Annotated in this window: 43 protein-coding genes (2 of these 43 cut by a window edge); 21 read left to right on the plus strand and 22 right to left on the minus strand. The window is 49.1% G+C overall.

Annotated elements, in window-relative coordinates:
• The 4 genes from AC1S52_RS10370 to cofH all read right to left on the minus strand — a co-directional run.
• On the minus strand, positions 1 to 8,388 hold the 5' portion of the coding sequence (locus tag AC1S52_RS10370) for an Ig-like domain-containing protein (protein WP_482028923.1). The gene continues 1,557 nt to the left of window position 1, outside the view; only the first 8,388 of its 9,945 coding nucleotides appear in the window; the start codon lies at positions 8,386 to 8,388; the stop codon falls past the left edge of the window.
• Between the two features lie 119 nt (positions 8,389 to 8,507).
• Positions 8,508 to 8,732 carry a regulatory protein SipA gene (sipA, locus tag AC1S52_RS10375; RefSeq protein WP_482028924.1) on the minus strand — a complete coding sequence of 75 codons (225 nt, stop codon included), beginning with the start codon at positions 8,730 to 8,732 and terminating at the stop codon, positions 8,508 to 8,510.
• A gap of 85 nt (positions 8,733 to 8,817) precedes the next feature.
• Complete coding sequence (locus AC1S52_RS10380) at positions 8,818 to 9,720, minus strand: Rpn family recombination-promoting nuclease/putative transposase (RefSeq protein ID WP_482028925.1); 903 nt, start codon at positions 9,718 to 9,720, stop codon at positions 8,818 to 8,820.
• Positions 9,717 to 10,862 carry a 7,8-didemethyl-8-hydroxy-5-deazariboflavin synthase subunit CofH gene (gene cofH, locus AC1S52_RS10385; protein ID WP_482028926.1) on the minus strand — a complete coding sequence of 382 codons (1,146 nt, stop codon included), beginning with the start codon at positions 10,860 to 10,862 and terminating at the stop codon, positions 9,717 to 9,719. The genes AC1S52_RS10380 and cofH overlap by 4 nt, the downstream gene beginning before the upstream one ends.
• A gap of 214 nt (positions 10,863 to 11,076) precedes the next feature.
• Here cofH and AC1S52_RS10390 point away from each other — a divergent pair, with 214 nt between their 5' ends.
• Positions 11,077 to 12,192 carry an NAD(P)/FAD-dependent oxidoreductase gene (locus AC1S52_RS10390; RefSeq protein ID WP_482028927.1) on the plus strand — a complete coding sequence of 372 codons (1,116 nt, stop codon included), beginning with the start codon at positions 11,077 to 11,079 and terminating at the stop codon, positions 12,190 to 12,192.
• 71 nt (positions 12,193 to 12,263) lie between these two features.
• On the opposite strand, the gene AC1S52_RS10395 is transcribed toward AC1S52_RS10390, so the two are convergent.
• Positions 12,264 to 12,449: a hypothetical protein gene (locus tag AC1S52_RS10395; protein ID WP_482028928.1), complete on the minus strand. Its 186-nt coding sequence runs from the start codon at positions 12,447 to 12,449 to the stop codon at positions 12,264 to 12,266.
• Positions 12,450 to 12,620: 171 nt separating this feature from the next.
• Positions 12,621 to 14,015 (minus strand): tRNA nucleotidyltransferase/poly(A) polymerase-related protein, encoded by a 1,395-nt coding sequence (locus AC1S52_RS10400; protein ID WP_482028929.1) that lies wholly within the window; start codon positions 14,013 to 14,015, stop codon positions 12,621 to 12,623.
• Positions 14,016 to 14,042: 27 nt separating this feature from the next.
• Here AC1S52_RS10400 and AC1S52_RS10405 point away from each other — a divergent pair, with 27 nt between their 5' ends.
• The 4 genes from AC1S52_RS10405 (at position 14,043) to AC1S52_RS10420 (ending at position 17,535) form a co-directional block, all read left to right on the plus strand.
• On the plus strand, positions 14,043 to 14,174 hold the full coding sequence (locus AC1S52_RS10405; RefSeq protein ID WP_482028930.1) for a hypothetical protein: 132 nt from the start codon (positions 14,043 to 14,045) through the stop codon (positions 14,172 to 14,174).
• A gap of 136 nt (positions 14,175 to 14,310) precedes the next feature.
• The gene (locus AC1S52_RS10410) at positions 14,311 to 14,559 is read left to right on the plus strand and encodes a Ycf34 family protein (protein ID WP_482028931.1); all 249 of its coding nucleotides are present in this window, start codon (positions 14,311 to 14,313) and stop codon (positions 14,557 to 14,559) included.
• A 353-nt stretch (positions 14,560 to 14,912) separates the two neighbouring features.
• The gene (locus tag AC1S52_RS10415) at positions 14,913 to 15,734 is read left to right on the plus strand and encodes a hypothetical protein (protein WP_482028932.1); all 822 of its coding nucleotides are present in this window, start codon (positions 14,913 to 14,915) and stop codon (positions 15,732 to 15,734) included.
• A gap of 274 nt (positions 15,735 to 16,008) precedes the next feature.
• A complete protein-coding gene (locus tag AC1S52_RS10420; protein ID WP_482028933.1) occupies positions 16,009 to 17,535 on the plus strand; it encodes a phospholipid carrier-dependent glycosyltransferase in 1,527 nt (508 codons plus the stop codon).
• Between the two features lie 150 nt (positions 17,536 to 17,685).
• On the opposite strand, the gene AC1S52_RS10425 is transcribed toward AC1S52_RS10420, so the two are convergent.
• The gene (locus tag AC1S52_RS10425) at positions 17,686 to 18,522 is read right to left on the minus strand and encodes an Npun_R2479 family HD domain-containing metalloprotein (RefSeq protein ID WP_223048948.1); all 837 of its coding nucleotides are present in this window, start codon (positions 18,520 to 18,522) and stop codon (positions 17,686 to 17,688) included.
• Positions 18,523 to 19,010: 488 nt separating this feature from the next.
• On the opposite strand from AC1S52_RS10425, the gene AC1S52_RS10430 reads away from it, so the two are divergent.
• Positions 19,011 to 19,670, plus strand: a complete 660-nt coding sequence (locus AC1S52_RS10430) for a sigma-70 family RNA polymerase sigma factor (protein WP_482028934.1) — start codon at positions 19,011 to 19,013, stop codon at positions 19,668 to 19,670.
• Between the two features lie 27 nt (positions 19,671 to 19,697).
• On the opposite strand, the gene lptC is transcribed toward AC1S52_RS10430, so the two are convergent.
• The 5 genes from lptC to AC1S52_RS10455 all read right to left on the minus strand — a co-directional run bounded on the left by lptC (position 19,698) and on the right by AC1S52_RS10455 (position 25,452).
• Complete coding sequence (gene lptC / locus AC1S52_RS10435; protein ID WP_482028935.1) at positions 19,698 to 20,873, minus strand: LPS export ABC transporter periplasmic protein LptC; 1,176 nt, start codon at positions 20,871 to 20,873, stop codon at positions 19,698 to 19,700.
• Between the two features lie 153 nt (positions 20,874 to 21,026).
• A complete protein-coding gene (locus tag AC1S52_RS10440; RefSeq protein ID WP_482028936.1) occupies positions 21,027 to 21,632 on the minus strand; it encodes a LabA-like NYN domain-containing protein in 606 nt (201 codons plus the stop codon).
• Positions 21,633 to 21,707: 75 nt separating this feature from the next.
• Positions 21,708 to 23,315 (minus strand): methionine--tRNA ligase, encoded by a 1,608-nt coding sequence (metG, locus tag AC1S52_RS10445; RefSeq protein WP_482028937.1) that lies wholly within the window; start codon positions 23,313 to 23,315, stop codon positions 21,708 to 21,710.
• Between the two features lie 898 nt (positions 23,316 to 24,213).
• Positions 24,214 to 24,921 (minus strand): phycobilisome rod-core linker polypeptide, encoded by a 708-nt coding sequence (locus AC1S52_RS10450; protein ID WP_482028938.1) that lies wholly within the window; start codon positions 24,919 to 24,921, stop codon positions 24,214 to 24,216.
• A gap of 57 nt (positions 24,922 to 24,978) precedes the next feature.
• Positions 24,979 to 25,452 (minus strand): globin family protein, encoded by a 474-nt coding sequence (locus AC1S52_RS10455; protein ID WP_482028939.1) that lies wholly within the window; start codon positions 25,450 to 25,452, stop codon positions 24,979 to 24,981.
• A 394-nt stretch (positions 25,453 to 25,846) separates the two neighbouring features.
• Between AC1S52_RS10455 and AC1S52_RS10460 the strand changes: the two genes are divergently transcribed.
• Both AC1S52_RS10460 and AC1S52_RS10465 read left to right on the plus strand, forming a co-directional pair.
• Entirely contained in the window at positions 25,847 to 26,329 is a 483-nt protein-coding gene (locus AC1S52_RS10460; RefSeq protein ID WP_482028940.1) for a hypothetical protein, read from the plus strand.
• 325 nt (positions 26,330 to 26,654) lie between these two features.
• Complete coding sequence (locus tag AC1S52_RS10465) at positions 26,655 to 29,840, plus strand: PAS domain-containing sensor histidine kinase (protein ID WP_482028941.1); 3,186 nt, start codon at positions 26,655 to 26,657, stop codon at positions 29,838 to 29,840.
• Between the two features lie 165 nt (positions 29,841 to 30,005).
• Here the strand turns inward: AC1S52_RS10465 and AC1S52_RS10470 are convergent, their stop codons facing one another.
• Complete coding sequence (locus AC1S52_RS10470; protein ID WP_482028942.1) at positions 30,006 to 30,311, minus strand: hypothetical protein; 306 nt, start codon at positions 30,309 to 30,311, stop codon at positions 30,006 to 30,008.
• Positions 30,312 to 30,551: 240 nt separating this feature from the next.
• Here AC1S52_RS10470 and AC1S52_RS10475 point away from each other — a divergent pair, with 240 nt between their 5' ends.
• The 3 genes from AC1S52_RS10475 to AC1S52_RS10485 all read left to right on the plus strand — a co-directional run bounded on the left by AC1S52_RS10475 (position 30,552) and on the right by AC1S52_RS10485 (position 32,640).
• On the plus strand, positions 30,552 to 31,535 hold the full coding sequence (locus AC1S52_RS10475) for a carbohydrate kinase family protein (protein ID WP_482028943.1): 984 nt from the start codon (positions 30,552 to 30,554) through the stop codon (positions 31,533 to 31,535).
• A 108-nt stretch (positions 31,536 to 31,643) separates the two neighbouring features.
• A complete protein-coding gene (locus AC1S52_RS10480; RefSeq protein WP_482028944.1) occupies positions 31,644 to 32,111 on the plus strand; it encodes a CYTH domain-containing protein in 468 nt (155 codons plus the stop codon).
• 124 nt (positions 32,112 to 32,235) lie between these two features.
• Complete coding sequence (locus AC1S52_RS10485; RefSeq protein WP_482028945.1) at positions 32,236 to 32,640, plus strand: hypothetical protein; 405 nt, start codon at positions 32,236 to 32,238, stop codon at positions 32,638 to 32,640.
• A gap of 201 nt (positions 32,641 to 32,841) precedes the next feature.
• Here AC1S52_RS10485 and AC1S52_RS10490 read toward each other — a convergent pair whose 3' ends face one another.
• The 4 genes from AC1S52_RS10490 to AC1S52_RS10505 form a co-directional block, all read right to left on the minus strand.
• Positions 32,842 to 32,985 carry a hypothetical protein gene (locus AC1S52_RS10490; RefSeq protein WP_482028946.1) on the minus strand — a complete coding sequence of 48 codons (144 nt, stop codon included), beginning with the start codon at positions 32,983 to 32,985 and terminating at the stop codon, positions 32,842 to 32,844.
• Positions 32,986 to 33,094: 109 nt separating this feature from the next.
• On the minus strand, positions 33,095 to 33,421 hold the full coding sequence (locus tag AC1S52_RS10495; protein WP_482028947.1) for an antibiotic biosynthesis monooxygenase family protein: 327 nt from the start codon (positions 33,419 to 33,421) through the stop codon (positions 33,095 to 33,097).
• A 145-nt stretch (positions 33,422 to 33,566) separates the two neighbouring features.
• A complete protein-coding gene (locus tag AC1S52_RS10500) occupies positions 33,567 to 34,880 on the minus strand; it encodes a M28 family peptidase (protein WP_482028948.1) in 1,314 nt (437 codons plus the stop codon).
• A 116-nt stretch (positions 34,881 to 34,996) separates the two neighbouring features.
• The gene (locus AC1S52_RS10505) at positions 34,997 to 35,161 is read right to left on the minus strand and encodes a hypothetical protein (protein WP_482028949.1); all 165 of its coding nucleotides are present in this window, start codon (positions 35,159 to 35,161) and stop codon (positions 34,997 to 34,999) included.
• A 45-nt stretch (positions 35,162 to 35,206) separates the two neighbouring features.
• Between AC1S52_RS10505 and AC1S52_RS10510 the strand changes: the two genes are divergently transcribed.
• The 10 genes from AC1S52_RS10510 (at position 35,207) to AC1S52_RS10555 (ending at position 52,494) form a co-directional block, all read left to right on the plus strand.
• Positions 35,207 to 35,761, plus strand: a complete 555-nt coding sequence (locus AC1S52_RS10510; RefSeq protein WP_482028950.1) for a helix-turn-helix domain-containing protein — start codon at positions 35,207 to 35,209, stop codon at positions 35,759 to 35,761.
• Positions 35,758 to 37,236, plus strand: coding sequence for a cyclic nucleotide-binding domain-containing protein (locus tag AC1S52_RS10515; RefSeq protein ID WP_482028951.1), 1,479 nt, complete (start codon positions 35,758 to 35,760; stop codon positions 37,234 to 37,236). The genes AC1S52_RS10510 and AC1S52_RS10515 overlap by 4 nt, the downstream gene beginning before the upstream one ends.
• An 810-nt stretch (positions 37,237 to 38,046) precedes the next feature.
• The gene (locus AC1S52_RS10520) at positions 38,047 to 38,253 is read left to right on the plus strand and encodes a bacteriocin (RefSeq protein WP_482028952.1); all 207 of its coding nucleotides are present in this window, start codon (positions 38,047 to 38,049) and stop codon (positions 38,251 to 38,253) included.
• 154 nt (positions 38,254 to 38,407) lie between these two features.
• Complete coding sequence (locus AC1S52_RS10525; RefSeq protein ID WP_482028953.1) at positions 38,408 to 38,608, plus strand: hypothetical protein; 201 nt, start codon at positions 38,408 to 38,410, stop codon at positions 38,606 to 38,608.
• A 198-nt stretch (positions 38,609 to 38,806) separates the two neighbouring features.
• On the plus strand, positions 38,807 to 39,154 hold the full coding sequence (locus AC1S52_RS10530) for a hypothetical protein (RefSeq protein WP_482028954.1): 348 nt from the start codon (positions 38,807 to 38,809) through the stop codon (positions 39,152 to 39,154).
• A gap of 439 nt (positions 39,155 to 39,593) precedes the next feature.
• A complete protein-coding gene (locus AC1S52_RS10535) occupies positions 39,594 to 41,039 on the plus strand; it encodes an NHLP bacteriocin system secretion protein (RefSeq protein ID WP_482028955.1) in 1,446 nt (481 codons plus the stop codon).
• On the plus strand, positions 41,026 to 43,272 hold the full coding sequence (locus AC1S52_RS10540) for an NHLP family bacteriocin export ABC transporter peptidase/permease/ATPase subunit (protein ID WP_482028956.1): 2,247 nt from the start codon (positions 41,026 to 41,028) through the stop codon (positions 43,270 to 43,272). Before AC1S52_RS10535 ends, AC1S52_RS10540 begins: the two co-directional genes overlap by 14 nt.
• Before the next feature lie 171 nt (positions 43,273 to 43,443).
• The gene (locus tag AC1S52_RS10545; protein ID WP_482028957.1) at positions 43,444 to 46,350 is read left to right on the plus strand and encodes an NHLP bacteriocin export ABC transporter permease/ATPase subunit; all 2,907 of its coding nucleotides are present in this window, start codon (positions 43,444 to 43,446) and stop codon (positions 46,348 to 46,350) included.
• Between the two features lie 186 nt (positions 46,351 to 46,536).
• Positions 46,537 to 49,659, plus strand: coding sequence for a two-partner secretion domain-containing protein (locus AC1S52_RS10550; protein ID WP_482028958.1), 3,123 nt, complete (start codon positions 46,537 to 46,539; stop codon positions 49,657 to 49,659).
• A gap of 30 nt (positions 49,660 to 49,689) precedes the next feature.
• On the plus strand, positions 49,690 to 52,494 hold the full coding sequence (locus AC1S52_RS10555; RefSeq protein ID WP_482028959.1) for a CHAT domain-containing protein: 2,805 nt from the start codon (positions 49,690 to 49,692) through the stop codon (positions 52,492 to 52,494).
• 317 nt (positions 52,495 to 52,811) lie between these two features.
• Here the strand turns inward: AC1S52_RS10555 and AC1S52_RS10560 are convergent, their stop codons facing one another.
• The 5 genes in view from AC1S52_RS10560 to AC1S52_RS10580 are tightly spaced (at most 14 nt apart) and all read right to left on the minus strand, a layout consistent with a single transcriptional unit that may run on beyond the window.
• Positions 52,812 to 53,051: a hypothetical protein gene (locus AC1S52_RS10560; RefSeq protein WP_482028960.1), complete on the minus strand. Its 240-nt coding sequence runs from the start codon at positions 53,049 to 53,051 to the stop codon at positions 52,812 to 52,814.
• Positions 53,011 to 53,823 (minus strand): DUF928 domain-containing protein, encoded by an 813-nt coding sequence (locus AC1S52_RS10565; protein WP_482028961.1) that lies wholly within the window; start codon positions 53,821 to 53,823, stop codon positions 53,011 to 53,013. Before AC1S52_RS10565 ends, AC1S52_RS10560 begins: the two co-directional genes overlap by 41 nt.
• 5 nt (positions 53,824 to 53,828) lie before the next feature.
• Positions 53,829 to 56,339 (minus strand): CHASE2 domain-containing protein, encoded by a 2,511-nt coding sequence (locus AC1S52_RS10570; RefSeq protein WP_482028962.1) that lies wholly within the window; start codon positions 56,337 to 56,339, stop codon positions 53,829 to 53,831.
• A 14-nt stretch (positions 56,340 to 56,353) separates the two neighbouring features.
• Complete coding sequence (locus tag AC1S52_RS10575; RefSeq protein ID WP_482028963.1) at positions 56,354 to 57,277, minus strand: DUF1822 family protein; 924 nt, start codon at positions 57,275 to 57,277, stop codon at positions 56,354 to 56,356.
• Positions 57,278 to 57,290: 13 nt separating this feature from the next.
• Positions 57,291 to 57,671, minus strand: the 3' portion of a protein-coding gene (locus tag AC1S52_RS10580) for an RNA polymerase sigma factor (protein ID WP_482028964.1). The gene runs 249 nt beyond the window's last position; only the last 381 of its 630 coding nucleotides appear in the window; the start codon falls outside the window, past its right edge; it ends in the stop codon at positions 57,291 to 57,293.

Genomic DNA, 57,671 nt, shown 5'->3' on the forward strand with positions numbered 1-57,671 from the left:
TTCAGTATTGCGGAAGGTTGACTGACCGCCCGGTAAACTGACAACGGGGGGACTATTCACAGCTCCCACGGTAATAGTGACGATCGCCGGGTTAGAGTCGCTCACCCCATCGCTTGCTACATAGGTAAAGGTGTCGATGTTGGCAAAGTTGGCATTGGGGGTGTAGATGAAGGATCCGTCTGGATTGAGGCTGACGCTACCATTCGTCGGTTGAACCGTGACCCGCGCCGTGAGGCGATCACCATCCGAATCGGTATCGTTATTGAGAATCCCTTGGGCGGACGGAACGGTCAGAACATTATTTGCCGCCACACTAAAGGCATCATTGGTTGCCGCTGGTGGTGTACTGCTGCCTTGAATCGTAATCGTCACGGTAGCATCGGCTGTCAGTTCTCCATCGCTGGCGCGATAGACAAAGGTATCGGTACCACCCACGGCGACCGTTGGGGTATAGACGAAGGAGCCATTGGCGTTAAAGGACAGATTGCCCTGGGTGGGACCTGTCACCAGGCTGGCAGTGAGTGGTTCGGTGTCCACATCGTTGCTGAGTACCCCTGCGATCGTGGTTGTGCCGAACGTGAAGGGAACTGTCAGTACGTTATTGAGATTGACACTGTAGTTATCAGGGTTGGCAATCGGCGCTACGTTACTTCCCACGGTAATACTGACCGTTGCCAGTGCTGAATTGACAAACCCATCATTTGCCCGGTAGGTGAAGAAATCAATCCCCACAAAGCCAGGGTTTGATGTGTAATCAAAGGAGCCATCACTTCTGAAGGTGATAGTGCCATTACCGGGCAGGGTTTCCAGAATTGCCGTGATCGGATTTTCGGCATCGCTATCGTTGGCAAGTACACCTGGCACATTGATGTTTAATGGACTGTTGGTAATGGCGTTGTAACTGTCGTTAACCACCGTGGGGGGGGTGTTCGTGAACACGCTGATGGTAACGGTCGCCGGATTGGACAGATCAATGCCATCGGTTGCCTGGTAGGTGAAGGTATCGTTACCGTTGGTGAAACCGGGAGCCGGGGTGTAAATAAAGGAACCATCGGCGTTCAGGGTGACGGTGCCGCCGTTGGAGGTGGTAGTAACTGTGGTCAACGCCTGTAACAAGGGCCCATCTCCGCCATCGGAGTCGTTATTTAACACTCCATCCACCAAACCCACTGTTAACGTTGAGTTGGCGATCGCCTGGTAACCTGTATCGTTCTGCGCCGTTGGTGGGGTGTTAGGCGCAACACTCAGGGTGACGGTTGCAGGAGCGGAAAGGTCAATGCCATCGGTGACCTGGTAGGTAAAGGTGTCCGTGGGACCAGTAAAGCCTGCGACAGGCGTGTAAATAAAGGAGCCATCGGCATTCAGAGTCACGGTGCCGCCATTGGCAGTGGTGGTGACAGCGCTAACCGCTTGCAAGAAGGGTCCATCCCCACCATCAGAGTCATTGTTCAGAATGCTGTTGAGGACAGAAACCGTTAAGGGAACACCGGGACTCGTCCGGTAAAGTGGACTGTCATCATTTACCGCCACTGGAGGGTTATTGGGTGCAACGGAAATGGTCACGGTTGCCAGGTTCGAGGTTGCCAGACCGTCGGTTGCCTGGTAAGTGAACGTGTCAATTGGACCTGTGAAGCCTGCGGCAGGGCTGTAAATAAAGGAGCCATCAGCATTCAGGGTGATGGTGCCACCGCTGGCAGTGCTGCTAACCCCCGCCACTGCACTGAGGGGTGGGGGACCGTCATTATCCACGTCATTCTGCAACACCGAATTCACTGACGTGATGGTCAGAGGGACACCGGGAGCGGTCCGGTAGAGGGGATTACTATCATTCGTCGCCACCGGAGCCACATTGGGGGTCACACTCAAGGTAACCGTCGCCAGGTTAGAAGTCAGAAGAGAATCCGTTGCCTGGTAGGTGAAAGTGTCAATTCCGTTAAAGCCCGAAGCTGGATTGTAAACAAAGGATCCATCAGCGTTTAAGGTTACGGTTCCACTATTGGCAGTGGTAGTAACCGTGGCAACGGCATTCAGGACTGGACCATCGACATCGGTGTCATTCTGTAACACTCCAGTCCCCGCCAGAACCGTCAGCGATGTATCAGTCCCAGCTCTGTAAATACCGTCCGGATTGGCGATCGGCGCATCATTCACTGGAATGATCGAGAGCGACACAGTTGCCGTATTGGAACTGGCTCCAGCAGAGTCACGGGCAATGTAAGTGAAGCTGTCTGTGCCATTAAAATCGGCGATCGGGGTGTAGGTGAAGCTACCGTCGCTATTCAGAGTAAACGTGGCGGCATTGCTGGGTCCACTCACTAGCTCTGCGGTCTGGGGACGGATATCTTCCAGGTCAGTATCGTTGTCCAGAACGTTTCCAGTCGTGGAAGTATCCTCGTCAAAGGCAGAAATCCCATCATCCACCGCCACTGGGGACGTGTTGGGGGCACTAATCGTGAGTGCAACCGTTGCCGGGTTAGAAGCCCCTCCCTCGGAGTCACGGGCAATGTAGGTGAAGCTGTCGGAGGTGACACCTGCATTAGGAACGTAGGTGAAGCTACCATCACTATTGAGGACAAAACTTAGGGCACCGCTAGGACCAGTCGCTAGTTCAGCGGTCTGAGGACGAATGTCTTCAATGTCAGTGTCATTGTCCAGGACGTTTGCGGTACTGAGGGTGCCACCAGCGGACAATGTGTAGCTGTCGTTGACGGCAATGGGTAGGTCATTGACTGGAATGATTGAAAGAGAAACGGTGGCAGTATTAGAAGCAATTCCAGCAGAATCACGGGCAATGTAGGTAAAACTATCCGTACCGTTGTAATTGGCGATCGGGGTGTAGGTAAAGCTGCCATCGCTATTTAGCGTGAAAGTAGCCGCATTGCCAGGTCCACTCACTAGCTCTGCGGTCTGGGGACTGATATCTTCCAGGTCGGTATCGTTATTCAGGACGGTTCCGCTGGTAGAAGTATCCTCATCGAATGCAGGAATCACATCGTTGACCGCAACTGGGGGAGTATTAGGTGCGGCACTAATCGTGAGTGCAACCGTTGCCGGGTTAGAAGCCCCTCCCTCGGAGTCACGGGCGATGTAGGTGAAGCTGTCAGAGGTGACACCTGCATTAGGAACGTAGGTGAAGCTACCATCACTATTGAGGACAAAACTTAGGGCACCGCTAGGACCAGTCGCTAGTTCAGCGGTCTGAGGACGAATGTCTTCAATGTCAGTGTCATTGTCCAGGACGTTTGCGGTACTGAGGGTGCCACCAGCGGACAATGTGTAGCTGTCGTTGACGGCAATGGGTAGGTCATTGACTGGAATGATTGAAAGAGAAACGGTGGCAGTATTAGAAGCAACTCCAGCAGAATCACGGGCAATGTAGGTAAAACTATCCGTACCGTTGTAATTGGCGATCGGGGTGTAGGTAAAGCTGCCATCGCTATTTAGCGTGAAAGTAGCCGCATTGCCAGGTCCACTCACTAGCTCTGCGGTCTGGGGACTGATATCTTCCAGGTCGGTATCGTTATTCAGGACGTTTCCGCTGGTAGAAGTATCCTCATCAAAGGCTGGAATGACATCATTGACGGCTATCGGAGGGGTGTTGGCTGCCGCACTAATCGTGAGTGCAACCGTTGCCGGGTTAGAAGCCCCTCCTTCGGAGTCACGGGCGATATAAGTGAAACTGTCGGAGGTAACACCAGGGTTAGGCACATAGGTGAAGGTACCATTGCTATTCAGGATGAAGCTCAAGGCTCCACTCGGACCACTCACCAGTTCTGCCGTACCGGGGCGAATGTCTTCAATGTCGGTGTCATTGTCCAGGACGTTAGCCGTACTGAGGGTGCCACCTGCGGTTAAAGAGTAGCTGTCGTTGACCGCAACAGGCAGATCATTAACTGGAATGATTGAAAGGGACACCGTGGCAGTATTAGAAGCAACTCCAGCGGAGTCACGAGCAATGTAAGTGAAGCTATCGGTGCCATTGAAGTTGGCAATGGGCGTATAGGTGAAGCTGCCATTCGGGTTGAGGGTGAAGGTGGCAGCATTACTCGGTCCGCTCACCAATTGGGCAGTTTGAGGACGGGTATCTTCCAGGTCGGTATCGTTGTCCAGGACATTGCCAGTCGTGGAGGTATCTTCCAAGAAAGCTGGAATGATATCATTGACCGCAACTGGGGAAGTATTAGGTGCGGCACTAATCGTGAGTGCAACCGTTGCTGGGTTGGAGGCACCCCCTTCAGAATCACGGGCGATGTAGGTGAAGCTGTCGGAGGTAACACCTGCATTAGGAACGTAGGTGAAGGTGCCGTCGCTATTGAGGACAAAACTTAAGGCACCGCTAGGACCAGTCGCTAGTTCGGCGGTCTGAGGACGAATGTCTTCAATGTCGGTGTCATTGTCCAGGACATTTGCGGTACTGAGGGTGCCACCGGCGGACAATGTATAACTGTCGTTGACGGCAACGGGCAGGTCATTCACCGGAATGATCGAAAGAGAAACGGTGGCAGTATTAGAAGCAGCCCCGGCTGAATCTCTAGCAACATAGGTAAAGAGATCAATGCCGTTGTAGTTGGCGATCGGCGTGTAGGTGAAGCTACCGTTACTGTTCAGGGTGAAGTTTGCCGCATTGCTCGGTCCACTGACTAGTTGAGCGGTTTGAGGAATGCCATCTTCTGCGTCTGTGTCATTGCTCAACACGTTGCCAGTTCGGGTAGTGTCTTCATTAAAGGTGAAGATGTCGGGACTGGCGATCGGTGGGCTGTTGGCAGGAACGGTGACATTGATTGTGACTGTTGCCAGATTAGAAGTTGCAATGCCATCGCTCGCCCGGTAGGTAAACGTATCAATACCGCTGAAGCCAGGATTGGGGGTATAGGTAAAGGAGCCAGTGGGGCTAAGGGATAGAAAGCCCTGGGTGGGCAGATTGACCAGGATTGCATTGAGAGATGGGCTATCAGGGTCAATGTCATTGCCTAAAACTCCTGTACCCGGAACATTGAGAGTGGCATTGCGGGTGATTGTGTAAGTATCGGGGTTGGCAGTTGGTGAAATGTTGACTGCACTACCAACATTGACAAACAGCGTTCTGGTGTCAGACAGGGGAGTGCCAACACCTGTGTTGCCCTGATCGTTGACGCTGATGGTAATGGTTTCAAACCCGGTAAAACCAGCATTACTACGGTAGACCAGCGCTCCCAGAGCCGTATTGATGGCTGCCAGGTTGCCTTCAAAGGTAATCCGGCTATCGAGGGTACCATCCCCCTGGAAGAAGGTAAGATTTTCGGTCGGGATGGAGAGCACGCCATTTTGAGCCGCGATGGTGACCAGCAGAGTGCCAGCCCCAGCATCCGGGTCATTGATGCTAATCCCAGTGATGTCCAGATTCACCCCAGCATTTGTGGAGGGAGCCAGGGGTACCGTAATTACAGGCGCACTGTTAATCCCCAGGACGTTGATGGCGATCGCTGCACTATCGCTGAGAGCAATACCCGATCCCGTATTTCCGTTGTCATTAACACTGATGTTAATCGTGTCTGCACCATTAAAGTTTGGGTTACCCCGGTAGGTTAATGTGGCAAGCGCATTATTGATCGCTGCCAGGGTGCCACTGAAGACCATGCTGGCATTCTGGTTGCCATTGCCATTGGAAAAGGACAGTCCAGTTGTGGTTCCCAGGGACAGAGTGCCATTACCGGCGGTCAGACTAACGAGCATGCCACCATTGCCCGCATCTACATCACTGACACTGACTCCTGTAATCAGCAGATTGGTATTTTCGCTGGCAGTTTGAGCGCTGGGTACTGCCAGAACAGGGGCATCATTGACGGGACTAACGGTAATTGCCAGGGTCTTCGTATCTGAGAGGGGAATACCACCACTGCCTGGACTCAGGCTATCGTTTACGCTGACGGTAATGAAGTCCGTTCCGTTGAAGTCCTGGTTGCCCAGATACACCAGGTTATTTAAGGCAGCATTGATCAGTGCCAGCGGACCACTAAAGACCATCGTCCGATCCTGGGTGCCACTGCCACTGAGCAGGGTCAATCCAGAGGTGGAGTTGAGCGTCAGTACTCCGTTGACCGCGGACAGGCTAACGGTAACATTGCCCCCAAATCCATCAATATCTGTGATGTTGATGCCGGAAATGAACAAATTGGTATCTTCATTCCCGACTGGGGTGGCAGGCAGAGAAATGATCGGTGCCTGGTTAATGGGAGAGACAGCAACGGCGATCGCCGCAGTATCCGAGAGCGCACCGCCTACACCCGTGTTACCGTTGTCAGTCACACTCAGGTTAATCACATCTGTGCCCCGGAATGTGCTGTTACTTCGGTAAATCAAGCTACTAAGAGCGTTATTGACCGCTGCCAAAGTGCCACTAAAGATCATGGTCGAATTTTGAACGCCCGTCCCCTGGGAGAACGTCAAACCCGTTGTCAAACCTAAAGTGAGTACCCCATTGTCCGCTGAGAGTGTGACCGAAATATTACCGTCGCCAGCATCCGGGTCAGCAATGCTAATGCCAGAGATGGCTAAATTCGCATTCTGATCGGCTGACTGAGTGGCTGTAGGCACTGTGAACACAGGCGCATCATTAGAGGGGGTAATGGCAATGTTGAATGTGTTGCTCCCCAGATTGCCACCCACCCCATCAGTTACCGTAAACGTAAAGCTGTCGGTCAGAGTTTCGCTGCCATCGTGCTGATAGCTGAGACGGGTACCATTATCAATATCAGCCTGAGTGAAGGTTGCCCCAGAGACCAGAGTGGTTCCGTTAAAGAGCAAAACTCCCCTCTGCGGTAGAGTTCCCAGCGTGTAGGTCAACTGGGTCGCGGTGTTGTCATTGTCGGTTACTCGCAAAATGGTGTCAGTCAGGTTGGCGACTTCGCCTTCGGTTACTGCCAGAGGATTGTTTGTGGCGAGTACGGGCAGGTTGTTAACCGATACATTCAGGGCATAGGTGCCGCTGCTACTACCTACTGGATAGACACGGGCATAGTAAGTACCTGCTGTTAGTGTGGCAATAATAGATTCAGAAGTTGTACTGTCCAGATTTGAGCTTTGAATTACCGCTCCATTAATATCCAGAAGCTGGAGATCCAAATTGGCGTTTAAGCCGGTAAGCGACAGGTTAACGTTGCTGCCAGTTCCCAACGTCAAGCGATAGTAATCATTCGGGTCTGAGCCACCCACAGAGTCCCGGTAGGTAGCACTGCCAGTCAGGTTGCCGCCAATGTTAAAGGCATCTGGAAGGGAATTCCCAGCCAGATCAATCGGTGTCGGTTCACCTGTTCTGATAAATGGCACCGTTGGTCGCCAGCTCACGTCAACCGTTGGTAGCAGATCAATGGAACTAATGGCAAGCCCATTCATCAACCAGATGCCAGTCTGACCACTGGCATAGTTGCGCCAGAGAATATCCGTTTGACCGTCGCGGTTAAAGTCGCCAAATCCAGAAGCCTGCCAGGCTGTGTCGCCTACATCGACCGTCAGCCCAATCGAACTGAGGCTGGTACCGTTCATGTACCACACACCATTCTGTCCGCTTACAAAGTTGCGCCAGAAAATGTCGAGGTGACCATCCCCATTAAAGTCTGCGACTCCCTGAATCTGCCAGTCCAGGGGAACTGCTGGTTCAATGACAACTACAGAACTCAAGGAGGTGCCATTCATTAGCCAGAAGCCAGCTTGTCCAGTCTGATTATTTCGCCAAAGCAGGTCAATTTGTCCATCCTGGTTAAAGTCGGCTACCCCGTAAATTTGCCAGTCTTGACCGACAGAGGGACTGATAATTGCGACTGAACTGAGGGAAAGCCCATTCATCAGCCAGAAACCCGTCACCCCTGCCTGGCTATTACGCCACAGGATATCAGTCTCTCCATCTCCGTTAAAGTCTATGGTGCCTACGATGGCATAGTTCAAATCGGAAACGGGCTGAATTAGAGCGACACTCTCGAAGGTCGTGCCGTTCATCAACCAGACACCATTTTCTCCAGTGGTATAGTTGCGCCAGAGAATGTCGGTGAAGAGGTTATTGCTAATGAACGCATTCAGGCTATAGTCAGCACTGGTTGTAGAAGCACCTGGGAAAACATGGATATAGTAAGTCCCGGCTTCCAGGATGGTATTGATTGATTCTGAAAAAGTTCCAGGGTTAGTAGAACGCTGTTGAATACCACTAATGGTGAGGGAATTGCCTGCGCCGTCTAACAGTGCGACATCGGCATCGCCAGATAAATCTGTGAGGGAAAGATTGAAGCTACTGCGATTACTCAGGGTGAAGCGATAGTAGTCATTTGCAGCAGCAGTCACCGTGTCTGGGAAGGTTTGAACTGCGGTGTTGAGATTGATGAGCGTGGCTGTACTTAAGGAGTTCCCTGCGTCAGACATACCTATCCCCTAGAAATGGCATAGCTAGTCTACCCACACTATGATTTTTCGATAACAATAGTTGGAAAAGATCTTGAACCAGACAGGAAAATGTGTTAAGGATTCGGATCGCGGGTATACTAAAGGTTTTGATTGATTTCCATGTATTGACTCTCCATTAAATAAGTGCCATTTGCGAAGCGTACACTCCAATAGCCGCCAGGTTTTCGATCAATCACTATGCCCTCTTCCCCCAACGCAATTACGTTGGAAGGGCGAAGCATAGGCATCGGGTCTGCCGTCTTAACGTAGGGTGGCAAGGAAATCACACGGATGCGATCGCCTACAACGAATTCCTTAGACATAAAGAATAGCTAAGCAGTAACAGGATTGGTAATTGGCGGAAAGCGAATCAGGGGTTATTGTCAATAGGAAGGCTCACTCACGAGTTCAATCTCGTTTTAGAGGGGGAGGGGAATCGCATTCTTCTAACCATGCAACCAGGTCGGCTGGTTGGGAAAAATCCAATAGCGCTTCCCCTAGGTCCTCCAATTCTTTTATAGACAATGCCCGGATTTTTTCCTGCAAATCAACTTCAAGCTGACCAAGGCACCGGATTAACAAACGCATTACAAGCGTCAAAGCTTCCTGAGCCTGTCCCTGTTGTAGACCCTGTTGTAGACCCTCCTGTAAGCCCTGTTGTAGACCCTCCTGTAAGCCCTGTTGCAAAATATCTTGATAGATGACGGACTCTCGCATGGCTTCCTCCCGAAACAGTTGACGAATCAGCGCTCTCTCAAACCTTAATCCCGCCAGAATTTCTACACAACTTGCTACATTAATCCGCTGCTGAGTGTTTTCAATTGTAGCGACTCTTGCGGCAACTTCCATGAGGAGGTTTGATGGTGAATCACTTTGAGTAAGAGTCGCAAATGGCAGTAGGAAAGGGCTTGCCAAAAAAAGGTCAGGCTCCTGTTCCCATAAGCAAATAACTCGGTAGCAATGGTGAGTGGTACGGTCTTTATACTCCTGAATTTTGGTGTTAGCTGAACCACTTTCCTTCAAGAAAAGAACGACCTGCTCAACATCACAGTTGTACTGTCGCTTCAGGTGGACTGAGTAATCCAGCATCCGAAAGGAAATGGGTGGATTCGATTCGGGCAACGTTTGAAATTCCAGGTGAAGAATCTGATGATTGGCTTTCAAAAATGTCACCGAATCGGCTCGAATGGGTTCCTGGCTCAATTCAGTTTTTAGGAGTTGAATGTCATCAATATCAGTACCTAACAGCCAGCGAACAAAAGCAACTGGATACTGTTCAGCCAGGAATTTACAAGCATTGTCATAACTCATGCAATACTCACAGCAGTGGCAAGGTGATAAAGCGTATCCCGTTGTTGATAGGGACGCCCTAAGGAGGCGATCGCCCGTTGCAAATCTTCCACTTCCATACAGGTGCCTCCCTGTGCCCCTGCCATTGAAGTGATGTGTTCTTCCATCAGAGTGCCACCAATATCGTTACAACCCCAGGTCAACGCTTCCGTCGCGCCTGACAGTCCGAGCTTGACCCAACTGGGTTGATGGTTGGTAATCCAGTTGCCTAAAAAGATGCGGGCAACTGCGGTGAGCAAGAGGGCATCTACCAGAATAGGTTGGTCGCGTCCTACTCGACGACGTAAGGGTTTGGGTGCCTCTTGTCCAACAAACGGCAGTAGAATGAACTCGGTGATACCGGGGTAGCCTTTCTCTAGAGATGACTGTTGCAGCGATCGCAACTTCGCCAGATGCCGAATCTGTTGATCTGGGGTCTCAATATGCCCAGAGAGCATGGTGCTGGTGGTGGGTAGTCCCTGCTGATGAGCCGTCGCCACAATTTCTAACCAGGTGTCCGAGTCGATCTTTTCAGGACACAGGATCCGGCGTACCTCATCATCCAGCACCTCGGCAGCAGTGCCAGGCAGGGAATCGACTCCGACATCGCGTAAGGCAGCGATGACTTCGACGTAGTTCAGTCCATCCTCTCTGGCAATGAATTGCACTTCCTGAGGGGAAAAGGCGTGTAAATGGAGTTGAGGATAGGCATCTTTGATCGTAGAGATGACTCGCTGATAATAGTCGAGCGATCGCCCATTCAGTTTCGCTTTGAGGTTAAGCCCACCCTGCATACAGATTTCAGTGGCACCCCGTTGGACAGCATTAGCGGCTTTCTCAAGAACTTGGCTCAGGTCAAGCCAGTAGGCTCCCGCTTCTCCCTCATCGCGTCGGAACGCACAGAAGCTACAGTGCTGCTCACAGATATTGGTGAAATTGATGTTGCGGTTAATCACGTAAGTGACGATATCGCCTGCTTGCTGCTGCCGCAACTGATCAGCAATTTGACGGATTTGCTTAATACTTTCTGGCTCTGTTTGCCCCAGTAGAATAATGCCTTCTGCCACGGTCAAATCATGCCCTGCGAGAGCCTGCTCCAAAATCCCTGCAATAGTATCAGTCATTACGGAAGTCACTGTTAAAGATCAAGTACCAGCCCGCTCCTCTCTCTAACCAGTATGCAACTCTCTGGAGGATGGAGCCGTTTTGACTCAATATAAGGTACACCCCACCCCCATACTTGAAAGGGATTTACTCACTTGAACGAGAATTGCCAGGAAAACCCTGGAGAGCCAATGTTATAAATCGTTTATACCAGTCGATAAAAATCTTCTTTTCATGGCAGATAGTGCTTTCGAGGTTGCGGTAATTGGGGCAGGACTAGCTGGGCTAACCTGCGCTCAGCGACTGCAACAGATGGGTTATCAGGTTGTGGTCGTGGAAAAATCTCGGGGAGTTGGAGGCAGACTCGCAACCCGCAGACTGCACGGCACCTTTGCCGATCATGGGACGTGTTACCTGTCGCCCAAAAACCATTTATTCCAACAACTTGTTAACCATCTGAGCGAGCTAAACGTTTTGCAACCCTGGCTGGAAGAAGTGTATGAATGGCGCTCCGATGGAAAACTTCATCGTCCCCCAGCCGCAGACCGAACTCCCCGCTACGCCTCCCAGCAGGGGATGACCGCGATCGCTAAGTTTCTGGCAACGGGTTTAGACATTCGGCTCAACCAGCGCACCATTGGTCTGGAATTAACTGAGAACCGTTGCTGGCAGGTGACATCAGAGGAAACCACCCCAGATTCAACCACAAGGACTGAGCTGTGGGCGGAGGCGGTTGTTTGCACTGTGCCCGCGCCTCAGGCAATCACGTTATTGCAATCATTACCTGAAAGTGTGCTTGCCCCAGATTTCATCCGTCGTCTGAAATCCGTACAGTTTTTACCTTGTTTGAGTGCGATCGCTGGTTACCCACCCAATTGCCAGCAGGATTGGCTAAATCGGTACCCAGAAGTTCGTGCCATCAAGATTGCTGACCACTCAGATCTTTCCTGGATGGGTTTAGATAGCAGCAAGCGAGCTTCGTCCCCTCAACCCGTATTTGTGTTACAAAGTACGACAGCGTTTGCAGAAAAGTATCTGGAAGTGACAGACCTTCAGCCTGCTGCCTGCAAACTGCTCAAGCAAGCGGCAAACCGCTTCTCCCCCTGGCTGGAAACTCCAGATTGGTTGCAAATACATCGCTGGCGTTATGCATTTGCTCCAGACTCTTCGGCAGAAACAGAAACCTATTGGCTGTCTAATGCGCCTATCCCACTAGCTTGTGCCGGAGATTGGTGCAGTGGGATACGAGCTGAGAACGCCTTCCTGTCAGGATTGGAAGTTGCTGAGACAATCAACTATCAGCTCAGGAATTTGCCCAGTAATAGGCAACCTCTATGGGCAACCCGGTGATCAGCAAAACTCCCTGAAACCTTAACCAGACTTCAGGGAGTAAACCAGATTGAATAACCGTTTAACTCGGATTAATCAGCCGCGCCTTCGCTGCTCCGGCTTGCATTTTCCTGATCGCCCTCAGCATCTTCCATACGGTTACCACCATCGTACCGTCTTCTACCAAAACGGCCGGTATTAGACTTTTTGCGGAATTTGCGGGCATATGCCTGATTACGGAGAGCTTTTTCTTTTTTCTGATTGCGGCGTTTAGCCATGTCTACCCCTTGTCTGTGACCATCAGTGAGAGAAGCAGGGAAATTTTCACCCTAAAAGCCAGCCTGCTGTCAAGCTGACTACAAAACATTCTAAGAATACTGACCAAGAAGATCACTTTAACACAGTTCGTAAATTTCTCTGGACATCAATTTGGGTGAAAATTGGCGTATTCATTCTCTGTAGATGCTTTTGTCTTTTTTGACCAACTCTGTTGCCAGAGCTAAAGCTTCTTCAACCGTAGAGATCTTTCCCTCTGCACGAGCCAGTTGAATCGCTGCCAGTAGTTGACCAATCTGGGGCCCAGCCGCCAGGCTTAGAGCTGACATCAGGTGTTGCCCACTTAGAAGGGGAGTTGGATGGGCAACCAGATCATCCGGTGTGAGGAACCGATGAATTAAAGGAGCGATCGCCTCCTGGGTAATCCCATGGGCGATCGCCAGCACAGCTACGGCTGGGAAAGTCACTCCCACTCCCTGGAAAAACTTGTACTGTTCCCGTAAAGACAACGAAAGTGAACCAGAAGAGGTTGGGACCTGCCCAAGGAATTGAATGTCCATGCCTGCCGCAGAATATAACTGTGGCAGATATTTAAGGATAGTGCTGACTGCCTGAATTTCAGTGCGGCTGTATTTCAGCCGCCGCAATTGGACTTCTGCATCCACTGGATCAAGGGGCAGTAGGCTAGTAAGTTTAGCCGTGGAAAGCCAGGTACGAGATGATCCCGGCGTTTTTAGGTCAGCCAGTTCCTGGGCAGTGCCTCTCGGTTTTGAGGCAGTTTCCCCAGAACCAGCCCGATGGTTTCTAGGCGTGTTACGAATGCGGTGGCAAAGTTCCATAGAGAACTCTGGTAGGGTTTCCTGCAACCTTACAAATGCCTGATCGATGCCCGCAATCCACTCCATGCTGCGCAAACTAGTATCTGGAAACCAGTCCTTCAGCAAGCCATCCTGCCATGCAGTGCTGAGCCAAAATGTGCCTTTAGCGGTGCCCAGCAAGTAATTGATCTCTGACTGAACCCGCTCGGCAGCAATGTGTTGAAGTCGTGGGGCAAGTTGGCGAATCGCATCCCGTGTGTAGTCTTCTACTGCAAATCCAAGCTGCGCTGCCTGCCGAAATGCCCGTAGCAGGCGCAAGGGATCCTCCTCCAGGTTTTCGGCAGAAATCATTCTCAGCAGACGTTTTTGTAAGTCAGCATAACCCTGGAGCGGATCAATGAGTTGATCTGTGTGGGGGTTGTAGGCGATCGCATTCACCGTGAAGTCACGCCGCTTCAAGTCGGCATTCAGGGTCGATCCGATCTGTTGGGCAAAATCTGCGGTGCCCTGTTCAAACACGACACGGGCTATCTGGCGCTCTGCATCCAGTAACACGTAACCTGCCTGGTAATGACGAGCGATCGCCTGGGCAATTTCCACCGCCCCTTGCGGCAATACAAAATCCAGATCCAGATATTCGCCCTGCCGTCCCAACAAAGCATCCCGTACCGTTCCTCCCACCAGGCAGGCAGAGCGTGGCAACCAGTCTAGGCTAAAGGGCCATGTCTTGGGGGACAGTGCAGAAGACACTTCAGAAACACTTGGCAGACAATCAGTATGATTCAATCCAATCCTTTCCAGCGATCACAAAAAGAATTAACAGGCACGGACGACCAGCAACCCAGATTGGGACAGAACCATTGCCCATTGCTGATTGCCTCAACTTCCCTTTCCCTAATTCCAGCCTAACCTTGCCAGCCCTTTCCTTGCTCATTGCAATGAAAATCTACCCGACAATGGCTGAAATAATTTGCCCATCTGAGCTAGAGTAGCAGAAAAGCATCCGCATCCGTACTTGGATGTCCCATCTGTTGAGGGATAGGCTATGTGTATCTGTGTTAACTGCCACTACGTCGATCGCTGCACGACTTACCATGCGGTTGAGCATCAACACCAGCAGCCTCACCTGACCGAAACTCCAGATTTTGAGGCGACGGAACCTACGATAAACGTCAACATCCGCCACCAGGACGATATCATCGAGATGGAGTGGGATGTGGTGGGTTGCCTCAGCTTTAAGCAAGAGCAGGGCAAATGGGTAAAACTGCGCCCCGGCGAACTAGTGCCAACGTAAAAAGCGAAATTTGCTGCTTTAAAAATTGCTTAAACCTCACCAACTTAGAAACCCATAGTTTTTCTGGGAAAAAATCTCCAGTTCTCAACTTGGGTGAGGTTTCAACTGCTTGTCTACCAAGAATTCTTTTGAAGAGGAGACCTGGCGCTTCGGATGTCAGATCTCAGCAGCTAGAACTAAATCCGTTTTGACTGCTGACTTGGGCATTTTGTAGATTTCTGTGTCCAATTCCTATCGATGAAGATTTAACCCAAACCCGGAAGAATTGAGGAATGTCTATTTTTGAGCGATCGCTTCCTTTTTTTTGAGGTGGGAGTTAGACTAAGGAGGCTCTTTACTAGTACATTTGTTCTATGAGCAAGTCAAACCCCTGGGTTAAAGTGCTAGCAGCCTCCGTAGTGCTGATTGGCTCTAGTGTTCTGTTCCACCAAATGAAGCCCCTGTCATCTCAAGCGCAAGGTAATGTCCAAGCTTCTCCGTCCTATACCGATCAAGCTCTAGCTCCAAATCAAACTCCAGATCAAGCCTTAAATCAGGCTCCAGAAAATCGCCGTGACTTTTCTCTGGTTCCAGCTTCCGCTTCTCTGGCTAACCGCTCCGAAGGGTCTGCTTCTGTGGCGGCTGTTAACAACACCGACCTGCCACCCTGCCCCACCCCAGCCCAGAAAACGACGGGTATCTTAATTGAAGGCGATCGCCCAGGTGAAACCACCGGACGGAAGGAGAAAATTGAAGCTGTTGCCCGCCAAAACAATCTCCAGGGTAAATGGTGCATTTCCGCTAAGACCAACAACGCCACCTGGAATATGGATGGTATCAGCGTTGATGAAGCAGTAAGAAGCTTCAACCTGTTTAAAGAAGCGGGTCTGGTTTCCCTGGCGCGTCCTACGGATTCTGCCACAGGTGGTAGGGTCACCTGGAGTCCTGCGGAAGCCGGAGGATTGAGCCAGAATGTAGCATCACAGATGCCAGAAACGTCGGCGGTTCCTGAAAACTTTGCTCCTACAGGGGAAATGGGTCTTCCCAGCGGAGAAGGGGATCCTGCATTGGGTCAACCTGGAAGAATGCAGCCATGCCCCCAGTCTCGTTTCCAGGCTCAGGGCAGACACCAAGGCTCATCAATGATGAGAAGAACTCCGATGCCTGCTGGTTATGGAAGCTCTGCCCGAATCTGAACCACTGAGAAAGGGAATAGGGTTCCAGGAAGGGATAGGGGAAGTCATTGAGAGGATAGAAGAAGCGATGATTGCTGGCATTTGATCCCCACCCCCTACTACCTGCCATCTGTCATAGATTCAACTTAAAACTCTCAACTCAAAACTCTCAATTCCCGGTACCCAGTTCCCTGTTCCTTCCCCAGAAGGAAATTATATGCTCGGTCGATCGCACGCTGACACGGACTCTCCAGTATGCGAAAGTGAAAAGGCATGTGAACGCTTAACGTAATCTATGCCCTCTTTTGAGAAGCCCCCAAAGCAGTCTTCTAACTGGTTTAAGGTTGGCATTCTAGTGGTATGGCTGGTATCGCTGGGTCTCCGTTTTTGGGGATTGGAACGGTTTAATACCCTGGTTTTTGACGAGGTTTACTACGTCAAATTTGCTCACAATTACCTGGCTCAAACTCCCTTTTTTGATGGGCATCCACCATTGAGCAAATACCTGATTGCCTTTGGCATCTGGGTAGGGGAGCAACTGCCGTTTGGACATGATGCAGTTAATGGATTATCTGGGGGTGTGTACTCCCCGTGGAGCTATCGCTGGCTGAATGCGCTGACCGGCTCATTGATTCCTCTGGTGGTTACAGGAATTGCCTACCAACTGACGCGCCGTTATAGCTATGCTTTCATCGCTGGGCTATTTTTAGCTCTAGATGGACTGTTACTGGTGGAGTCCCGTTATGCTCTCAACAATGTTTATTTGATTATTTTTGGATTGCTGGGGCTTTGGTGTCTATTGCTGGCACTCAATAGCCAGCGATCGCTTCAACGGGAGTTATGGCTGGTTCTCTCAGGTATTTTCTTTGGTGCTTCAATAGCGATTAAGTGGAATGGGCTTTGGTTTTTGCTAGGTGCCTATGGCATGTGGGTGAGTGCCTGGGTGATTCAGTGGATTCAAGGTTTGGGGACTACTGGGCTGAGCAATTCTGCCCCTACGGTAGAACTGCAAGGAGTGGAGAAGGAGAAAAGCCCCCTAGAACGGCTGACCAGACTTAAGCTGTGGCAAGTCATTCTCCATCTGGCAGTGGTGCCTGCGGTGTTTTACCGTCTCGCCTGGATTCCCCACTTGCAGGTCAACCCCAAAGACACCTTCTGGGGCTTGCAAAAACAAATTTTGAGTTACCACCAGCGCGTCGGCGATGGTCCGAATGTGCATCCTTACTGTTCTGACTGGTTCACCTGGCTCTGGATGATTCGTCCGGTTGCTTACTTTTATCAGGTGACGAACCCAGGGGATCCTTTGCCAACGGGCAAATCAGCCCTGACAGCAACACCGGGTAGGCTGATCTACGACGTTCACGCGATTGGGAATCCCTTTTTATGGTGGCTATCGACTGTAGCAATCGCAGTGGTTGCGATCGCCCTGATGGTCTATGCCATAAGCTGGCTCAAAGCCAGGAAAGCATCCCCGCCATTGATATTTCAGCCACCACAGGCTGTGCTAGCACTGAACCCCACTGAACTCTGGTTGGGTGTGTTTCTGGTGGTCAACTATTCTGCCCATTTAATGCCCTGGGTGCCGGTGACGCGCTGTATCTTTCTATATCACTATATGGGTGCTGCCATTTTTGCCATCATGGCGATCGCATGGTTGGTCGATCGCTGGATTAGCAGCCGCCAATTTCATTTGCGGATGATGGGTATCGGAACCATTCTTTTGATCACACTGGCATTCCTCTTCTGGATACCAATCTATCTGGGATTGCCTCTCTCTCCAGGTGGGTTTGAACTGCGGATGTGGTTACCATCCTGGCGTTAAAGGGTTGATTTTTTAATTCGCCAGTTTATTTCTCCAGTTTCAGGCTTACAGCCATTTCCCCTTGCATAAGCCAGATGCACACCCACCTACTCATCCACTCATCCACATGCCGTTGTGGTTTACTACTCATCTAAAAATCGCTGTAAACCCTTACTCCTGGGGCTTTTCGTGCTCGACCACAAACACATTGGAGTAAAGATTGGCAATGATTTGCTTGCCCTGTTGAGTCAGAGATAAATAGTAGAGTGCATCCTTTATATATGGGAAAACCCCGTGCCAGTAGAACTTGGGGTAATTTTTGCGTAAGTCGCCAGGATGGCGGTAACCCAGCGCCTTATTTACACCCGTTTCTTCAAACTCGTAAAAGAGGGCGCTGATCTTTTTGAGATAGCGGGGGTCACTGAGTTGTCCAATCAAATCAGAGGCACGAATAAGGGCAGGATAGTTGACCGTGTCCTGGTGATCTTCAGCGGCAGGGACAGGAAAGCGGGTGAGTTCTATATTGCGTTTGATGACTTCGGCATCAATCAGCTTATGTCCGCCAAACCGCTCATCAATAAACAGCTTCGCCCGATCAACATGGTAAGGGGTCAGTCCAGCATCGGTGGAGCCAGGGGGCAGTGAAACCATTGCTCCATCTCTGCCAGTCGCATATAACCCATCCCGATCCTGGCGGCATACCCCTTTGACATAGCCAATATCATGGCAGACCAGGGAAATAATAATGTGCAGCCAGTCTTCGCAGGAAACCCCGCCCTCCCGGATATGCTTACCTCGTAAAATTTCTTGTCCGACAAGGGTTACCAGAATAGAGTGTTCAACGTTGTGATAGAGAGCATCGCTGTTAGCAATGTTTTCCATTGCCATCCCACCCACCCAGGCAATGATGTCCTCATAATCAGACTTCCAGCCTCCATAGGTACGACGATACCCCTCCTTGAGCTTTTTAACAAAGTCTTCAATCAAAAGTTCGGTGGCGTTAAACATTGCTGGCTGAGTACCTAAGGCTAGGACAGAGAAAGTTTTTGCATTCTAGAACTCTTATACGAGATTGTGCGGCAGATCTTAAAGAGGGATGATACCCAAGATCATTTATAGCGACTTGGGGCTAGCTCTGCACGGGTGGAGAACTCCCAGCAACCCATCTGACTAACTCATTCATATACCTTTGAATCCTGGACATTCTAGCCTGAGTCTATTTCAGAAATCTTGAATTAAAGTTCCGGTGCTTCAAATATAAGCTGTGATGACGAAATAAAGGACTATCAATCAATATCCAGTTTTAGAAGTGGCACCCGGATAAATCAACAATCTGTAAGCCAACTTCTACTCTGAGAAAGGATCACCCAAATAGGTAAAGATAACCATCAGAAAAAATTTCTGCAATTTGAACGTTTGATCCCGATCCCGGTGTCTAACCAGCAAGTCTTTCGAATGACTTAACTCAGATGGAGTGTTTAGAGTGAGCGTTACCCATGAGTTCATCCCTGTCTACATCCTGGTCAACCGTCAGATCGGCGGTTTCCCGCCTGTCAGTGTCAACGAAAGCGCTATCTAATGAGGATCTAATTCGTCGTTGCCAGCTTGAACCTTCACCCGATAAGGTTGCTTTTGCCGAACTGCTTCGGCGTTACCAGTCCCATGTAGAAAAAGTGCTGTATCATCTGGCATCTGACTGGCAAGACCGATCTGATATGGCACAGGAGGTGTGGCTGCGAGTTTACCGCAACATTCACCGCTTGAGCGAACCTGCCAAGTTTCAGGGATGGTTGAGCCGAATTACGACTAATCTTTTTTACGATGAATTGCGGAAGCGGAAGCGATCAGCCCCGATTATTTCAATGGATGCCCCCCTCTGTATTGGTGACAGTGAAATCGAGTGGGAAATTGCCGCAACCGATCCAGAACCAGCGGAGCACCTAGACCGGCAGGAGTTTTACAGTCAGTTGCAGGGGGCGATCGCCGAACTACCCGAAAGCTTCCGCACAACAATTGTCCTGCGTGAAATTGAAGGCATGAGCTACGAGGAAATTGCTGAAATCACTGGTGCTTCTCTAGGTACAGTCAAATCTCGGATTGCCCGTGCCCGTCAACGACTACAACTTCAGTTGCAGCCATACTTAGAAGCTTGTTAGAACATCAGGCGTCACAGGTGCCGCCTTCTAAGGCAGAACTCCATCAGGGATAAATTCTGTCACGACTCTACCACCACTGACAACAATGCCATCCTGCATGGTACCTGTTGCTCTAGGACCTGCCAGACTCAGGGGGGGATCTGCCTGACGGTAAGTAACCCCACCTTCTGCTAGAAAGTTTTGAGTGCCCAGGTTATAGGTGAGGCTGTTGGCACCAAGCTGGGACTGATTCTTTTGTCCAATCCCCCGCACGTTTCCAGTTAGATAGGCGGTCTTGGTAGCAACGTCTAACCGTCCCTGATTGGCATTCAAAGTAACGCTTTGCTGTGGGCTGAAAATCGTCACAGGTTCGTTGGAAACCACCGTTTTAGCATTCATGTTCCAGACGAGCGAGTTGCCAGAAATTTGCATGGGTGGATCGGTCAGGTTAATCTGGGTTCCCTGATTCAAGATTGCAGTTTTGCGATTCAGATCGATCTCGCCCTGTCCAGACGTTGCCTGGTTTTGTGCGGTTTGACCAGGAATGTTCCCGACGATCTGAAGTGGGCGATCGCTCATCATCTTCTTCTCCTGAACCAGCCAAACAATTCGTTCAGACTGGAATCTGGCGGCTGGGTCTTCAGAAATGGCTACCACATTTCCTTCCAGTTCCAGCTTCTTAGCACGGGTTAAAAACCGTCCACCTTTTGCCGAAACCTTAGTCTTTTGATAATCCCCAGTCACGTTATCTCGTACAAGTAGGAGATCACCTTTCGGTTGCCACTCCAGCTCGCCTCCAGTCAGAATCATGCCATTCCGCTTATCTTTTGCTATAATCTTTCCCCGCAGTAAAATGGATTCCCCATCTTCCCGGACTTCACCACTTTGGGCGCTGACCTCGACGACGGCTTTTCCATCTTGATACAGCTCCCCGGTGGGCTTCACGATCAAAGCAACCTTTTTATCCTTGCTATACCTTGCCTGTTGTGCCTTCACCTTCCACCAGAGTTGCCCCTGCTTGTTAAAGCCCTCTAAAGACAAGTCATTAAAGGTGAGGCTATTATCAAATTCCTCAACCTGCTGACGATCCTGAGCAATTTTTTCAGCCGTGCGGTTACGTTCCCCTCCACAGCCGGAGGTGAATAGCAAAAGCCCCACTAACCCCAATTTAAGGGTAGTAGAACCAACCCAACGGCTCCTATCCGCATTGAACATAACCAGCATGAAACTTCGTACTTCCAGACAAGAGACTATCGATCAACGGTTGATCACCAACCCGATGGGGATCGTTCTCCCCGTCCATAGTCTAGCGTTAATTAGCTGGAGCCTGTTTGAGCCTTTGTATAAGTTTGTTGCCTGGATATGGAGAAAGCAGACTTAACCTTCGTCAGGGTCATCCATCAAACCAATCCCGGAAAGGGGGCGATAGGTATAGCTACGGGGCATTTTCTGAATGTCTTCTTTAATGTTATCCAGGTCGATGTAGCGATCGGCGACATTGATCAGGCTGTCACTGGTCATCGATCTCAGGCTGACAACTTCCACGCGCACACCCCGATAGCTCACGGCATTGACCGCATAGGCAAGATCCCCATCACCACTGACCAGGACTGCCGTATCGTAAGAGCCTACTAGCGACATCATATCAACTGCAATTTCCACATCCAGATTTGCCTTTTTAGAACCATCCGGAAGTTGAACCAGATCTTTTGAAATGACTCGATAGCCGTTGCGCCGCATCCACAGCAAAAAGCCCTGCTGTTTTTCATTCGTGCGATCTACCCCGGTATAAAAGAACGATCGGAGTAAGCGAGAGCCAGATGTCAGGCGGCAAAGCAGTTTGGTGTAATCAATTTCGATTCCCAACTGAAGCGCGGCGTAAAACAAATTGGAGCCATCTATAAAAATGGCAACCCGCCCGCGATTCTCCAGGACTTGCTCTTGTGTAAATACAGATTCAGTTTCTATGTTGCTATTTAACATGTGTTATACCTCAGGTTCTTAATAAGTAAAGCAGCGGTTTTATGGGTGTATCAGGCTATTGTGAAAATTTTGTCGCTATATAGGGACCGTTTCTAAAAGCTCTAGACGTTGAAAAACAGGGGTAGGATCCTCCAGAGATTGTCCTGGTGGCAGTGTTCCCCACCGGGAATGAATTGAAAACGGAACGGAAACATCTATTAAGCTCTCCTCACTAAAGTTCACAAAAAACCCCAACTGCTGATAAATCCTGGTGCTGAGAGCCGGAGTAATGGGAGAGAGCAAATAGGCAGCCAATCGCACCGATTCGAGAACAGTATAAAGAATTTCTTCAACGGCTGAATGGTGTCCCTGCTTATATAAAGACCAGGGAGCCTGCTCATCAATATACTTATTTCCAGCCCTGACCAGAGTCAATACAGCTTCGCAGGCTTCACTGAACTTAAGTGAACTGTATGCCTGGGCAACGCGATCGCCCAAATCTCGACCATTCACTGCCAGGGGATTGTCAATCCCAGCAATGTCTTGAGGGAGAGTCGGAACATGAGCACCAAAGTATTTGTGAACCATCTTTAACGTGCGATTTAGGAGATTACCTAAATCATTAGCCAAATCAGCATTCAGAATGTTGACAAATCGGGTTTCATTAAAATCACCATCCCGCCCGAACTCAATTTCCTTCAAGAAATAGTAGCGAACCGCATCAGCGCTATAACGCTTGACTAGCTCAACGGGATCTAGCACATTTCCCAGAGTCTTCCCCATTTTGTGACCATCTTTGGTCAAAAAGCCGTGCCCAAATACACAAGAAGGAATCGGTAAACCTGCCGATATCAACATTGCGGGCCAATAAACCGCATGGAATCGCAAAATATCTTTTCCAATTAAATGCAACTGAATGGGCCACCACTTTTCCAGGGCTACTGCCAGGGTTGGTTCGCTATCAGGTTCCAATAAGGCAGTGACATAGCCAAGTAGCGCATCAAACCAGACATAGAGAGTATGACCGGGATCAACCGGGACGGGAATTCCCCAGTTGAGATTCACACGGGAAATAGAAAAATCTTGTAACCCCTGCTGAACAAAACTTCGCACTTCATTCCGGCGAATTTCCGGTTGAATAAAGTCAGGACGCTCTGTGTAAAGCGCCTCTAACTGATCCTGGTACTTGGAAAGACGAAAGAAATAGTTTTGCTCATCCCGCCACTCTGCTTCACGGTTACGATGAACCGGGCAGTAGTGCCCATCCAGCAAGTCACGCTCTTCCTTGAACTCTTCACAGGAGACGCAGTACCAGCCTTCTTGGCGTCCTAGATAGATGTCGCCCTGATCCCAAACGCGCTGAAAAAACTCTTTAACGATCGCTTCATGACGGGGATCAGTTGTACGAATGAAGCGGTCATACTTGATCCCCAATTGCTGCCACAGTGCCTTAAAGCCAGAGACAATCTGGTCACAGTGTTCTTTAGGCGAACGCCCTGACTGCTCAGCCGCCCGTTGAATTTTTTGTCCATGCTCATCGGCACCTGTAACCAAAAGCACAGGTTTACCCCGTAATCGCTCAAAGCGTGCCAAAGCATCTGCCGCTATCGTCGTGTATGCACTACCGACGTGAGGCAAATCATTCACATAGTACAGAGGTGTTGTAATGGCAAATTGATCTTTTTCTATGACTTTAGAACCCATGATTTTATAGAAAAACTCAAAAACAACATCTACGGACTCAAAAAATTGATGAATACTGGAACGTGTTCTTGAGCAATAACCCGCGAATCGATTTATCAAACATTAAGAAAGATCGGAGGTTTCTTTAATCCTAAGTTAACCTCAAGCCTTGGTGTCCTCTGATACAAGGATAGATTATTCGATTTTAGCGGTTAGTTGCATTCAAACACAGAAAAGAATCTTAAATCAACTGGAGATTTTAAAGGATTCAAGGAATGCAGAAGTTGCCTTTCAACATCCATCAACCCGAATCGAAGGGATATCGTAACGGAGGTCTATAAATTTTGAATTGCGCTTATGGAAGTTGTGGGGGCTATTTTTTGGAGGGTTCCCATGCCTCAAAAGTTATGACGATGCTTGCTATCACGAAAGGATCAGCGAGTAGACCAATAAGAAGTACTTACACTTCCTATATCTGAGACTGATGGTTGGCATTGCTGAATAACAGGATCAGTTGGAACAAAATTTCAATTGAATCCACCCTAAAATCTATCCACCCTAAATTTGTCTCTGGGATCAACAAATACCTGATAGATAAATCAGTAAAGATTATCAAAAGTAACAAAGGCGATTCTGCGAACTAGCGCAGAACTATTAATGAAATTCCTCATAAAAGGAAAAGCAGCAACGCTCAGACCCTCTAGATTAACCTGTCCGGTTATTTTTGTAAAGTCTTGTGAAGATGTTGGCGAATGTGTGCCTTCCACCTATCCGAGTTTTTGGTCATACAGCGAAGGGTCATGGGTTCACCATGACCCCAAAAGTAAATCTAAAACCCGCACCCAAACTCCCTGATGACTACAATATTCGTTGGAGTGTAGGAAGCTTTCGTGCAGGTTTTAAAGTCGGGTTGGAACAGTTAACCAATTGCCTTGCGTAACAGGTCTTTCTGCTGAACAGAAAGGGCTGCAACGGCTTTTTCGGACTGGGCGGTTTGAAGTAGACTCAATAACTGCGATAGCTCTTCTTGAGATAAGCTTAATTCCACATTTTCGTCGGCTTCAGGATGTTTACAGGTACCACCGTCACAGGTTAAGCCCAACTGATGCCAGTAGATTGTTGGAATTGAACGTCCCCGTTGACCAAAGTGTTCCCCATTTAACGTTTGAGACTCAATGTAAGCCTTGGGCGATGAATAGAGGGGTTGATGACGTGGATAGGGGACTGTAAAACAACCAAAAACTTTACGATATTCTTCAGTATCTAGCAGAGCGGTAATCATTTCTGCTACACCTCGGTGTAGCAAGATATCGCAGTAAACAGCGATTTCCTTCTGGTTTATGGGAGCACGTCCTAGAAAGTGTTTGAAGCAAAGCTCCAGAAACTTCATGTTTGAGAAATTGTGATAGAAAGAGTCAAGATAAACTTTAGAGTGTCCCAGTTCCTTTAAAAAGCGCCGAACACCGATCTTATCCGTTAGAAAATCTGTTTCCGCCTTTGCTAATTGCTTACGTTCATGAAGATAAGGTTGCCGTTCCAAAACCTGGCGGTAGATCTGGTAGAGAGCAGTCTGGCGCTCTTCTCGGCTTGACTGGCGGCTCACTGTAATTGGGGTGAAGGGGTTCATAGAGGAGTCCTCAAAGAGTTAAGCTATACCTGAGGAAACGGTGGGGCGCGTTATCAATTAAGCGTGAGATTGCAAAGTCTGGATGACAACTTCAAGGAAAGGGCGAATGAGGCTGGCATCTGCACCGGGTAAGGTGACGGTGATCGCCTCCTGTAGGGCACGGTAGGCAATGACGCAGTGGCTATTGCGTTTGTAAGCTAGCAGAATAGTATCTAGCCAGACGGTCATTTGCTCTTTGAAAAAGGTTTCATCATCTCGCAGAATTGACAGCGCAACGTAGCGCAGCACTTCAGCCATGTCATATTTGCAGCGCTGTCCATGTTGCTGGATCAATTCAGGATAGGTTTGCGCCATTTTACGCAGCGCCTGAATCACCAGTTTGTCGCTATTATCCCGAAGTTGCTGGTAGGCATGGTGCCGAGTCGCATAGCTCTGAATGTATTGGTCCAAAGGATACAGTTCTTGAGCATTTAGATAACGACCATCGGCTTCCAGTACATTTTGTTCTAGCTCGTGGTTGAGGGTGTGCATTGCGATATGAACCAAATTTAAGTTAAGCAGAAAGCAGATCAAAAGGATTAAAGATTCGGGATCGGAAACTTAAGCCAATCTCTGATAGCGATCGCCCGTATTGTTAGAACATTTTGAGGCTGCTTGACCAAACGTTGACACGTTCTACGTTCGCAGGCTGTCCTAATTCACGGGGCGATTACCACATCTGTTTTTCAGACTGCCCTTAAAGAAAAGACAGTCCAACAGTTTGAAGTGATTCTCAACAGAATGATGCAGTTCTTAATAGAAAAGGGGCAGAGGGGCAGAGGGGAGGGGGGAAGATCCCTACTTCTGATGGGCGGCGGTGGATGGGGTAACACGCTAGTTTAAAGAAAGATCAATTGATTTCTGAAGGGCAAATGAGGTTAGCGCGATGAACCGGCTCTGGAGTAAGGTGGGTAAGGTTTTAGGTGGGGTTCTCTTGTTTGGGGGAGGGACTGTCTCAGTTGGGCTTCTGGTAGGGATTGGATTGAGTCACGCAGCAGGGGTAGCCTTAGCGATCCTGTCAGTGCTGCTGGTCTTTTTTGGATTGGCTCCTGCCATGCTCGGTGGGTGGTTAATTTACAGCGGATTTAAGGCAGAGCAACGGGCAATTCGAGAGCAATTTTTTCAGCTACTAGTGGCAACCCAGGGTCGCCTATGCTTGAGAGATTATGTGGCAGCAACCCGGCTAGAACCGACGATCGCCCGTCATTATCTGGACGGCTGGGCAAAGGAATTTTGTGCTGAGTTTGAAGTGACCGATCGGGGCGATATCTATTACCTCTTTACGACCGAGTCCATGCTCTTACCAGAGAGTAGTAATCTGCAACTTTTGGGTCAGGTACTCCGCCAGTGGTTACAATCCACGGTCTAGGTAGAGGCATTCATTCATAAGGATTGGATAGGGGATGGTTTGTTGTGACCATATAACCGGCTAAAGCTGAAGATGTTGAGTTTCCCATTGATGAAACTAACCCACGGTACAAAACCTTTAAGTTCAGTTAAGCAATTAACTACGATTGGATAGTCACAGTGACAGACTTTGCACTTTAGAGATTTGTTAACGTCAGTTGCGTGATATGGCGTAGGGCAGTTGATCAAGCCACCCTTAGAATAGGCTCAGGCTACCCATGACTAATCGTTCGTAAAAAGTTAAAAAGTATAGGAAGAACTTTACCCATCCATGCCAGACCGACGCTATGAGGCCTGAATATCTCAAAAGCTTGCGAGATTGCTGTCGCAACGAAGCTGCTTTTGAGCAGATGCAACAAATTTTGTTGACTGCCGCGGCGGAGCATCGGCATTCAGATCTGCCTGAGCTGTGGCGATCGCTATTTGAAAATCAAATGGATGGGAGCCTTATTCCCGAAATCGACGGACCTCGCACTTCTCTCCAAGAACTCATTTTGGATCGGACCACCAATTTACTCCACACTAACGAGCGGTTACGTCGAGAAATTGCAGACCGTCAGTGGGCAGAGAGAGCACTGCAAGAAAGCGAACAGCGCTTTCGCTCCTTGATTGAAAACGCCACAGATATCATTGCCATTCTGGATGAGAAAGGTGTCTTTCGCTATTGCAGCCCCTCCACAGAAAAAGTTCTAGGCTATGCCCAGGAGGGCGTGCTTGGACATTCAGCCATTGAGTTTGTGCATCCGGCAGATGTGAATTTGATCCTTTATGTCCTCCAAACCGCGATTCGACAACCGGGGATCAGTCAGCCAGTGATTGAGTATCGAGTCAGGCATCAGGATGGGGACTGGTGTTTCTTTGAAGCCGTTGCAACCAGCTTGTTGGAAGACACTGCAATTAAAGGGGTGGTGATTAATTGCCACGACATTACGGAGCGTAAGCGGGCTGAGGAGGCGCTGCGAGCCGCCAATCACCAGATCGTTAACATTTTGGAAAGTATTACCGATGCTTTTATGTCCCTGGATAATCAGTGGCGGTTTAATTATCTAAACCAGCGGGCGGCTCAGGTGTTTCAGCGATCGCCGGAAGACTTATTGGGGCAGATTTTTTGGGATGCCTTTCCAGAAGCCGTTGGCTCAACCTTTGAACGGGAGTATCGGCGTGCCCAGGAGGAACAGGTTCCCGTTACCTTTGAAGAATTTTATCCTCTGCTCAAAACCTGGTTTGAGGTCCGAGTGTTTCCCTCTAATGATGGGCTATCCATCTTTCTGCTGGATGTCAGCGATCGCCGTGAGGCACAGGCGGAACTGCTGGAAATGAGTACTGCCCTGGGCAACGCGGTTGAAGGGATTGCCCGCTTGGACATCAACGGTCACTTTATTGCGCTCAACCGGGCATACGCTATTTCCCTGGGCTACCAGCAAGAAGAAATGATTGGCATGTCGTGGCATCAGACGGTCCACCCAGATGATGGGGCACTGCTTAAAGAAGCACGCCAGCAAATGTTGGCTGATGGCAAGTCGGAGGTCGAAGTTCGGGGAGTACGTAAGAATGGCTCCACTTTTTATATGGAAATTGTGATGGTGACTGCCTATGACTGGCATGATCGCTTGATTGGGTATCACTGTTTTACAAAAGAGATTACTGAACGGAAGCAAGCAGAGGAAGCATTACGCCAGCAGGCAGAGCGGGAACGGTTGATTGGGGCGATCGCCCAACGTATTCGTAATTCCCTCAATCTAGAAGACATCCTTAATACAGCGGTTTCTGAAGTGAGGCAGTGTTTAAGGGCAAACCGGGTCGTTATCTTCCGCATTGATTCGGAGGGGAATGGTTTGGTCACCGCAGAGTCCGTTGAAGTTGGCTGGAACTCTCTGTTGGGCAGTAGTCTGACGGAGGACTGGTTCAAAGAACGACAGGAAGATTATCGGCAAGGCAAAAATTGGGTGATTGATGATGCCGTGCAAATCCCCTCTGCCTGTCGAACCTACTTGGATCACGCTCAAATCCAGGCATTACTGGTTGTCCCCATCGTGCATAGCAATCGACTTTGGGGCATCCTGGGTGTTCACCAGTGTTCCAGTGCCCGCCGCTGGGAACCGCTCGAAATTAGTTTACTGGAGCAACTGGCAACCCAGGTGGCGATCGCGATTCAGCAATCGGAACTGTACCGTCAAGTGCAGCAACTCAATACCCATTTGGAATACCAGGTACAGGAACGAACCGCCCAACTTCAGCAAGCACTTCAATTTGAAGCCATGCTAAAGCGGATAACGGACTCAGTGCGCGATAGCCTGGATGAGGACCAGATTTTGCAAACGGCGGTTCAGGAATTGGCTCTGGTGCTGGACGTGAGAGGTTGTGATGCGGCTCTGCATGACCTCGACCAGCAGATGGCTACGATTCGCTATGAGTATATTCGCTCCGATGTTCTGACTCCAGCCATTGGGTCAGTGATCGAGATGGCAGAGTTTTCTGAAATCTTTGAACTATTACTGCAAGCCCAACACGTACAGTACTGCTGCCTGATGCAAGGCACAGATGTCAAAAATTCAGGAGCCATTTCGGTACCGTGCGCTGTGTTTGCCTGCCCGATTGTGGATGATCAGGAAGTTCTGGGCAACCTGCGGCTGTTCAAACCCAGTGAAGCGGTCTTCAGTAGCCTGGAAATTCGGATGGTGCAGCAGGTGGCAAATCAGTGTGCGATCGCCATTCGACAGGCACGTCTGTTTCAAGCCACTCAGGCACAGGTGGCTGCTCTAGAAGAACTGAACCACCTCAAAGATGATTTTCTCAGCACCGTTTCCCATGAACTGCGGACCCCTATGTCCAATATGAAAATGGCGATTCACATGCTGAAGAATGTGATTACGACGGATAAGCGCGATCGCTACCTCGACATCTTACAGTCTGAATGCGTTCGAGAGATTGAACTGATTAACGATTTGCTCGACTTGCAGCGGTTAGAAGCCTCTTCCTATCCTGTTTCGTTGCAAACCATTGATTTGCAAGAGTTTTTAGTGAATGTGCTGCAACCGTTTTATTCCCGTGCAAATGAACGTCAGCAGCATTTACACGTCCAATTACCTGAAAACTTGTCAACTTTGATTACCGACAAGGTTGCTTTAGATCGCATTCTGGCAGAACTCCTGAATAATGCCTGCAAATATACCCCTCCAGGTGGCGAGTTAAGCTTAACGGTTAAGCCACAAAACTCATCCACGACTCGTGCCGGTTCTCAAATCCTGTTTGCGATTTGCAATCAAGCTGAGATTCCAACTTCAGAGTTGCCACGCATCTTTGAAAAATTCTACCGGGTTCCCAACGCTGATCCCTGGAGGCAAGGTGGGACAGGACTGGGGTTGGCTCTGGTGCAACGGTTGGTGAGCCAGTTGAGCGGCACGGTACAAGTTGAAAGCCGAGATGGATGGACCACATTTACGGTGGTGCTGCCTTTAGACAATGACCTTTAGGATGGTGACTTTACCGGATCCTGCGATCGCCAGTCTTAATCAGAATTTTTTTTAACGCGCCTCAAATTTTGTCCCAAGTTCAAGCCACAGGATGATGGCTCTGCCAATGTCACAGGCATTTCATCCCTATTCCGTCAGGTTAACTTCTCTGGTGAATCGCCTGAGTTAATGATGGACTCGCTGAGATTTCTTAACCAGTTTGCGCGTGGCTGTTTTGTAAACGGCTTCTTTCGCAAAGCGCAGAACAATCCGCTCAGCCCCAACCACAATCCAGGTATACCGGCAGAGTTGTTCCATCTCGCTGATTAACTGGTCTACAATCCACGGTTCTGAACAGTGAATGGTCAGCGTATTGCGTTTGTCTAAATGCAGAAAGCATAGCCTCAAGGTGTCACCAAAGAAGGAACGGAGGCGCTCTAGACGAAGCTTTTCGAGGAGAAGTAAATCATCAATTGTTAGTTCTGGGGGCATGGGATAGACCTCAAAGATGATGCTTTGATTAAACTCGATAGAAAGGATTACTCTGTACGGTAGTTCCTGGGATCTTTGGAGCAACCGAGGCTCATCTTCTGGGGGGATTTGCGGATCAATCCTGGAGTTCATGAAAGAGTTTTAGAGACTCAACACTGCTTGCAGAAGGTTTCTGATAACCTGCTATAAGACTGTGAAGGAATGTAGACATCTGGATCTGGATTTTGGATAGAGGCTATTGTGACCAAACCTCGCGTACTGTGTCTTGGCGAAATCTTATATGACTTTTTGGCAGATCAACCGGGTCTTCCCCTGGAACAAGTTCAATCCTGGACACCCTATCCGGGTGGTGCCCCTGCCAATGTTGCCTGTGGATTAACAAAACTGGGAACCACGACCGGATTTATTGGTTGCATCGGGGAAGATAGTTTAGGCAACTCCTTGGTGAAATTGTTACAGGAAGTGGGGGTAGATGGAACAGGTATTCAGCGGCATCCCACGGCTCCCACCCGTGCCGTTTATGTCGTGCGTTCGGCAACGGGGGATCGCACCTTCGCTGGGTTTGGTGAACACGATACGTCCGTATTTGCTGACACTCATTTGCAAGCAGGTCAATTGCCGATCGCCCTATTTGAATCTGCCGAGTTTTTGGTTCTGGGCACTTTAGAGATGGCATATCCCGATAGTCGAGCCGCCATTGAGCAGGCGTTGGAACTAGCGGATCAGTACTATCTCAAGGTGTTGTTAGACGTGAATTGGCGACCTGTGTTCTGGAAAGATCCGGCGATCGCGCCCGCCATCATCCATAATCTGGTGAACCGTGCAGATTTCCTCAAACTTTCCGATGAAGAAGCCGAGTGGCTTTATGGAACAACCGATGCCGGGGTAATTACTCACCGGGTTGGGAGTCTGGAAGGTGTCCTGGTTACAGGCGGCGAAAAGGGCTGTTCCTATTGTCTTAATGGCAATGAGGGACGGGTTCCAGCTTTTTCAGTTGAAGTGGAAGATACAACGGGTGCAGGTGATGGCTTTGCGGCAGGCTTTTTGCATCAACTGGGTCGGCGAGGCATTCAAAGTCTGCGGGATCCTGTCGTTGCCCGTGATGTAGTACTCTACGCCAGCGCCATCGGTGGCTTGACTGCCACACGCCCCGGCGCGATCGCAGCCCAACCTACCGCCGCCGAAGTCGAGGCGTTTTTGTATCTCCAGCAGCAGCCAGGATAAAGAAGGGGTGAGGGGTGAGGAAACCAGATCGCTCTTTACACGATACCCGATGCCCTGTAGCTGGATGCCAGTCTTAGGTGGCTGGAATGTAAATGGAATGTTGATGAAATGCCAGTTGAAATTGAGAGAAAGTTTTTAGTCAAGGGCGATCAGTGGCGATCGCAAGCCATCGGTACTCGCTACTGTCAGGGGTATCTTGCCTCTCGTAAAACCACCGTGCGGGTACGGGTGGCTGGTGATCAAGGCTACCTGACGATTAAAGGACCCTCGGTTGGGCTAAGTCGGGCTGAATACGAGTACACAATTCCAGTGGAAGATGCCCTGGAAATGCTCCACACATTATGTGAACCGCCCCTGATCGAGAAGATCCGCTACCGGATTGGATTTGAGGGTTTGGTTTGGGAAGTTGATGAGTTTGAGGGTGAAAACCGGGGATTGGTGCTGGCAGAGGTAGAACTGAGTCATGGGAATCAGGCGATCGCGCTTCCTGACTGGATCGGTGCAGAAGTCTCCAGCGATCCCCGCTACTACAACTCTAACCTGGCAAAAAAACCGTTTAGCCAGTGGGACAGTTGAAATACCGTCTATTTGGCTTAAGTTTGAACAGCCAAAATCGTACTTTAATGACAGATGACACAGGGGTATTTAAGTAATTACCGTATTCGACGGTTCTAGAAATCTGACATTTATGAACTCTCGTATGAACTCTCGGTTGAATCTGATGAACCTGGATGCCCAACAAATGAAACGGCTAAAGACTCTAGCCAAACTACTAGGGAAGTCCAGGTTGTTTCGGGAACCTTCTGTGACAGTTGTTCATGACTTTAGCCACTACGAGCAGGGTCGAGAGTATAGTTTTGAACCTTTAGACAACGGTAGGCGTGCCCTGATTCGGGGTTATGGTGGTACCGTTCAATCTGGCGATCACCTGATATTAAGTCATGGTCAGGGTTCTGTTCGCTACAGGGTAGAGGAGATAGAGCATTATGTTGGTTCCTCCCCTTTATGGATCGCGATCGTGCGACTCCGTTCGGGTTCTCCTATCAATCAACAGTTTTGGATGGGTCCTGCCACAAACCCTTGTGCACCTGCACTAACGGTCTAAAGACCAGACGAAATGTATCTTTGGACTCGCTGAACCGTCTCAGGCTCGATACGTAGCCGGTGCCAGGTCAGGTGTCTGAGGGTGAAAAGGACGGTGTGGCAAAAGTTTGGGTTTGCTAGATTGTCCAAAACCTAATAGTTTTAGCTATAAAAAATAAAAAAGGGGGCACAACTGCGTACCCCCTTTTTCAGTCAGGAAACCCTAACCAGTAGTGCGACGGATATGCTCCATAATTTGCCGCTTACGGTCAGTAGACCTGACTGAAGTTGGACGCTTGCCGAAGTCTCCAGTACTGCGGGCAAGATGTTCCATCACCCGTCTTTTGCGATCATTTTCGATTGCCATAATCTATCTCACTTGGGGTAAGGATACATCTCCTTATTGTTACAAAACTTTATTGTGATTTACCAAGTTTGACCTACGGGGATCACAGGATATTTTTACTTTTTTGAAATTAAGCAACCGGCGGCTTCATATCTGCCACTACTTCGTAGACAAATACGTCGGGCGTGTGGGTAAAGAGGGGAGCCATTTTTTTTAGAATTGCCTGGTAGGTTGCGCTCTCGTTGTCTGTCATGTCTTCCACGCTTTCCCAGAAAATAACGGAAATGCCTTTATCACTGCCGGGATCCCGCAGCAAATAGGCACCCTTAAACCCGTGGGTGTAAGTGGAAATTGCCTGCTCGTAGAGATACTGGGCTTCTGCAAACTTGCCCGGTTTAAACTCACCGATCGCCACATGGGCGTACTGGCGCTTCAAGAAATCATGAAACTCACTCATGCTGACCTCGTGATTTTGATTGCATGGTTGCTCCACTATACCGCCAGCAATGGGTGCCACCACATTATTAAGTAGATTGGCAATTTTATAGCAGGGGTGAGGGGTGAGGGGTGAGGGGTGAGGATATTTGGCAATCGCTCCAACTTTACTGTGCGCTCAGTATTTTTTTAGTGGCAGCTAGGGCAGCTTCAACGGTTTCGTTCACCAGTTTGGGATCAATTTGGCGATCGCTGGGTTTGTGGTAATTCGGCTCTACCCCCCGATGAAAGAAGAGGACGGGCACGCCTGCCGAAGCAAAGGAAGCGTGGTCACTGCCCTGATTACTGCCAATCGTTGAAAGTTCAGCATTGGGAACCTGTACAAGCTCGGTCAGAGAAGCGGTACCGCTAATTTTTAGCTGGTCATTGACCCCAACCATATCCAGGTTCACCATCCCTTTCATGCCAGAAATAAAGGATGAACCAGCCTTCTGGACAAATGCCCTGGAACCCTGAAGCCCGTCTTCTTCTCCATCAAAGGCAACAAACCAAACCTGACCAGCTTGGGGAGTCCTGGACAGGCGACGGGCAATTGCCAGCACAGCGGCTGTCCCCGATGCATTGTCATTGGCACCGGGAGAATCAGAAACCGAGTCGTAGTGCCCTCCCACCAGCAGTTGGGGCTGAGTCATGCCTTTCATGGAGGCAACTACATTGCGCCCGGTAACCGTTCGGCGGCGGGCATTGACATTCAGGCGAACAGTTGGGGTTTCCTGTCTTGCTTGTTCCAGTAAGGGATTTCCAACTTCCCTGGAGACTCCCAAAACGGGAATTCTGGAATCGCCGGTCAAGCTGCCATAAAGGTCACCAGACTCACTATTAACAATCACCACCCCGATCGCCCCGGCATCAGATGCATTTTTGGCTTTTTCTGTAAAAGGAATCACACCCCGCTGCACGATCGCGATCGCCCCCTGCACATTTACCCCGGCAAAGTCGGCTGGATTCCCGACATTGGGGACTGCTACCAGTCGGGCAGTCAGATTACCCGCGATCGTTCCCCGCAGGGCACGTCCCGTAATGGGTTTTCCTGAGGCAGTGAGGCTGGAACCCTGATCCTCAAATTTTGAGTAAGTAAAGGTTTGAATCTCAGTTGTGTAACCAGCTTTGCGGAACTCCTGCTCCAGGTAAGCACTTGCCTGTTCCATCACAGGTGTACCTGTTACCCGTGGTCCCAGGTTGACCAGGGTTTCTATGTCTTGAGCAATCTGACTTGCTGGAGTCAGAATTTGAGTTTGAAGCGGCAACAGTTCCTGAGCCTGCGCTTCCAGGTTTTGCCGTTGCCCACAACCAACCAGTCCTAAACTGGCGATCGCCAGACCACTGATTAAGCATTTAAAGGATGAAGCTGATCCGTTTGAAAACTTGTTTACAGATCGATGGAAAGAATGTTGGCGTGAACCTGCTAGGTTGAGTGGCATTTGGAAGGGAAAGAATAAATAAGGATGACGGTAACCCAGAAGGTGAATGAAGGGATTGCAACTATTCTAACAAGGACGGCAATGCGACTTTGCAGGTTCCACTGCCAGAGCGATTTTCAAGAAACAACGGTCGCTCTGGATAGCAAGCGCCAGAAATATAAACTTATGTAAAGCCGCGCTGATTTTAGCAGCAAACCCATCTCAAACAGTTGAGAGAAAGATAGGTGAACGTCAACACGAAGTTGGCGATCGCCTCCAAATCGAATGTCATTGTATTTCATCTTAATTCTCAGTTATCTGTCGCTCATTTGAGGAGATTTGCCCCCATGACTGCCTCTATCGAGCAAGCCCTGACCTACTTACAGGGTAACGATCAGCTTCAGGCATTTGTAATGAAGCTTTTATGCCCCAATCCATCTCAAACTTTGCAAACATTGGCCGCAACATTTTCTAAATATGAGTCACTGGAGAAGTGGCTAATTGATTTTTGTGTTGAGCATAATCTAATTGACTGTAATCATTTTCAGCAATGGCTAAATAGCCGCCTGAGTATTTTCCCACCCAATACAAAACTCAATGATGTTTTCCAATTCATTGAGTTTCACTACCATCAGCCGATCACATTGCGCGATGTCGCTGATGCCGTGGGATATTCCCCTGCTTATCTAACCGATTTGGTTCGACGTGAAACAGGAAAACCCGTCAATCACTGGATTATTGAACGGCGCTTGAAAGAGTCCTGCCGCTTGTTACAGGAAACGGATCAGACTGTAAATCAGATTGCAGAAGCAACAGGTTATCAAAACCCCGGTCATTTCTTTCGTCAATTTCGTCAACACTATGGAACAACCCCTCAGTCATGGAGGAATTCTCACCAATGATCCATTCTTCAAGACTAATCACGGATCCATTTACATGGTCATTCAGTGCAAAGCTGACGATCGCCATGCTCTCAGCCAGTATTCTGCCCGTTGCGCTCACCGTTTCTTACACTGTTCCTTACCAAAGTCTGCGGAACTTGTTAATTGTTGGAGCGATCGCGATCGCAACGCCATTTTTGCTAACGCGACTGGTGACCAAACCGATTCGACTATTAGCAAAAGCAGCGCGGGCACTGGAAAAGGGCAATTTTGCACCTGCGGCTCTGATGGAAGTATCCGGTACGCCTGACAACATTGGCTATTTAGCACAGGTGCTTTCAAAACTGGCAACACGAGTCAAAGCAGCTCAAGAACAGCAGGTGAATCAGTCAGTTTCGAGGGTGTTGCTACAAGAATTGAGTAACCGAGATCTTGATTGGCTGATTAAAACAGGACATCACCTGGAAGTGCAATCAGGAGCGACCCTTGTTCAGGCAGGGAAACCGATTGATACTTTTTCCATCGTGCTGGATGGCACTCTGTCAATGACCACGACTCGCTTTGAAGGCAGTTACTTAAACCGTCCAACTACCTGCCGAGAAAATGAACAAAGTGATTGGGAAATCTGGCAATTTGATAGCGGTGAGATAGTTGGAGAAAGCTTACTGGCAAATGCCTCCACAATCGCCACAACAACAGTCAAAGCAATAGAACCTGCCCTGGTTTTATCACTTTCCCAGCAACAGTTAATGCATAAGCTTAAGCAGGATGCTGGATTTGCCGCTCGCTTTTACCGGGCGATCGCAATCCTTCTATCCAGTCGATTGCATACTCTGATGAGTCAGTTGGGGTGTAATTCCATGACCCAGGAGCAACCCTTGCGAGATGTGCTATTTATTCTGGGGGCGTTGAATGATAGCGATATTGACTGGCTGGTAGCGGTTGGCAAGCGACAAAAAATTCCATCCGGTACAGTGGTGATTCAGCAAGATCGACCTGTTGATGCCCTGTACATTCTTCTAAATGGGTCTTTATCAGTTTCCACGGCTGAAACTGTGTGCAATCCCTTCCTGCGTGCCTTTTCAATCATTGATGGGGGGAACCTTCCTGGGCAAGAAATTACGCAGTTAACCAAGGGCGAAATTGTCGGTGAAGCTCTGCTGTTGAATGGTCACCTACCGCCCACTACCGTCACTGCTTTACAGGATTCGTTGTTATTGATGATTCCGCGATCGCAATTGATGCTTAAATTGCACCAGGATTTTGGCTTTGCTGCCCGTTTTTACAAAGTACTGGTCAGTCTCCTGCATAACCGTTTGCAGGACTTGTATAGCAGGCTTGGCTATGTTGGACAGAGTGAGATTCAGGAAGAACCGTTGAATGGAGCAATGAAATCGGGTGATGAGTTGAATTTTAATGTTCTGGATCAGATGGCGATCGCGGGTACTCGCTTTGATTGGATGCTGAGGCGTTTAGGTGGGATTGAACCCGCATAATAATGCCTATAGTTTGCTATTTAGACCTCGGAGGTTTTCAAAACCTCCGAGGTCTTCCATTCGACGTTCAATAAACACATTGATTCAGCAATACCAACCAATCAAATTTCAGCAAAATTAATGATAGCTGTTTCTAAAAAATGTTCATTGGTTGAAAGAGATCTAATGGTTACTATTGGCAGTATCAGGGCAGAGAAAAATACATAGATCTTTCCCTGAAACGTTTAATCCACAAACAATTCTGCCTATTCAAGGAGTTAACCATGTCCAAAAAATTTGTCAAGCAAGCCACTTGTTGGTTCCAATTCAGTGTCCTTAGCGTAGCTACCAGCATTCTTCCATTAATTGGAGGAGTCATCAAACCTGCTCAAGCATCTAATGTGCCTACTTGCGTGAATACGAAAAGTTCAATAGTAGGATTCAGGCACTACATCACCGTCCAGAACAATTGCACATCCTCACAGAGGGTGAAGATTATCTGGGCAAATGCTTCGGATGGCAGTTGTATTACTTATCGTCCTGGTGCCTCAATCCAAGCATCGCGATTACGCCCTGGTCGATTTGGTGGATTGAGGAAATGCTAACTCTTCCACTAAAAGTAACCTAATGTTTAAACCTTCGATTTCTCCAAGAACTCGGAGGTTTTCAATCTAGACTTAAACTTGTCAAAACTATTGATAGTTGAATCTAAAAATCGTTCATTGGCTCAAAGAGTTTTGATAGCTACTATGAATAGTATCAGGAGTCAAACAGAAATAACTCTTTTCCTGAAATCTCAGAAGACCTGTAAAGTTAAACAAGGAGAAAAAGATGAATTCTGAACAGAAGATCATGATGTCAACCGAAGCTCTTGTTTCTGACAATCAAGAACTCAGTGATGAAGAGCTTGATGCGGTCAGTGGTGGTTGTGGAGAATCCGTTAGAGATAAGTTACGTCGCTGGAAAAACACAGATGGTGGCCCTAATATCCTGCGGCGTATTTTTCCTCAGCGTGGTAATCGTCTCCCCCCTTGCTAGAAGGAATTAGGTAGCTAGCTTTGTAGGCTGGATTGGGAGAGGAGGAATCATAAATGTATAAAGTTTCCACTTGTACCCAATCCAGTCTGTTTTTTTCAAAATGTGTTGAGTGTTGAGATTTCTGATTTGATTTTCCCTATCAAGGAGGATGATAATGGATAGTGCTAAAAATAACTTGCTTTCATCCGCAGAACAAGCTGAGATCGTACAAGATCTTGAAGAATCAGAACTCAAAGATGATGAACTAGAGGAAATCAGTGCTGGTTTTTGCCGTCGCCCCTACAAACCATTTCCCGGGATACCCTGGAAACCTCTGCCCTGTCGTCCTCAACGACCCTGGCATCGGTGGTTCTAGTCTTGGCATAGTCTGTATCGACTGATAGTTTTCACGATTGGCTGTTCAATTACCTATTCAGACCTCGGAGGTTTTCAAAGCCTCCGAGGTCTTGAAGTATTGGAAACAGAATAAACGATTTTGAGGATTTTAACAAACAGGCTTTCAACTAAATTATTGATAGTTGAATCTAAAAATAGTTCATTGGCTTAAAGATTTTTGACAGCTACTATTAGTAGTATCAGGAATAAAGAGAGACAAGAAATAGTTCTCTTGAAACTCTTAAAAGCCTGTAAACAAACCACAAAAGGAGAAGCAACAATGGATAACCTTGAAAATAAACAAGTGCTGCTAACCGAAACTCAGATCTCAGATGAACTGAGTGCTGATGAGCTAGATATGGTCAGTGGTGGTGCCGTAAAAGTTGAAATCAAGGACGCTGGTGGCTTGATTTCAAGAGGAATCGGTGCTCTTAAGCGTGGAGTTGATAAAGCCGATGATTGGCGACGTTCAGATAGAGGTCCTAACCTTTTGAGGCATCTTGGCTCAGTCACGCTTGGGAGATAGTTAGTCAATTCTATAGGTTGGGTTGAGTATCACCAAATAAGTAAATGATTTTAGCTAAAAGCTCAACCCAACTTTCTTCCAATTGACTAACCTGAAAAAATTTTGTTCTTGCTACCACATGAATTTATTAATGCCCACCTATTGATAGGAAAAATATATAAAGTGTCGAGGTTCCTATGTTAACCCAACTTAAGATGTAGTAGGTGAAAATGAAACTTCAACAGCAATTAGATTACAAACTTTACAGCCTGGGATGGCGCAGTGGCTTACATGGCTACCATCATCCAGTTCTACACTTCTTTTTGAGTACCTTCTATCTTTATCGTCGAGGATTTTCAGCAGGTTTGCAGTGGGTTTCTGAGTACTACCCGGAGCGGAAGTTTAAGAAGAACCTCAATCGTTTTAGCGGGTTAAATTATTCAGTTGTGAGGCTACAAAAATGGTTACTCAAAAGCAAGATCTGTTTCGCAAAGAATCCTTAGAGCGGTTATCGTCCCCGGAGCGATTAGATCAACTGATGCAGGTTGTAAATCCCAAAAGTTGGTTGCCGTTAGCTTCTCTGGGTGTGATTGTCGGGACGGCACTAATCTGGAGCATTTATGGACGGATTCCTGTCACCGTCGAAGGTCGCGGAGTATTAGTTTTTCCCAGTAAGGTGGTACCACTGCAATCAACCAGTGCTGGGCAATTGGTATCACTTGAAATCAATGTGGGAGATACTGTCAAAAAAGGAGATGTGATTGGTACTATCGATCAATCGGAACTGCGGAAGCAATTACAGCAGCAACGAAAGAAACTAACCGAATTACAATCTCAAGATGCCGCAGTGGGTTCGTTACAGGGGTTGCGAAATCAACAGGAACAATTATCGATTCAGCAGCAGCGGCAGTATTTGCAACAACGGATTCGAGAACTGCGGGAAATGTCGCCGCTGTTGGCATCAACCAGTGGGCAGTCCGTTCAGGAGCAGCGTCGAAGTTTGCAACAACGGTTGCGGCAGGCAGAGGCAATGGTACCCATTTATAAAGAACGCCTGGAGATTCGCCAGCGACTTTTTCAAGAACGGGCGATTACCCATGATGTTCTGCTGGAATCACAGGAGAAAGTACAGTCAAACCAGGATGCGATCGCCGATGCCCAAGCGCAGCTAAAACAACTGGAGGCGAAAGCAACCGAGCAGGAAAAGCTGAATCGAGATAATGTGACCCAACTGGCTGAACTACAAGCTCAACTGAAAGAACTAGATAGCCGAGAGGCAAATCTAGCTCAACAGAATTTGGAAACCTCAACGAATCGGCAAAAGGAGATTCAGGAGGTGCAGCGAGAAATTGCCAGATTAGAACTGCAACTGAGTAATAGCAGCCAGATTGTTAGCCAGCACAGTGGACGGATTCTGGAAATTGCGATCAATCCCGGTCAGGTGATGGAGTCTGGAAGCCGCCTGGGCAGCATTGAGACGGAAATTGAGTCCAGCCATCTGGTGGGAATGACTTATTTCACCATTGCCGATGGCAAAAAAATTCGACCGGGAATGCCTCTGCAAATCACACCGCAGACCGTAAAACGGGAACGATTTGGCGGCATTATCGGCACCGTAAAGACGATCTCGGCTTTTCCGATCACCACCGAAGCGGCATCCAGCGTTGTGGGTAATCCAGAGGTTGTGAAAGGACTGGTGGCAGACAAGCAAGAAGGGGTGATCCAGGTGCTTGCAGACCTGAAACCAAGCGCCTCAACGGTCAGCGGCTTTGCCTGGTCGTCATCGAAAGGACCCCAACTCAAGCCATCCTCCGGCACAACCACCCTGGTGCGTGTCACCGTCGAGGAACGTGCCCCGATCACCTTTGTTCTACCAATTTTGAGGTCGTCCAGTGGTATCTACTAACGCGGTACTTCCATCACCGGGAAGCATTCTCCAGTCAATTCAGCAATGGCTGGGATTGTATTCCAACCGGGCAAAGACCCCTACCCTATTGCAAATGGAAGCGGTCGAATGTGGCGCGGCTTCCCTGGGGATTATTCTGAGTTACTACGATCGCATCGTTCCTTTACCAGAACTGCGGCAGGAATGCGGGGTCTCCCGTGACGGCAGCAAAGCCGCCAATGTCTTGCAGGCGGCTAATAAATATGGCTTAGAGGCGAAGGGCTATAAGAAGAAACTGGAGCAACTGGAAGGTCTGGAGCCGCCCTTTATTGTGTTCTGGAATTTCAATCATTTTCTGGTGGTTGAGGGGTTTGGCAAAAAGCGAGTGTTTCTGAATGATCCGGCATCAGGTCCGCGATCGGTGTCTTACCAGGAGTTTGATGAAGGATACACCGGAGTGGTGTTGGTGATGCGCCCCTCCGCTGAATTTGCAAAAGGAGGACGCAAACCCAGCATCTTTCTGGCGCTCTGGGAGCGGTTACAAAACTCGGTAGGAGCGCTTGCCTACTGCATTCTGGTTGGTTTTTTGCTGACGCTGGTAGGGCTGGTGGTGCCTGTGTTCAGCCAGGTCTTTGTGGATGAAATTCTGGTTCAGGGTCGGCATCAGTGGATCCGTCCGTTGCTAATTGGAATGGTGATTGCAGCCGTGCTGCAAGGGGTGTTAACGCTATTTCAGTTGCGCTATCTACGACGGCTGAAAGTCAAACTATCGGTGGGTATGTCGAGTCGATTTCTGTGGCATATTCTGCGGCTTCCGGTTGGTTTCTACGCCCAGCGGTTTGCCGGAGAAATCAGCGATCGCACCTCCCTCAATGATCAAGTGGCAGAGGTGCTTTCGGGGGAATTGGCAAGAACTGTAATTGATGCGGTGATGGTGCTGTTCTATGCGATCGTTATGGCTCAATATGACTCAGTGCTAACTTTGATTGGCATTGCGTTTGCAGCAGTGAACATTTTGACAATGCGATGGATTTCGCGCAAACGAATTGATACCAATCAGCGATTAACTCAGGAACAGGGTAAAGTTGCCGGAACATCGATCGCTGCTTTGCAAAGCATTGAAACCATCAAAGCCTCTGGACTGGAATCAGACTTCTTTGCTCGCTGGTCTGGCTACTACACCAAGGCAATCAATTCCCAGCAGGAATTAGGGGTTACCAATCAAACCTTTTCAGTCCTGCCCACCCTCATTTCTGCCCTCACCGCCATGCTATTGCTGGTAATTGGCGGATTGCGGGTGATGGACGGACACCTCAGCATCGGAATGCTGGTGGCGTTTCAGGGATTGATGCAGAGCTTCTTGTCTCCAGTCAATAACCTGGTGAATTTTGGCAGCACCCTGCAAGAGCTAGAAGGAAGCCTGACCCGCCTCGACGACGTGCTACATAACCCCACTGACCTCCAATTGAACCGTTCCCCCTCCTCCGCTCCTCTGCTCCCCCTCCCCCCTGCCCCCGCCCGTCTCCAGGGATACATCGAACTCCGCAACCTCACCTTCGGCTACAGCCGTCTGGATGCACCCCTGATTGCAGATTTCAATCTCACGATCAAACCAGGTCAGCGGGTGGCACTAGTGGGGGGAAGTGGTTCTGGTAAGTCCACGATCGCCAAACTGGTGATTGGACTATACGAACCCTGGTCTGGTGAAATTTGTTTTGATGGCATTCCCCGGTCGCAGGTACCACGCCAGCTTCTAACCAATTCTGTGGCAATGGTCGAACAGGACATTTTGCTATTTGGTGGCACCGTTCGAGATAATTTAACCCTCTGGGATGCGACGGTAACCACTAAAGAACTGGTAAAAGCCTGCCAGGATGCCGCGATTCATGATGTGATTTTGTCCCTGCCGGGTGGCTACGATGCGGAACTGATGGAAGGTGCCGTAAACCTGAGCGGCGGGCAACGGCAGCGGTTAGAAATTGCCAGGGCATTGGTCAACAATCCATCGATTCTGGTGATGGACGAAGCGACGAGTGCCCTGGATGCGGAAACCGAACGGATCATCGATCGCAATTTGCGCCAGCGAGGATGCACCTGTCTGATTGTGGCTCATCGCCTGAGCACCATCCGGGACTGCGATGAAATCATTGTGCTAGAGCGAGGCAAAGTCGTTCAACGTGGCACCCATCAAGAACTCTGGCAAATGGAAGGCACCTACTCACGCCTGATTCGGACAGAAGGGGAAGCGTTGTAAGGAGTTAAGAGTTGAAAGTTAAGAGTTGAAAGTTGAAAGCTAATAGTCAACGGCATAAGTTCGGCAAGCATTCCAGTTGAGAGTGCTGAGTGCTTAGTAGAAACTCTGAATTTGCAACTCAAAATTCAAAATTCAAAACTCAAAATTCAAAACTCAAAACTCTTTCCCACCATGCAACTACTAACCAACACCCACAACCCCCAAGGACAGCCCTACCAATTTCAAGGAAACCAATCCTTTCTGCTCAATGATCCACAAACGGTCTGGGTCATTCAGTCAGGGGCGATCGCCCTATTTGCGGTAACGGTGGTTCAAGGTGAAATTGAAGGGACTCGTCGCTATTTATTTACGGCAACGGCTGGAGATGCGTTGTTCGGTACGAATCCTCAGTTTGAACACTCAGATCGTCAATTGCTGGCGGTTCCCGTTGAAGAAACAAATCTGCTGAAGCTGGATAAAACAGCGATTCAGAAACAGATTGCCAGTACAGATCCCGCTCTCAGTGACTGGATTGAACGCTGGTTGGGGCATATCAATCCTCTTTTGGGTAGTGATCCCGCTCCATCCGTTCCAGTCAGTATGGTTCCTGGAGTGCGGTATTCCATTGATCCGGATCAAGTTACCCGACCGGATGAGATCGCCTGGATTCAGATCCAGGAAGGCATCTTGCACTGGATGGGCAGGGAAGAAGAGGAATTGGATGCCGCAACCGGATACTTTCTGGTCAGCGATCGCATGTGGTTACAGGCGAAGGGTTCAGTCCAGCTATCGACTTACTCTACGTCGGCGATCCAATCCGCTAACCAGTTACTCAACGGACTCTCTCAGCTTCATGTTCATCTACTGCAATATGTTGAACGCCTGGAACAGAAGCAAGTTGAGGCTGAATTGCAGCGCTTGCAGGCACAGGCACAGCTCAATCGGCAGGTTACATCTGAGGCATTGGGTGAACTGGCTTCTACCTTAGGATCTCAGAATGGTGTCTATCTGACCGAAGATTCCCCGGAACTAATCGCGGCGGGAGCTATTGGAAGAGCACTAGGCGTCACTATTCGTCCACCAGCAAAGTCCGAAGATCTGAAACGGGTGAGAGATCCCCTGGAAGCCATTATGCGTACCTCCAGGGTGAGAATGCGACGGGTGTTGCTACGGGATGACTGGTGGCAGAAAGACTCTGGGCCTCTGGGGGGGTATACCCAGCAGGACAATCAACTGGTTGCGTTGTTACCGGTTTCTGCGACGCGCTATGAATTGCTTGATCCGTGCGATCGCTCACGTACCTTGGTCACGGCTGAAGTCGCGGCAACCCTGAATCCGGTTGCCTATATGTTCTACCCTTCGTTACCCGATAAACCCATCAAAGTACCTGCCCTGGTTCAATTTGCCCTGAAGAAATCTGTACGGGATTTGGTGTTAATTGTGGTGACTGGAATGGCTGCCACACTGTTGGGAATGCTGACTCCCCAGGCAACCGCCATCTTAATCGATAACGCGATTCCCGATGGCAATCGCGGTTTGCTATTGCAGGTAGGTTTGGGTTTATTCATAGCCGCATTCAGTACTGCCTTGTTTCGACTGGCTCAGGGATTGGCAATCCTGCGCGTCGAAACTCTATCAGATGCCACCACGCAAGCGGCTGTCTGGAATCGCCTACTCAGTTTACCAGTCTCCTTCTTTCGACAATACACAACGGGTGATCTGCAATCGCGGGTGACATCCATCAGTGAAATTCGCCGCCAACTCAGCGGTACCACCCTGATCGACTTAGTCACTGCATTGTTTGCCTTACTCAACTTAGGGTTATTGTTTCGCTACAGTGCCCAACTGGCTTTAATTGCCGTGGTTGTGGCAGTGATTGCGATCGCCGTTACCACCCTCTCTGGCTTTGTTCTTGTTCGCAAAACCTGTCCCCTGCTAGAAATGCAGGGAGACATTTTTGGACAAACCGTCCAGTTGATTAATGGCATTTCCAAACTACGGGTCGCTGGTGCAGAAGAACGCGCCTTTGCCAACTGGAGTAAGCGCTACAGCCAGCAGGTCAAGCTAGACCTCCGGACTCAGTTTATCGAAGATGGGGTTGCCCTGTTTAATACCGTGATGCCAACCCTGACTTCTGCTATTTTGTTCTGGTTTACGATCCAATTGCTAACTGAAAACCAGGCAGCCGGAGCCGCTGGACTCACGGTGGGTTCCTTTCTCGCTTTCAACGCGGCATTCGGTACGTTCATCGATGGTGCCACCGATCTGAGTAATAAGTTAACCAATGTGCTAGAAGTCATTCCCCAGGCAAAACGTGCCCAGCCTATCCTGGAAACCATTCCAGAGGTGGATCTGACTAAAGCGGATCCAGGTAAACTGACGGGCAGAATCAGCGTCGATCACATTACCTTCCGCTACCGGGATGATGGACCCCTAACCCTCGATGATGTTAGCCTCCAGGCAGAACCAGGAGAATTCATTGCCCTGGTCGGTGGTTCTGGAAGCGGCAAATCCACCCTCTTCCGCCTGTTGCTCGGATTTGAAACCGCTGAATCCGGCTCCATCTATTACGATGGTCAGGATTTAACCGGATTGGATGTGGAGGCAGTACGTCGCCAACTGGGAGTGGTTTTACAATCCGGTCGCATCATGTCTGCATCCATTTTTGACAACATCGCCAGTGGTGCCCAGATCACCCTGGATGAAGCCTGGGAAGCGGCACGCATGGCAGGTTTTGATCAGGATGTGGAGGCGATGCCGATGGAAATGCACACGGTCATCAGTGAAGGCGGCGGCAATCTTTCCGGTGGTCAACGACAGCGGATGCTGATTGCCCGTGCCCTAGTTCTGAAACCTCAGATTCTATTATTCGATGAAGCAACCAGTGCTCTGGATAACCGGACTCAGGCGATCGTCAGTGAAAGCCTCGATCGCCTGCAAGTCACCCGTCTGGTGATCGCCCACCGACTCAGCACCATCCGCAACGCTCACCGGATTTATGTGTTGCAATCCGGGCGAGTCATTCAAACCGGCACGTTTGATGAGTTAGCCAATCAGGAAGGCTTATTTGCCCAACTGATGAAACGTCAAATGGGGTAACTGTTTCATACGTCTCTTTCAGCACCTTGCCTGGGGAAGAACTAAGCACCATTACGGCTGAAAAAAAGTAGGCAGACCAGTATGATGCGGCGATGGGCATCGCACCCGCTACCAGCTCTTATCAAAGCAAGATCTCAAACGTTCACTTTCCCTGATAATCACACTGTTTCTGGAGGAAGATTCTGAATGAATAGCTGGAGACATTGGATTTACAAATTTAGTCTATCCAGTTTTTCTGTATGTTTTGGTATTAGTTCCCTCGGAACGAATGCCGTTGCCCAAAACATTACCTTAGACGGAACGCTTGGACCTGCGGGTGCGGTACCCATTACTCCGGGAGCGGTTCCGTTTTCGGAGGTCTATATTATTCCTGAATCGGTTGGACAAGTTGTTAGAAACAATTTATTTCATAGCTTTGGTCAATTTAATTTAACGGCGACTCAAGAAGCTCGGTTCCAAGGTGGTGCGGATATTCGTAATATTTTCTCTCGTGTTACAGGTGGTTCTCCTTCTTCGATTGATGGATTAATTTCTACTGAGAATCTCAATGCCAATTTTTATTTGATCAATCCCAGTGGAATTCTATTGGGTCCAAATGCCCAACTCAACATTGGTGGTTCTACCAGAAGATCCTTTGTAGCTACGACTGTAGATGCTTTGGTATGGGCAGATGGGAGCCAGTTCAGTGCGATCAATCCCAGCGGTTCGGATAGTTTGTTGACGATTGTGGGGGATCCCAGTGGTTTTCTGGCATCCCAGCGATCGCCCTCACCTGAGATCAGAAGTACAGGGAATCTTTTGAACGTGGCTGAGGGTCAAAATTTACTATTCGTAGGTGGCAGGGTGACGTTGGATGGCAGCAGCATTCGGGCAGCAGGGGGACGAGTGGAACTGGGCGGCATTAGCTCAGGCGTTCTTGGGCTGCAATTTGACGGGAATGCTCCTCGCATTAATCCTATGACTCTGGATGGGGTAACACGGGCAGATGTATCACTCCTGAATAACGCTCAGGTAGATGTGCGAGCCGCAGGTGGCGGAGACATCGCCGTCTATGCTCAAAACCTCACGATCGCGGATGGAAGTTTTTTAAGAACAGGCATCTCCCCTGGTATAACCAGTGGCGGCAAAGCGGGAGATATAGTCGTTGATGCGGTGGGAGAGATTTTGCTGACCGGGATTGCAACTTTTGAAGACAGAAGTTCAATCATCAATTCTGTTGGAGAAGGGAGCGTATCCGCCCAGGGGCAGGGTGGTGATATTCGGCTGAAGGCAAATATCCTGCGGGTGGTGGATGGTGCCCAGATCTTTGCCAGCACTTTTGGAGAGTCTGGAGACATTCCAAATACCATTGAAATTCGGGCGAATCAAATTTACCTGACGGGTGGAAGAGTGACCAATCCTGGTAATCCGGAGCAGGAATTTGCAACCAGTCGAATTGAGAGCCGGGTACAGGCTGGAGCAGTGGGAATAGGGGGTAATCTGCAAATTATTACCAACTTATTAGAAGCAACTGATGGAGCCTATCTGAGTACCAGCACGGGTGGTGTGGGTAATGCAGGAACGGTCAGAATTGAAGCTCCTAATGGTGAAGTAAAATTTATTGGGGAAGGTCCAGACGGTATTGCCAGTGGGGCTTACAGTCAAGTGGTGTTAGACGCATTTGGCAGAGAAGTCAGAGGAGATGCAGGATTTATCCAGGTGCACGCACGATCGCTCTTTTTACTGGATGGCGGTCGCATTTTTTCCAGTACCAATGCCATTGGAAATGCAGGCAGGATTGAGGTTGTTGCTGATAATCTTTTTCTCTCTGGTGAACGGGCTTCTGATGTAGACTCTGAACGCAATCCTATTGCAACTGGTATCTACAGCCGAGTAGAGGAACAAGGAAATGGGATTGGTGGGAATATTGAGATTTCAGCCAGAGAACTGCGGTTAGAAAATGGGGCAGTGATTGATGCCAGAACGCGATCACAAGCAGACGGTACAATTGCTGGTGATATTACTATTCTGCAATCTGGCATCATCGTTTTGGATGGAGTTGGGCGAACTTCTCCCAGTGGGTTATTTGCCCTGACTGGTGGACCCGGAGAGGGAGGAGACCTGAGGATTTTAAACACTGGGCAGTTAATTGTTCGCAACAGGGCACAAATTTCAGCCAGAACGGAAGGTACAGGAGATGCAGGAACCCTGGAAGTTAATGCCGATTCAATTACAGTAGACGGCAGGGAGAGCGTGATCGACCTTGATACCCGTCGGAGTCTTGGTGGTGGATCGGCTGGAATTTTGACGATTAACACTCAAAGGTTAGATGTTCAAAATGGAGGAATCGTTACAGCAAAAACTTTTGGCTCAGGTGATGGTGGCATCCTGACTGTAAATGCCAGTGATTTTGTGCGGATTGATGGTAATGGTAGTGTCTTGAGGTTTGAAACCAGCGGACCAGGCAATGCCAGAGGTTTGACAATCTCAACCAGGAATTTGTTTGTTCAAAATGGTGGAGAAGCTACCGTTCAAGGACTGGGTCCAGGTTCGGGAAGCCCCGGCACGTTGAACATTACGGCGGACTCAATTTTTATGCAGTCTGGAGGTAGGCTCACGGCTACCACCTTTGCCAGAACAGGCGGCAACATCTCTATTCAGTTTGGCGACCTGACGCGGATGTTCGATCGCAGCAAAATTCTTGCCTCTGCATTAGGACCCGGTGACGGAGGAAATATTGAGATTCGAGGAAATTTCATTATTTCCAACGGCAGAGGTAGAGATAATGATGTCCTTGCCAGTGCAATTGAAGGCAGCGGTGGACGCATCACCGCAACTCTGGCAAGTGAACCCATTAACTTCATTGAATCGAGTATTCCGACTCCTCGCAGCGACTTCAGTGCGGGTTCTGAATTTGGTAATCCTGGTGTGATCATTCTGGATATTCAGGAAAACCAGCCTGAAGAAGCTATTCCCCTGGACTTTTTGAGAGCCGAAATTGCCCAGGGGTGTCGGGCACTGAGGGCACGCAGAGACGAGAGTAAATTTGTGATCACTGGTCGGGGTGGATTACCTGCCGATCCAAAGGAGGCGTTAGGCGGCAATGCGGTTCAAGTGGATCTGGTCACTCGTAATCCTGAGTCCCAAAAGCGCTCCAGTCCAGCTATTTCATCCGATTCTCTATCTACACTGCAACGTCCTGCACCGGAACCCATCATTGAGGCACAGGGTTGGGTTATGGACTCTGGAGGAGCCATCACACTGGTTGCCCATAACTCTTCTGCATCCCCTCACCTGGGACAACTGGAATCTGACTGTATTGCACCCTAACCCAGTTATGGACAAAAGCAAGGAAACATCATGCTCAAATCGCTGAAATGGACTCGATTGGGATCTCTAGCAATTCTGTTGTGTCTGTTTTTTGGGACGATGCTGTTGCCCCCTTCGCTGGCTTACATCAGAGCAGACAATCCAAATTGCGTAGGGTGTGTTAGGCAACGCCGTAACGCACCAATAAATAGGCTTTCGGCGCGTTACGCTGACGCTAACAGCACCCTGCACGGTGATGCCCGATCTCTTGTTGCCAGGTTAATACAAACAAACAATTCAATTGCAACAAGTAATCCAATTACCGAACAACTGATCAATGCTCAAAGTGCTCAAGCTATTGAACAACAGGCAAGCCAACTCTATCAAACAGAACGCTATGCTGAAGCGGTAGACCTCTGGCAAAAGGCTGCCTCTGCCTACAAAGCCAATGGCGATCGCCCAGGCGAAGCCCTCGCTTTGAGCAATCTGTCACTCACTTACCAGCAATTGGGCCAGTGGCAAGCGGCAGAAAAGGCGATCGCCACCAGCCTTTCCCTCCTGCACAACTCCCCACTCCCCACTTCCCACTCCCCACTCCTCCTGGCTCAGGCATTAGACGTGAAAGGTCGGCTAGAACTGGCACAGGGACAGGCTCAATCTGCCCTGGACACCTGGCAACAGGCAACAAAAATCTATACGCGAACAAATGATGAGACACGATTGACTCGTAACCGCATGAACCAGGCACAGGCTTTGCAATCATTGGGGCTTTACCGTCAGGCACAAAAGATCCTGATCGAAGTCAATCAAGCTTTGCAGAAACAACCCGATTCTCTGCTAAAAGCCACCAGCCTACGCAGTCTGGGAAATGTGTTGCGGGTTGTGGGAGATCTGGAGCGATCACAACAAGTCTTACAGCAAAGTTTAGCCATCGCTGAGACTAACTCCAATGCTCAGGCGATTGGTGAAACTCTACTCAGCTTAGGCAACACTGCCCAGACCCAGAAAGATGAGCAAGCCGCTTTCCAGTTTTATCAACGGGCTGCTGATACAAACCCTGGCTCAACGATCACTCGAATTCAAGCGCAACTGAATCAACTCAAGCTTTTACTGAAAAATCCGCAATTGGGCGACCTTCAGAAACTACAATCCCAACTGCAAGCTCAGATTGAAAATTTGCCCTCCGGTCGAGCAACTCTTTATGCGCAAGTCAACTTTGCCCGTAGCCTGATGAGATCCTCAGCCAATGCAGCGCCCGTTCCAATTGCCCAAGGCTGCATCCCTTTCCCAAATAATTCATCCGCTCCCCAATCTGTTGCCACTCTGCTCGCCACTGCCGTTCGGCAAGCTCGAAGTTTGGGCGATCGCCGCGCTGAAGCCTATGCGCTCGGTACGTTGGGTTGCCTGTATCAGAAAAATGGACAACTGGCAGAGGCACAAACTCTGACCCAGCAGGCATTACTGATTGCTCAGAGTATTCAGGCAGGGGATATTGCCTATCAGTGGCAGTGGCAGTTAGGGCAGCTACTAAAACAGCAGGGAAGGGTAAAAGACGCGATCGCCGCCTACACCGAGGCTTTCAAGCTCCTGGAGTCCCTCCGGCGAGATCTGGTGGCGATGAATCCCGATGTTCAGTTTTCCTTTCGAGATGAAGTGGAGCCAGTTTATCGTCAACTGGTAGAGTTGCTACTGTTGCCGCATACAAACGCCGAAACGAGCCAGAATGACCTGAGACAGGCTCGGTTTGTGATCGAATCGCTCCAGTTAGCCGAACTAGACAATTTCTTTCGAGAAGCCTGCCTGGATGCCAGACAGCCGATTGATCAGGTGCTTGATCAGCAAGATACTACTGCTGCTGCCATTTACCCGATTATTCTCAGCGATCGCCTGGAAGTTATCCTCAAATTACCGCAGCAGAACCAGTTACGCCATTACACAACAATGGTTAGTCAAACCGAAATGGAACAAACCCTGGATCAGCTACGGAAGGATCTGGGAGAGAATCGTATTCCTAAGCTGAATCAGACTCGATCGCTGGCGCAAAAAGTTTATGAATGGCTGATCCGTCCGGTTGAGACAGAATTGGCGCAGAGCCAGGTGAAAACACTGGTGTTTGTCCTGGATGGTAATCTGCGAAATGTGCCAATGGCGGCTCTGTATGATGGCAATCAGTATCTTGTGGAGAAATACAGTATTGCTTTAACTCCAGGGTTGCAGTTGGTAGAACCGAGTCCGATTCGGCAAAAACAGTTACGGGCGATCGCGGCAGGGGTCAGTGAGGAGCGTCCGGCACTCAATGCATCTTCCCTTCCCAATGTCACCCAGGAATTGGAAACCATTCAATCGCTGCTACCTAGTCAGGTCTTGCTGAACCAAAACTTTACCGCTGAAGCACTGCAAGACCAGGTTAGCCAGTTACCTTTTCCCGTCGTCCATCTGGCAACCCACGGTCAGTTCAGTTCGGATGCCAACCAAACCTATGTCGTTGCCTGGGATAGGCAGATCTATGTGAATGAGTTAGATAATCTTCTTAGAGCCAGAGATCAGAAAGAACCAGAACCGCTGGAATTGCTGGTTCTGAGTGCGTGTCAGACGGCTGAGGGCGATCGACGAGCAGCCCTGGGGTTGGCAGGGGTGGCGGTGCGGGCGGGGGCACGCAGCACTCTGGCATCTTTGTGGAATTTGAAGGATGATTCGGCGGCTCGGTTGATGGGGTACTTCTATGAGGTATTGGCAACCCAGTCGTTCACAAAAGCAGAAGCCCTTCGTCAGGCACAACTGAGACTGTTAAAGGAAGAAAACTACCAGCACCCAGCGCACTGGGCACCCTACGTTTTGGTCGGTAATTGGCTATAGGGATCCTACTATAGCGATCCTGTTTGGATTGTGAAAGGACTTTCCCGTCAGGGAAAGACTTTCACAACTCTTCTTTTTCACAAATGATTTAGGACTGCTATATTGCTTTAGAAATAACAGTTGTCAAAAACACCCATGACAATCGCCAAAAGTCCCTCACCGATTCGAGTTGAAACAGGTCAAGGAGACATCCGCACAACCCAGCATGGAAGAACCTGGGAACAGTTCAACCACCTGCAAAAAGGCTTCGAGAACACCCGTGGGGGAACGTGCTGTCGGAGTGTATTTTATTGGAGAAACTTCCAGGATTAAAGCCGCTAAAAAGCTTTGGCATCTGACTCTATTGCCCCATAGATGAAGAGCAAGGAGAAAATCCCAAGACCTCCGAGGTTTTGAAAACCTCGGAGGTCTGAAGTTGGGCGATCGATGAGCGCATGGATTGAAGGCGATCGCGCATCATTCCCGCACAAAGCCGATTCCCAATCCAAATTTAGAATCAGCAATGCTTCATAGCTCTCATGGTTGACAACAATTGACCAGGGGTTGTTGGGCAACATCTTCTAATCCAACCGATTGCAAAAGTATTGCCCAACTTGTATCAGTGGTATTTGCTCGTTTCAGTTTGGCAGCAGCGGTGAGAGCATCCTGCCAGAGACCATTGCCAGCATAGGTGGCAACCTGCTCAACAGAGTTTGCGGTTTCTAACTGACGTTGCAGTGCTGTATCTGAAGGTAGTCGTTGGATATTGCCTCTAACGTAACTGATTGCCCAACGCTTATTCTGACTACTATCCTCACAGAAAACCTCAAAATACCAGTGATAGGGTTTACCAACTGCCAATGGTGCTGCCGTTGCAGGTAAGGTAAAGCTAACCACACCAGGGGTTTCAGTAAATGGGACTTTGTATTCAGTTTGCTGTTCAGTTTCATCCTCTAATACAAAAATCCCATAGGTAGGGGAGGGGTAAGGAACATAAAACCAGAAAGTAGGACGTTCTGAGGTGGTTAGTCCTCCTACAATTCCTGAGGCATCAATCGGTACCAGAGCCGTTAGTAGAGGGGTATTGTCAGATAACGCGGCTGGACAACCTCCAGATCCTGGACGCCATCCACCACTCGGTCCACCCCGCTGTCTACCCGGTGCGCCAAAACCACGATTTTGCAAAATAGGGGCTGCAAATTTTAGTGGTTTGTTTACTTTTTGCGCTGAGTTTTCACCAGACTTTTGGGTGACAATAGATTGAAAAGATTGTGCTTGCGAAGGTAGGTTATAAATCAGAATCAAACTACTCAGGAGAACAGACTGAATTGTGTAAACGGGTAAATTCATCTTTATCACGCCTCCTTGATAACACTTTTCAATACTTGTTTTTCAGTTTGTGATACAGCTTGGGTGATGACCCCTGTAACCGTCGCAATCAAAGCAAGAGCAGATGGAACTAAAGGAACCCAACTGCCCTGGATGAGAAACCAAAGACACAGCAGATATAAACTACCCAGGCTAACTCCAGTTGCCAGGGCAAGATAGAAAAGCGATTGCTTAATTGATAGACGATGTAAGAGCAGATATCCAACGATTAGACCACCCACCATAGACCAGATCCAGATCCAAAGCACTTCACGCCCCAATGTCCAGGGTACTAATAAGGGTCTTCTATCTTTGACCGCACTCAAGATTTGACTGACCATTTGTGCTTGAGCAATCACTCCTGGCATTCTCTGATATTCCCCTGCTCTGAAACTGTATGGTGTTGAGACATAATCACCTGCACTAACAGCGATTACTCCTATCAAGATAATGCGATCGCGCACTAATTCAGGTTTCACTGCTCCCCTTAAAATATCTGTCAAGCTAACTACTGGAGCAATCTCTGTAGGAGACCAGTAGGATCGGTAATTCAAAAAAGTTTGATAGCCCCAGGCATCGATATTTTGATAGCCGCCTCCACGGTTCTGTAAACGTTGGAAGATCACATCTCCAACTTGCAATGTCAGGTCAGGATGAAACTGGGCTGTAATCCCTTCGGCATTAAGATAGTGGAATGCTAATTGGGCACTTAAGGCATAGGGCGTTGTACAGGGTGAGTTGGGTTCCTGATCCATTGCAATCAGGTGTCGCCGCAAAATGTTATCTGGATCCGTGACAAAATCGCTATAACCCTGGCGATGAACTGGAACCTCTGGCGGAGGTGCAATGCCTGGATAATTAACTGCCTGATTGCGTCCTTTACAGATGACAAAGAAATTATTTTGAGAACCGATTTGGTTGGCTAACTCGGATAATTTGGAGTCAACGGGAAAGTCGCGGTAGATGTCTAACCCGATGGCACGGGGTTGATATTGATTCAATTTTTGTAAAAGTTTCAATAGTGCCAGATCGGAGAGAGAACCTTTTCGGTGCTGCTGTTCGGGTAACTGAAAGTCCTCTTCTGTGATACCGACAATTAGCAAACGGGGATCCTGGGGTTCTGCGGGGCGTTGCTGCATCAGGTGGTCAAATGCCTTCAGCTCCCAGGCTTGTAGCCATCCCAACCAGCGGAATCCCATGACCAATGCAGTCACGGCAACACTCGTGAGGAATGCTGTTCGGAAATATTTTTTCCTGGAACGTTGAGCAGGTTCTGAGCGTTGGATGATAGCGGGTTCAGCCTGTTTTTGCTGTAGGCTTTGCCAGCTTACGGGCGCGATCGCCGGATTCTGGCAAATGACCGGCAACCAGGAGGCACAGGGATACTGCTTTTCCATGCCCTGAAGTCGTTCTCGTCCCTCCCGCACGGCGGTATAGAGGGACTGCCCGCTGACAAATGCCGCCAGAAAATACTTGAGAAACATCTGAGCCACAACATCAGGCACAGGTTCTCGCATGACAATGATCTGGGGAATATTCAGATCGGCTAAATCATGGGCTAATCCCAGTCCATCGCAGGAGTTGAAAATTGCCAGTTTCAATCCCCTATTAATTGCCCGTCTGAGGGCATATTTCAACTGAGAAATGGTCAGGCGATCGCGCTGGTTAAGCAACAAATATCCCGTTTCACCCTTTCCCCACTCCTCTGGCGGCTGGCTGAAACTGTGTCCAGCAAAAAATAGGATGTCGCATCCCTCCCACAACCGCTCATTCAGTTGCTCCCGTGATGGCTCCACCAGAAATTCAATGTCTGCCTGGTTGGATAACTGCTCTAGAAAGAGGCGGTCTTGATGGACATTAATGCCTTCGCTGTTGCCTAATATTGCCAAAATTTTGACCCGACTGTTCGGGGACTGAAACCGTGAAGCGGGCGATCGCTGGTATTCCTGAGTGCTTAAGGCAACTTCGGCATTGGGGTAATCTTCAAAAAAGTTCCACAGGTGCCAGGGAAGCCGCCGCAATAGCGGATCATCCGTTTCAATCAGAACACGAATTTCATCGGTGGCATTCAGCCGGGTTCGTAACTGCTGGTCAATGTTTTTAAATGGTTCTGAGTTGAGCCAGTGATTGATCGTTTGAGCTAATTTTTGACACAGGTCGTGATGCTCCATTTCAGAAACATTGGTGACATCGGCGACATCCACCTGAATCCGAGAAGATCGCAAACGGTGGCACAGAGCAGTGTAGAGCAAGCGCCAGGAGCGGTACAGGTCAGGAATTTGGGGGGCGGCTGGGAGGGAGCCAGTAAACTTCATTGGGTGGGGGTCATCCCCTTCCCAAAGGCAAGCGGTGACAGCCGGAAACCCGCTGTGCAAATCACCCAATCCTAAATTCAGAACAATTCGCTGACTCATGCCATTTTGGATTTTGGATTTTGGATTTTGGATGGCAGGATCCTGATGCAGTAAAGGTTTCAATCCGCCGTCTGGGGCATCCATGATTGCAATCGGTATTAGATCACAAAAGATTCGGTCAGATTTACTTCTCCCCAGGTTAGTTGAATCTTGAAACTTTCTCCAGGTAAACCATGAAATCGCTTGAGCTGAATGTAATTGTCCTGACTGCGCGATCGCACCTCCTGAAGGGTCTCGCCTGACTCAGTCAGTAATTGCAGCTTTAAGTCGGATGGGAGGTATATTTCCCCCGTCGCTGGATGCAACTGAACCGATATTCCTAAAGTCCGTTCTGTTTCTGGAGTAACCGCAACCAGCAGTGCCGCTGATTGTTGCTCCAGTTGCAGCCCTAAATTGAGTAACTTTGCCCGTCTCACCGTTGCCTTAGACCGGGTCGCGTCTCCCCTAAAACTGAGGGCAAGCTGGGGCTGAGTGCCTAGCAGTTCATCCAGAGATCGCCATCCTGCCGCCATGATTCCCTCTAACCACTGACTCAGTGGAATTGGGGCTGATAAAGGCTGCAAGTGGTTCAAAAAATCATCGAGCGATCGCAAGTCGCGAATCACAATCTCACCATTCCCAGCCGATGGCGTGTATCCCAGTAGGGTGGCTGTCCTCAGTGAAGGCTCCAGTTGCACCGCAATATAGCCAATGCGATCGCACCAGACTTCAGGCGGAATTTGCATCGTGGTTGTGTCTGGCAGGACGGGACGGCACTCGACTTTTCCATAGTAGGGTAGCGTCAAATCTGCCACATCAAGCAATGCCTGTTGAATCGGATCCCAACTGTCACTGGTTTCCTGATTAGTTTCAATTCCCATACATTGGAAGTAATACTGCACCGCACAGACTGCCAGAGTATTCAAATACACCTGCTGGGCTTTAGCGCGATCGCGATGCTGCTGGCTAAATTTTTCTGCCTGCCGGTGAAAGGAATTTCCCAACAGGGCAGTAAACGTTAATGGTTGGTTTAAGTCGTTCATGCTGTCTCTCCTGTCAATCTCCCCGCTCGATACAGTACTCTCGCAATTTGGCTGAAAACTTCTTCAAACACCGGGAATAAAAACTGCTGATGGTTCCGGTTTTAGTGCTGTATTTGGTTGCAATGACCTGCCAGGACAGTCCTTCCAACCGTTTCAGTGCCAATACTTGAAAATGGGCAGCGGGGCAACCTTCCAGATGTTCATTCTTGAACAGATTCTCTGGATCACTTTGAATACATTCCTTGAGCATATCCGTCACTGTCAGAGATTCCTGAGGGGATGCCAATCCTGCCATATCCTCCAGCGTGATCCGCTGAACTGTGGGTTTTCCAATCACATCAGGAATCGCTTCCCTAAAAAAGCGCCGTTCCAGCAGCATATTCACCCAACCCAT

This window comes from Kovacikia sp. CALU 1929, from assembly GCF_056784235.1.

What these genes read in the sequence shown, in the direction of transcription:
- lptC (WP_482028935.1), bottom strand. Translation starts at nt 20,873, where the DNA reads ATGCTGGTTATGTTCAATGCGGATAGGAGCCGTTGGGTTGGTTCTACT.
- AC1S52_RS10515 (WP_482028951.1), top strand. Translation starts at nt 35,758, where the DNA reads ATGATCCATTCTTCAAGACTAATCACGGATCCATTTACATGGTCATTC.
- AC1S52_RS10405 (WP_482028930.1), top strand. Translation starts at nt 14,043, where the DNA reads ATGATTCAATCCAATCCTTTCCAGCGATCACAAAAAGAATTAACAGGC.
- AC1S52_RS10455 (WP_482028939.1), bottom strand. Translation starts at nt 25,452, where the DNA reads ATGCACACCCTCAACCACGAGCTAGAACAAAATGTACTGGAAGCCGAT.
- AC1S52_RS10560 (WP_482028960.1), bottom strand. Translation starts at nt 53,051, where the DNA reads ATGTTGCCCAACAACCCCTGGTCAATTGTTGTCAACCATGAGAGCTAT.
- AC1S52_RS10425 (WP_223048948.1), bottom strand. Translation starts at nt 18,522, where the DNA reads ATGTTTAACGCCACCGAACTTTTGATTGAAGACTTTGTTAAAAAGCTC.
- AC1S52_RS10390 (WP_482028927.1), top strand. Translation starts at nt 11,077, where the DNA reads ATGGCAGATAGTGCTTTCGAGGTTGCGGTAATTGGGGCAGGACTAGCT.
- AC1S52_RS10565 (WP_482028961.1), bottom strand. Translation starts at nt 53,823, where the DNA reads ATGAATTTACCCGTTTACACAATTCAGTCTGTTCTCCTGAGTAGTTTG.
- AC1S52_RS10485 (WP_482028945.1), top strand. Translation starts at nt 32,236, where the DNA reads ATGAACTCTCGGTTGAATCTGATGAACCTGGATGCCCAACAAATGAAA.
- AC1S52_RS10470 (WP_482028942.1), bottom strand. Translation starts at nt 30,311, where the DNA reads ATGCCCCCAGAACTAACAATTGATGATTTACTTCTCCTCGAAAAGCTT.
- AC1S52_RS10480 (WP_482028944.1), top strand. Translation starts at nt 31,644, where the DNA reads ATGCCAGTTGAAATTGAGAGAAAGTTTTTAGTCAAGGGCGATCAGTGG.
- AC1S52_RS10410 (WP_482028931.1), top strand. Translation starts at nt 14,311, where the DNA reads ATGTGTATCTGTGTTAACTGCCACTACGTCGATCGCTGCACGACTTAC.
- AC1S52_RS10420 (WP_482028933.1), top strand. Translation starts at nt 16,009, where the DNA reads ATGCCCTCTTTTGAGAAGCCCCCAAAGCAGTCTTCTAACTGGTTTAAG.
- AC1S52_RS10535 (WP_482028955.1), top strand. Translation starts at nt 39,594, where the DNA reads ATGGTTACTCAAAAGCAAGATCTGTTTCGCAAAGAATCCTTAGAGCGG.
- AC1S52_RS10555 (WP_482028959.1), top strand. Translation starts at nt 49,690, where the DNA reads ATGCTCAAATCGCTGAAATGGACTCGATTGGGATCTCTAGCAATTCTG.
- AC1S52_RS10450 (WP_482028938.1), bottom strand. Translation starts at nt 24,921, where the DNA reads ATGAACCCCTTCACCCCAATTACAGTGAGCCGCCAGTCAAGCCGAGAA.
- AC1S52_RS10545 (WP_482028957.1), top strand. Translation starts at nt 43,444, where the DNA reads ATGCAACTACTAACCAACACCCACAACCCCCAAGGACAGCCCTACCAA.
- sipA (WP_482028924.1), bottom strand. Translation starts at nt 8,732, where the DNA reads ATGTCTAAGGAATTCGTTGTAGGCGATCGCATCCGTGTGATTTCCTTG.
- AC1S52_RS10395 (WP_482028928.1), bottom strand. Translation starts at nt 12,449, where the DNA reads ATGGCTAAACGCCGCAATCAGAAAAAAGAAAAAGCTCTCCGTAATCAG.
- AC1S52_RS10415 (WP_482028932.1), top strand. Translation starts at nt 14,913, where the DNA reads ATGAGCAAGTCAAACCCCTGGGTTAAAGTGCTAGCAGCCTCCGTAGTG.
- AC1S52_RS10505 (WP_482028949.1), bottom strand. Translation starts at nt 35,161, where the DNA reads ATGAAATACAATGACATTCGATTTGGAGGCGATCGCCAACTTCGTGTT.
- AC1S52_RS10575 (WP_482028963.1), bottom strand. Translation starts at nt 57,277, where the DNA reads ATGAACGACTTAAACCAACCATTAACGTTTACTGCCCTGTTGGGAAAT.
- AC1S52_RS10490 (WP_482028946.1), bottom strand. Translation starts at nt 32,985, where the DNA reads ATGGCAATCGAAAATGATCGCAAAAGACGGGTGATGGAACATCTTGCC.
- cofH (WP_482028926.1), bottom strand. Translation starts at nt 10,862, where the DNA reads ATGACTGATACTATTGCAGGGATTTTGGAGCAGGCTCTCGCAGGGCAT.
- AC1S52_RS10380 (WP_482028925.1), bottom strand. Translation starts at nt 9,720, where the DNA reads ATGAGTTATGACAATGCTTGTAAATTCCTGGCTGAACAGTATCCAGTT.
- AC1S52_RS10465 (WP_482028941.1), top strand. Translation starts at nt 26,655, where the DNA reads ATGAGGCCTGAATATCTCAAAAGCTTGCGAGATTGCTGTCGCAACGAA.
- metG (WP_482028937.1), bottom strand. Translation starts at nt 23,315, where the DNA reads ATGGGTTCTAAAGTCATAGAAAAAGATCAATTTGCCATTACAACACCT.
- AC1S52_RS10430 (WP_482028934.1), top strand. Translation starts at nt 19,011, where the DNA reads ATGAGTTCATCCCTGTCTACATCCTGGTCAACCGTCAGATCGGCGGTT.
- AC1S52_RS10570 (WP_482028962.1), bottom strand. Translation starts at nt 56,339, where the DNA reads ATGGATGCCCCAGACGGCGGATTGAAACCTTTACTGCATCAGGATCCT.
- AC1S52_RS10460 (WP_482028940.1), top strand. Translation starts at nt 25,847, where the DNA reads ATGAACCGGCTCTGGAGTAAGGTGGGTAAGGTTTTAGGTGGGGTTCTC.
- AC1S52_RS10550 (WP_482028958.1), top strand. Translation starts at nt 46,537, where the DNA reads ATGAATAGCTGGAGACATTGGATTTACAAATTTAGTCTATCCAGTTTT.
- AC1S52_RS10520 (WP_482028952.1), top strand. Translation starts at nt 38,047, where the DNA reads ATGAATTCTGAACAGAAGATCATGATGTCAACCGAAGCTCTTGTTTCT.
- AC1S52_RS10510 (WP_482028950.1), top strand. Translation starts at nt 35,207, where the DNA reads ATGACTGCCTCTATCGAGCAAGCCCTGACCTACTTACAGGGTAACGAT.
- AC1S52_RS10525 (WP_482028953.1), top strand. Translation starts at nt 38,408, where the DNA reads ATGGATAGTGCTAAAAATAACTTGCTTTCATCCGCAGAACAAGCTGAG.
- AC1S52_RS10495 (WP_482028947.1), bottom strand. Translation starts at nt 33,421, where the DNA reads ATGAGTGAGTTTCATGATTTCTTGAAGCGCCAGTACGCCCATGTGGCG.
- AC1S52_RS10440 (WP_482028936.1), bottom strand. Translation starts at nt 21,632, where the DNA reads ATGTTAAATAGCAACATAGAAACTGAATCTGTATTTACACAAGAGCAA.
- AC1S52_RS10500 (WP_482028948.1), bottom strand. Translation starts at nt 34,880, where the DNA reads ATGCCACTCAACCTAGCAGGTTCACGCCAACATTCTTTCCATCGATCT.